The organism is Variovorax sp. CF079 (assembly GCF_900101545.1).
Lineage (GTDB): Bacteria > Pseudomonadota > Gammaproteobacteria > Burkholderiales > Burkholderiaceae_C > Variovorax.
Map to the genome: position 1 here is coordinate 54,302 of NZ_FMZU01000020.1, position 54,328 is coordinate 108,629.

Annotated in this window: 60 protein-coding genes (2 of these 60 cut by a window edge); 26 read left to right on the plus strand and 34 right to left on the minus strand. The window is 65.9% G+C overall.

Annotation, left to right across the window (positions count from 1 at the left end; all coding sequences use genetic code 11):
* From BLS74_RS24725 to BLS74_RS24780, 12 genes are all read right to left on the minus strand, one after another.
* Positions 1–212, minus strand: the 5' end (the start) of a protein-coding gene (locus tag BLS74_RS24725) for an amidase (protein WP_093109800.1). The gene continues 1,126 nt to the left of window position 1, outside the view; the window shows 212 of its 1,338 coding nt (coding positions 1–212); it begins with the start codon at positions 210–212; its stop codon lies off the left edge, out of view.
* On the minus strand, positions 212–925 hold the full coding sequence (locus BLS74_RS24730) for a DUF2848 domain-containing protein (protein WP_093109801.1): 714 nt from the start codon (positions 923–925) through the stop codon (positions 212–214). The genes BLS74_RS24725 and BLS74_RS24730 overlap by 1 nt, the downstream gene beginning before the upstream one ends.
* Before the next feature lie 11 nt (positions 926–936).
* Positions 937–2,337, minus strand: coding sequence for a TRAP transporter large permease (locus BLS74_RS24735; protein ID WP_093109802.1), 1,401 nt, complete (start codon positions 2,335–2,337; stop codon positions 937–939).
* Positions 2,334–2,942 (minus strand): TRAP transporter small permease subunit, encoded by a 609-nt coding sequence (locus BLS74_RS24740; RefSeq protein ID WP_093109803.1) that lies wholly within the window; start codon positions 2,940–2,942, stop codon positions 2,334–2,336. The genes BLS74_RS24735 and BLS74_RS24740 overlap by 4 nt, the downstream gene beginning before the upstream one ends.
* On the minus strand, positions 2,942–4,018 hold the full coding sequence (locus tag BLS74_RS24745; protein ID WP_093109804.1) for a TRAP transporter substrate-binding protein: 1,077 nt from the start codon (positions 4,016–4,018) through the stop codon (positions 2,942–2,944). The genes BLS74_RS24740 and BLS74_RS24745 overlap by 1 nt, the downstream gene beginning before the upstream one ends.
* Before the next feature lie 69 nt (positions 4,019–4,087).
* Positions 4,088–4,468 carry a cupin domain-containing protein gene (locus BLS74_RS24750; protein WP_244503988.1) on the minus strand — a complete coding sequence of 127 codons (381 nt, stop codon included), beginning with the start codon at positions 4,466–4,468 and terminating at the stop codon, positions 4,088–4,090.
* A gap of 151 nt (positions 4,469–4,619) precedes the next feature.
* Complete coding sequence (locus tag BLS74_RS24755; protein WP_093109806.1) at positions 4,620–5,537, minus strand: LysR family transcriptional regulator; 918 nt, start codon at positions 5,535–5,537, stop codon at positions 4,620–4,622.
* A 45-nt stretch (positions 5,538–5,582) separates the two neighbouring features.
* On the minus strand, positions 5,583–5,915 hold the full coding sequence (locus tag BLS74_RS24760) for a hypothetical protein (protein WP_093109807.1): 333 nt from the start codon (positions 5,913–5,915) through the stop codon (positions 5,583–5,585).
* A 5-nt stretch (positions 5,916–5,920) separates the two neighbouring features.
* Complete coding sequence (gene clpB, locus BLS74_RS24765) at positions 5,921–8,542, minus strand: ATP-dependent chaperone ClpB (protein WP_093109808.1); 2,622 nt, start codon at positions 8,540–8,542, stop codon at positions 5,921–5,923.
* 71 nt (positions 8,543–8,613) lie between these two features.
* Positions 8,614–9,510: an alpha/beta hydrolase gene (locus tag BLS74_RS24770; RefSeq protein ID WP_093109809.1), complete on the minus strand. Its 897-nt coding sequence runs from the start codon at positions 9,508–9,510 to the stop codon at positions 8,614–8,616.
* Between the two features lie 4 nt (positions 9,511–9,514).
* The gene (locus BLS74_RS24775) at positions 9,515–10,495 is read right to left on the minus strand and encodes a Bug family tripartite tricarboxylate transporter substrate binding protein (RefSeq protein WP_244503989.1); all 981 of its coding nucleotides are present in this window, start codon (positions 10,493–10,495) and stop codon (positions 9,515–9,517) included.
* A 10-nt stretch (positions 10,496–10,505) separates the two neighbouring features.
* Positions 10,506–11,420, minus strand: a complete 915-nt coding sequence (locus tag BLS74_RS24780; RefSeq protein ID WP_093109904.1) for a ferritin family protein — start codon at positions 11,418–11,420, stop codon at positions 10,506–10,508.
* A gap of 113 nt (positions 11,421–11,533) precedes the next feature.
* Here BLS74_RS24780 and BLS74_RS24785 point away from each other — a divergent pair, with 113 nt between their 5' ends.
* Both BLS74_RS24785 and BLS74_RS24790 read left to right on the plus strand, forming a co-directional pair.
* The gene (locus tag BLS74_RS24785; RefSeq protein ID WP_093109810.1) at positions 11,534–12,427 is read left to right on the plus strand and encodes a LysR family transcriptional regulator; all 894 of its coding nucleotides are present in this window, start codon (positions 11,534–11,536) and stop codon (positions 12,425–12,427) included.
* A 94-nt stretch (positions 12,428–12,521) separates the two neighbouring features.
* A complete protein-coding gene (locus tag BLS74_RS24790; protein ID WP_093109811.1) occupies positions 12,522–13,520 on the plus strand; it encodes a Bug family tripartite tricarboxylate transporter substrate binding protein in 999 nt (332 codons plus the stop codon).
* Between the two features lie 103 nt (positions 13,521–13,623).
* Here the strand turns inward: BLS74_RS24790 and BLS74_RS24795 are convergent, their stop codons facing one another.
* Positions 13,624–14,100, minus strand: coding sequence for a molybdenum cofactor biosynthesis protein MoaE (locus BLS74_RS24795; RefSeq protein ID WP_093109812.1), 477 nt, complete (start codon positions 14,098–14,100; stop codon positions 13,624–13,626).
* A 153-nt stretch (positions 14,101–14,253) separates the two neighbouring features.
* On the opposite strand from BLS74_RS24795, the gene dapA reads away from it, so the two are divergent.
* Positions 14,254–15,243, plus strand: coding sequence for a 4-hydroxy-tetrahydrodipicolinate synthase (dapA, locus tag BLS74_RS24800; protein WP_093109813.1), 990 nt, complete (start codon positions 14,254–14,256; stop codon positions 15,241–15,243).
* On the opposite strand, the gene moaD is transcribed toward dapA, so the two are convergent.
* The 6 genes from moaD to BLS74_RS24830 are packed head-to-tail and all read right to left on the minus strand — an operon-like array spanning position 15,230 to position 21,277.
* Complete coding sequence (gene moaD / locus BLS74_RS24805) at positions 15,230–15,481, minus strand: molybdopterin converting factor subunit 1 (RefSeq protein WP_093109814.1); 252 nt, start codon at positions 15,479–15,481, stop codon at positions 15,230–15,232. The genes dapA and moaD overlap by 14 nt on opposite strands.
* Positions 15,482–15,483: 2 nt before the next feature.
* Entirely contained in the window at positions 15,484–16,731 is a 1,248-nt protein-coding gene (glp, locus tag BLS74_RS24810; protein ID WP_244503990.1) for a molybdopterin molybdotransferase MoeA, read from the minus strand.
* The gene (gene mobB / locus BLS74_RS24815; RefSeq protein ID WP_093109816.1) at positions 16,724–17,269 is read right to left on the minus strand and encodes a molybdopterin-guanine dinucleotide biosynthesis protein B; all 546 of its coding nucleotides are present in this window, start codon (positions 17,267–17,269) and stop codon (positions 16,724–16,726) included. Before mobB ends, glp begins: the two co-directional genes overlap by 8 nt.
* Positions 17,270–17,284: 15 nt before the next feature.
* Positions 17,285–18,700: a threonine synthase gene (gene thrC, locus BLS74_RS24820; protein ID WP_093109817.1), complete on the minus strand. Its 1,416-nt coding sequence runs from the start codon at positions 18,698–18,700 to the stop codon at positions 17,285–17,287.
* The gene (locus tag BLS74_RS24825; protein WP_093109818.1) at positions 18,700–20,022 is read right to left on the minus strand and encodes a homoserine dehydrogenase; all 1,323 of its coding nucleotides are present in this window, start codon (positions 20,020–20,022) and stop codon (positions 18,700–18,702) included. Before BLS74_RS24825 ends, thrC begins: the two co-directional genes overlap by 1 nt.
* Before the next feature lie 28 nt (positions 20,023–20,050).
* A complete protein-coding gene (locus tag BLS74_RS24830; protein WP_093109819.1) occupies positions 20,051–21,277 on the minus strand; it encodes a pyridoxal phosphate-dependent aminotransferase in 1,227 nt (408 codons plus the stop codon).
* Between the two features lie 66 nt (positions 21,278–21,343).
* On the opposite strand from BLS74_RS24830, the gene BLS74_RS24835 reads away from it, so the two are divergent.
* From BLS74_RS24835 to BLS74_RS24860, 6 genes are all read left to right on the plus strand, one after another.
* Positions 21,344–21,730, plus strand: a complete 387-nt coding sequence (locus BLS74_RS24835) for an Mth938-like domain-containing protein (RefSeq protein WP_093109820.1) — start codon at positions 21,344–21,346, stop codon at positions 21,728–21,730.
* 135 nt (positions 21,731–21,865) lie between these two features.
* Complete coding sequence (locus tag BLS74_RS24840; protein WP_093109821.1) at positions 21,866–22,342, plus strand: peroxiredoxin; 477 nt, start codon at positions 21,866–21,868, stop codon at positions 22,340–22,342.
* Between the two features lie 191 nt (positions 22,343–22,533).
* Entirely contained in the window at positions 22,534–24,282 is a 1,749-nt protein-coding gene (locus BLS74_RS24845) for a PhoH family protein (protein WP_093109822.1), read from the plus strand.
* 76 nt (positions 24,283–24,358) lie between these two features.
* Positions 24,359–24,808 (plus strand): EVE domain-containing protein, encoded by a 450-nt coding sequence (locus BLS74_RS24850; protein ID WP_093109823.1) that lies wholly within the window; start codon positions 24,359–24,361, stop codon positions 24,806–24,808.
* A 19-nt stretch (positions 24,809–24,827) separates the two neighbouring features.
* Complete coding sequence (locus tag BLS74_RS24855) at positions 24,828–25,280, plus strand: GyrI-like domain-containing protein (protein WP_093109824.1); 453 nt, start codon at positions 24,828–24,830, stop codon at positions 25,278–25,280.
* Between the two features lie 43 nt (positions 25,281–25,323).
* Complete coding sequence (locus BLS74_RS24860) at positions 25,324–26,034, plus strand: helix-turn-helix transcriptional regulator (RefSeq protein ID WP_093109825.1); 711 nt, start codon at positions 25,324–25,326, stop codon at positions 26,032–26,034.
* Between the two features lie 25 nt (positions 26,035–26,059).
* Here BLS74_RS24860 and dnaB read toward each other — a convergent pair whose 3' ends face one another.
* From dnaB to ppsA, 7 genes are all read right to left on the minus strand, one after another.
* Positions 26,060–27,466 (minus strand): replicative DNA helicase, encoded by a 1,407-nt coding sequence (dnaB, locus tag BLS74_RS24865; protein ID WP_093109826.1) that lies wholly within the window; start codon positions 27,464–27,466, stop codon positions 26,060–26,062.
* A 187-nt stretch (positions 27,467–27,653) separates the two neighbouring features.
* On the minus strand, positions 27,654–28,106 hold the full coding sequence (gene rplI / locus BLS74_RS24870) for a 50S ribosomal protein L9 (protein WP_093109827.1): 453 nt from the start codon (positions 28,104–28,106) through the stop codon (positions 27,654–27,656).
* A 13-nt stretch (positions 28,107–28,119) separates the two neighbouring features.
* Entirely contained in the window at positions 28,120–28,401 is a 282-nt protein-coding gene (gene rpsR, locus BLS74_RS24875; protein ID WP_007830781.1) for a 30S ribosomal protein S18, read from the minus strand.
* Positions 28,402–28,422: 21 nt separating this feature from the next.
* Positions 28,423–28,725 (minus strand): primosomal replication protein N, encoded by a 303-nt coding sequence (gene priB / locus BLS74_RS24880; protein WP_244503991.1) that lies wholly within the window; start codon positions 28,723–28,725, stop codon positions 28,423–28,425.
* A 4-nt stretch (positions 28,726–28,729) separates the two neighbouring features.
* Positions 28,730–29,104, minus strand: a complete 375-nt coding sequence (gene rpsF / locus BLS74_RS24885; RefSeq protein WP_093109828.1) for a 30S ribosomal protein S6 — start codon at positions 29,102–29,104, stop codon at positions 28,730–28,732.
* Between the two features lie 121 nt (positions 29,105–29,225).
* Complete coding sequence (locus tag BLS74_RS24890; RefSeq protein ID WP_093109829.1) at positions 29,226–29,762, minus strand: hypothetical protein; 537 nt, start codon at positions 29,760–29,762, stop codon at positions 29,226–29,228.
* Between the two features lie 209 nt (positions 29,763–29,971).
* Entirely contained in the window at positions 29,972–32,365 is a 2,394-nt protein-coding gene (gene ppsA / locus BLS74_RS24895; protein WP_093109830.1) for a phosphoenolpyruvate synthase, read from the minus strand.
* A gap of 194 nt (positions 32,366–32,559) precedes the next feature.
* Between ppsA and BLS74_RS24900 the strand changes: the two genes are divergently transcribed.
* The 3 genes from BLS74_RS24900 to BLS74_RS24910 all read left to right on the plus strand — a co-directional run bounded on the left by BLS74_RS24900 (position 32,560) and on the right by BLS74_RS24910 (position 34,912).
* The gene (locus BLS74_RS24900; RefSeq protein ID WP_093109831.1) at positions 32,560–33,381 is read left to right on the plus strand and encodes a posphoenolpyruvate synthetase regulatory kinase/phosphorylase PpsR; all 822 of its coding nucleotides are present in this window, start codon (positions 32,560–32,562) and stop codon (positions 33,379–33,381) included.
* A gap of 62 nt (positions 33,382–33,443) precedes the next feature.
* Positions 33,444–33,896: a MarR family winged helix-turn-helix transcriptional regulator gene (locus BLS74_RS24905; RefSeq protein ID WP_244503992.1), complete on the plus strand. Its 453-nt coding sequence runs from the start codon at positions 33,444–33,446 to the stop codon at positions 33,894–33,896.
* Positions 33,893–34,912 (plus strand): FUSC family protein, encoded by a 1,020-nt coding sequence (locus BLS74_RS24910; RefSeq protein ID WP_093109833.1) that lies wholly within the window; start codon positions 33,893–33,895, stop codon positions 34,910–34,912. The genes BLS74_RS24905 and BLS74_RS24910 overlap by 4 nt, the downstream gene beginning before the upstream one ends.
* Here the strand turns inward: BLS74_RS24910 and ahpF are convergent.
* Together ahpF and ahpC are read right to left on the minus strand one after the other, a co-directional pair.
* Positions 34,864–36,441, minus strand: a complete 1,578-nt coding sequence (gene ahpF, locus BLS74_RS24915; RefSeq protein ID WP_093109834.1) for an alkyl hydroperoxide reductase subunit F — start codon at positions 36,439–36,441, stop codon at positions 34,864–34,866. The two genes, BLS74_RS24910 and ahpF, sit on opposite strands and share 49 nt — an antisense overlap.
* A gap of 79 nt (positions 36,442–36,520) precedes the next feature.
* Complete coding sequence (ahpC, locus tag BLS74_RS24920) at positions 36,521–37,093, minus strand: alkyl hydroperoxide reductase subunit C (protein ID WP_093109835.1); 573 nt, start codon at positions 37,091–37,093, stop codon at positions 36,521–36,523.
* 239 nt (positions 37,094–37,332) lie between these two features.
* Here ahpC and bfr point away from each other — a divergent pair, with 239 nt between their 5' ends.
* The 13 genes from bfr (at position 37,333) to BLS74_RS24985 (ending at position 48,260) form a co-directional block, all read left to right on the plus strand.
* Positions 37,333–37,809 (plus strand): bacterioferritin, encoded by a 477-nt coding sequence (gene bfr / locus BLS74_RS24925; protein WP_093109836.1) that lies wholly within the window; start codon positions 37,333–37,335, stop codon positions 37,807–37,809.
* A gap of 106 nt (positions 37,810–37,915) precedes the next feature.
* Positions 37,916–38,560 (plus strand): PepSY-associated TM helix domain-containing protein, encoded by a 645-nt coding sequence (locus BLS74_RS24930; RefSeq protein ID WP_093109837.1) that lies wholly within the window; start codon positions 37,916–37,918, stop codon positions 38,558–38,560.
* Between the two features lie 20 nt (positions 38,561–38,580).
* A complete protein-coding gene (locus tag BLS74_RS24935; protein WP_093109838.1) occupies positions 38,581–39,102 on the plus strand; it encodes a DUF2271 domain-containing protein in 522 nt (173 codons plus the stop codon).
* A 35-nt stretch (positions 39,103–39,137) separates the two neighbouring features.
* Positions 39,138–39,944, plus strand: coding sequence for a DUF4198 domain-containing protein (locus tag BLS74_RS24940; RefSeq protein WP_093109839.1), 807 nt, complete (start codon positions 39,138–39,140; stop codon positions 39,942–39,944).
* 23 nt (positions 39,945–39,967) lie between these two features.
* Complete coding sequence (locus BLS74_RS24945) at positions 39,968–40,972, plus strand: FAD:protein FMN transferase (protein ID WP_093109840.1); 1,005 nt, start codon at positions 39,968–39,970, stop codon at positions 40,970–40,972.
* Positions 40,969–42,330, plus strand: coding sequence for a sulfite reductase subunit alpha (locus BLS74_RS24950; RefSeq protein ID WP_093109841.1), 1,362 nt, complete (start codon positions 40,969–40,971; stop codon positions 42,328–42,330). Before BLS74_RS24945 ends, BLS74_RS24950 begins: the two co-directional genes overlap by 4 nt.
* A gap of 226 nt (positions 42,331–42,556) precedes the next feature.
* Positions 42,557–44,845 (plus strand): catecholate siderophore receptor Fiu, encoded by a 2,289-nt coding sequence (locus tag BLS74_RS24955; RefSeq protein ID WP_093109842.1) that lies wholly within the window; start codon positions 42,557–42,559, stop codon positions 44,843–44,845.
* Between the two features lie 85 nt (positions 44,846–44,930).
* Positions 44,931–45,611, plus strand: coding sequence for a Fe2+-dependent dioxygenase (locus tag BLS74_RS24960; RefSeq protein ID WP_093109843.1), 681 nt, complete (start codon positions 44,931–44,933; stop codon positions 45,609–45,611).
* A 115-nt stretch (positions 45,612–45,726) separates the two neighbouring features.
* Entirely contained in the window at positions 45,727–45,999 is a 273-nt protein-coding gene (locus BLS74_RS24965) for a (2Fe-2S)-binding protein (RefSeq protein ID WP_093109844.1), read from the plus strand.
* Positions 46,000–46,098: 99 nt separating this feature from the next.
* Positions 46,099–46,803, plus strand: a complete 705-nt coding sequence (locus tag BLS74_RS24970; protein ID WP_348272437.1) for an energy transducer TonB — start codon at positions 46,099–46,101, stop codon at positions 46,801–46,803.
* A 16-nt stretch (positions 46,804–46,819) separates the two neighbouring features.
* Positions 46,820–47,533 (plus strand): MotA/TolQ/ExbB proton channel family protein, encoded by a 714-nt coding sequence (locus BLS74_RS24975; protein ID WP_093109846.1) that lies wholly within the window; start codon positions 46,820–46,822, stop codon positions 47,531–47,533.
* Between the two features lie 5 nt (positions 47,534–47,538).
* Positions 47,539–47,952, plus strand: a complete 414-nt coding sequence (locus BLS74_RS24980; RefSeq protein ID WP_093109847.1) for an ExbD/TolR family protein — start codon at positions 47,539–47,541, stop codon at positions 47,950–47,952.
* A gap of 95 nt (positions 47,953–48,047) precedes the next feature.
* Entirely contained in the window at positions 48,048–48,260 is a 213-nt protein-coding gene (locus tag BLS74_RS24985) for a hemin uptake protein HemP (protein WP_093109848.1), read from the plus strand.
* 177 nt (positions 48,261–48,437) lie between these two features.
* Here BLS74_RS24985 and BLS74_RS24990 read toward each other — a convergent pair whose 3' ends face one another.
* Positions 48,438–48,845 carry a GlcG/HbpS family heme-binding protein gene (locus tag BLS74_RS24990; protein ID WP_093109849.1) on the minus strand — a complete coding sequence of 136 codons (408 nt, stop codon included), beginning with the start codon at positions 48,843–48,845 and terminating at the stop codon, positions 48,438–48,440.
* 179 nt (positions 48,846–49,024) lie between these two features.
* Here BLS74_RS24990 and BLS74_RS24995 point away from each other — a divergent pair, with 179 nt between their 5' ends.
* Complete coding sequence (locus tag BLS74_RS24995; RefSeq protein ID WP_093109850.1) at positions 49,025–49,726, plus strand: Bax inhibitor-1/YccA family protein; 702 nt, start codon at positions 49,025–49,027, stop codon at positions 49,724–49,726.
* A gap of 45 nt (positions 49,727–49,771) precedes the next feature.
* On the opposite strand, the gene rlmD is transcribed toward BLS74_RS24995, so the two are convergent.
* The 5 genes in view from rlmD to surE are tightly spaced (at most 43 nt apart) and all read right to left on the minus strand, a layout consistent with a single transcriptional unit that may run on beyond the window.
* On the minus strand, positions 49,772–51,208 hold the full coding sequence (gene rlmD, locus BLS74_RS25000) for a 23S rRNA (uracil(1939)-C(5))-methyltransferase RlmD (protein WP_093109851.1): 1,437 nt from the start codon (positions 51,206–51,208) through the stop codon (positions 49,772–49,774).
* A 43-nt stretch (positions 51,209–51,251) separates the two neighbouring features.
* The gene (locus tag BLS74_RS25005) at positions 51,252–52,292 is read right to left on the minus strand and encodes a sigma-70 family RNA polymerase sigma factor (RefSeq protein WP_093109852.1); all 1,041 of its coding nucleotides are present in this window, start codon (positions 52,290–52,292) and stop codon (positions 51,252–51,254) included.
* 8 nt (positions 52,293–52,300) lie between these two features.
* Entirely contained in the window at positions 52,301–53,245 is a 945-nt protein-coding gene (locus BLS74_RS25010; protein WP_093109853.1) for a peptidoglycan DD-metalloendopeptidase family protein, read from the minus strand.
* Between the two features lie 11 nt (positions 53,246–53,256).
* Complete coding sequence (locus BLS74_RS25015) at positions 53,257–54,030, minus strand: protein-L-isoaspartate(D-aspartate) O-methyltransferase (protein WP_093109854.1); 774 nt, start codon at positions 54,028–54,030, stop codon at positions 53,257–53,259.
* A gap of 1 nt (position 54,031) precedes the next feature.
* Positions 54,032–54,328, minus strand: partial view of a 5'/3'-nucleotidase SurE gene (gene surE, locus BLS74_RS25020; protein WP_093109855.1) — the 3' portion only. It continues 468 nt past the right edge of the window; the window shows 297 of its 765 coding nt (coding positions 469–765); the start codon falls outside the window, past its right edge — the gene reads right to left on this strand; the stop codon is at positions 54,032–54,034.

Sequence of the window (54,328 nt, forward strand, 5' to 3'; positions counted from 1 at the left end):
AGGCCGGCGAGCGCAGGCAGCGCGACGCCCGCGCGCAGCGCCGCATCGGCATGGCGCGCCGCGGCCAGCGCGGCCTCGGCATACAGCTGCGTGAACACATGCTGCGCACCCGAGGCCGCGGCGCCTTCCAGCGCCTGGGCGACGAGATGCTCGTGCGAGAGTTCGTCGCGCGCCATGCGGCTGCGCAGCGCGGCGATCGTCTCGCCACTCATCACGCCACCACCGGCAGCGGCTGGACCGCATAGCGATGCACGATGCTGCGCTTCAGGCGCGGATCGTGGATCTCGATCTCCATTTCGGGCGCAGGCCGGATGCCCTCGCCGCGTGCGTTTGGCAGCGCGCCCAGCGTGCCGCAGGTCATGAAGCATCCCTCTTCGCTGTCTTCGAAAATGCCGTCGCGCAGCGAAGCGAGCGGCCGGATCGCCGCCAGGCTGCCCTGCTGGTAGCTCACCCACTTCCCATCCTCGAGGATGCGCGAGCGCAGCTGCAGTTCGTCCTGGTAGTGGGCCACGTCGGCCCAGCGCCATGCGGCCGTGGCCACCGGCTTGGCGCACATCTGCTTGGAGACCGCGACCGAGTAGCCCTCCACCTTGCGGTCGGTGTGGTCCGAGCCGACGCTGAGCCACCATTCGCCGCGCGCGAAGAACAGCACCGGCTCGGCCTCGCCGGAACTCTGCTCGCCGAGCGCCTCGATCGCGGGCGCCTGCGTCAGAAGGTTGGCGCCGACGCGGTAGTAGAGCGGCACGCCCGAGGGACGCGGCACGCCGATGGCCTCCAGCTCCTCGATGTGGTGTGCGATGGCGGCGGCGTCGCGGCCGGTCCAGCCCGCGACCACCAGGCGTTGCGGCGCGCTGGCGATCAGTTGCGCGGAGCGCGTGCCGTCGGCAGCGACCGACTCGCAGGCGAAATGAAGCTTCGATGGCATGAATGAAAGTCCTAAATAAGCACGCCCGGCAGCCACAGCGCGATGGCGGGGAACACCATCAGCACGATGATCGCGAGCATGTAGACGCCCATGAAAGGCAGAACGCCGGAGAACACGTCGGTGATCGGCCCGGGCTGCCGTCGCATGCCCTGCAGCACGTAGAGCACGGTGCCGTCGGGCGGGCTGATCATCGCGATCTCGACCAGCATGGTGATCACCACGCCGAACCACACCGGGTCGTAGCCCAGCGCCGTCACCACCGGAAAGAGCAGCGGGATGGTGGTGATCACCATCGACATGCCTTCCATGAAGGTGCCCAGCGCGAGGTAGAAGCCGATGATCACCAGCATGATCACCCAGCCCGGAAAGGGCAGCCCCGTGAGGAACTTCGCCAGCATCTGCGGAATGCCCAGCGAGGAGAGGATGTAGTTGAGGAAGTAGGCGCCGAACAGGATCAGCGCGATCATCGAGGTGGTGCGCGCGGTGGCGCGCATCGATTCCGCCATCATCTTCCACGTCAGCTTGCGGTCTGCCAGCGCCAGCACCACGCTGCCGGCCACGCCCAGCGCGGCCGATTCGGTGGGCGTGGCCCAGCCGGCGTAGATGGTGCCGAGCACTAGTGCGATCAGCAGGGCCGTCGGCACCAGGTCCGACAGGCTCGCGATGCGATGCTTCCAGGTGATGGCCTTGGAAGCCGCGTCGCCGTGCAGCTCGAGCTTGAAGCTGTAGTAGAGGATCACCGCCGTGAACAGCAGCACCACCAGGATGCTCGGCCCCACCGCAGCGAGGTAGAGCGCACCCACCGAGGTCTCGGTGATCAGCCCGTAGATGATGAAGGTGATGCCCGGCGGGATCAGGTTGCCCAAGGCACCACCGGCCGCCAGCGAGCCCAGCACCAGCTTCGGGGGGTAGTGGCTCTTCTCGAAATACGGCAGCGCGACCGAACCCATGGTCGCGGCCGTCGCCACGCTGGAGCCGGCCACCGCCGAGAACACGCCGCAGGCCATGACGTTGGTGTGCAGCAGGCCGCCGGGCAGTCGGCCCATCCAGATGTTGAGCGCGCGGTAGAGCCGCTCGGAGAGCCCGGCGCGCAGCATGATCTCTCCCATCAGCAGGAAGAGCGGGACCGACACCAGCACGAAGTTGGTCGAGGGCCCCCAGATCATTTCGCCGATGAAGTTCCAGAACGGCCGGTCCGACAGGCCGAAACCCGCCAGCAGCGAGAGCACGGCCAGCGCGGCGCCGACATAGATCCCGCCCGCGAAGAAGCCGACGAAGGCGAGCAGCACCGCGGCCAGCGCCCACCAGGGCACGCCGGCCGAGGCCACGGCGGCGGCATGGCCCTGCACGCCGAACAAGGAAGCGCCGCCGATCAGGAGGCCGATCGCGACGATGAAGACGATGGCGATCATCGGGTGGCTCCTGCGGCGGCGACGGGCTGCATGCCCTGCTGCGCTTCGGCCACGGCCTCGAGCGTTTCGGCGGCTTCGTCGATGTAGGTGCGCGCCATCAGCATGCGGTCCATCGCATCGGCATCGCCGATCGCCAGCTGGCGCAGCGCGCGCGCCGCGATGGCCAAACCGGCCAGGAGCAGCAGCGCCAGGCCCGCGGCCCACAAGCCCTGCGGAATCGCCAGCGGCGTGTGCAGCGCCGACAAGTCGGTGGCGCCGAAGTCCCACGAGTCCTTGGCGAGCGAGAACGCGCCCCAGGCGAAGAAGCCGGTGGCGACCAGCAGCGCGAGCAGCGAAGCGAGGTGCAGCCACACGCGCATCTTCAGCGGCAGCTTCTGCACCAGCACGTCGATGCGCACATGGCCGCGCTCGAACAGCGTGCCGGCCAGGCCCCAGCTCATGCCGATGGCCATCAGATAGCCGGTCACTTCGGTTGTCGCCTCGGTCGAGAAGCCCAGCAGGCGCCGCGCCCCGATGTCGAAGCAGATCAGCACCGTGATGACCAGGTAGCACCAGCCGGCGATGGTCATCGCCTTGCCGCTGACCCATTCGAGCGCGCGGAACATCAGCGGCTCGCGGCGTACTTGATGCCGGTGATCGGCGCGATCACGTCGTTGTAGACCGCCACGCAGCGTTCGCCGCAGCGCTTGATCCAGCCGGGCAGCACGTCATCGGCGAGCTGCTTCTTGAGGGTGGCGCTCACGTCGCCCTGCGGCTTGCCCTCCACCATCGGCTTCTTGACCAGCGTGTGCAGCTTGCAATCGGCCGCGCGGCCGACATTGCAGGCGATGCCGTCGTTGGTGGCTTCGACACCGAGCTTCCACTGCGCCTCCTGCACTTCGGACATCGTCTTCTCGAACTGCGCGCGCACGGCCGGATCGAGCTTATTCCACCAGGCCAGGTTGACGAAGTAGCCCGAGGTGGACCACGAAAGCGGCAACGTGTAGAGGTGCGTCGTGACCTCGGGCCACTTCACACCGTTGCCCGACCCCGCGCCGGTGATGCCGCAATCGACCGTGCCGCGCTCCAGCGCGGTGTAGACCTCGCCGAAGGCCAGCGACACCGGCTGCGCGCCCAGGCCCTTCATGAGGTCGGCCGCCGAGGGACCGTTGGTCCGCACTTTCAGGCCCTTCAGGTCCGCGAGGCTCGCCACCGGCTTGCGGCAGAACAGCATCTGGCCCGAGAAGGGATAGGTCGCGACCAGCTTGATGCCCAGGCGTTCGAGTTCCTTGTTGGCCACCGGCACCATCGCATCGGCCACCTTGCGGGCCTGCGCGATGTCGGCGTTCATGCCGGCCAGGTCCACGCCGTCGAGCATGGGCACGTCGCCCGACACGGTAGTCAGCGGCGCGGCGGCGATGTCGACCTGGCCCGAGCGCACCAGGCGCAGCACTTCGGGGCCGTTGACGTTGCGTTCGGGCCAGGACGAGAGCGTGACTTCCACGCGTCCGTTGGTGGCCTTGGCCATGCCGTCGCGCAGCAGCGGCTGGTCGACCTTGGTGTACTGCGGCAGGTTGGGCGCCACCTGGGTAATGGCCTGCACGGCGATCTTCGGGCCGGCGGGCACCTGGGCGAAGGCAGACACGGCAGCCAGCATCGCGGCGGCTGCGAGGCATGCAAGAGGAGGCAGGGAACGCTTCATCAGGAACTCCTGGAGGGAAACAAAGAGAAATGGAACGAGGAAGGGGGAGCGGCAGGCCGGACGGCTGCCTCACCCGTAGTACTGGAATTCGAGCATCACGCAGCCCGCCGGCGACGCGAAGGGGCCGTGCCAGACGCCCGGCGGGCGGCAGGCGAAGGTGTAGGGGCCGAAGGCTTCGCCACCCTGCCCTTCGGCATTGCAGCCGACCACGAGTTCGCCTTCGACGATGAAGACCTCCTCGTGGAAGTCATGGATCACCGGCCGGTCGATCAGCGCGCCGGCGGCCCAGCGTGCGAGCCGCGTGCGCGAGCCGGTGCGGGCCGCCGCGTCGAGGTTGTCGGCGAGCACCAGTTCCTCGATGCGACCGGCGGAAGAAGGCACCGGCACCCAGGCGGTCGATGCCGCATCGAGCCGGATCGCGAAGAACTCGCGATGTAATTTGCTTGACATGGCCTTGTGCATGGCGCGCAGTGTTGTCGCGCACCCCTGCCCCGTCAAACGGGAAATTTTTTTGGAGGCCGATAGGATTTTCTGATGCACGGCCCTGGCGCATGCCGCCGCCCCAGCAACGGGCGCGCGGTGTACCGAATGAGGGCAGACTCTAGGGCGCGAGCACGTCGTCGCGGCTGTTGGCGACGAACTGGTCGCAGGCCGCCTGGGCCATGTTGACCAGCGCCTCGGCCAGCGGCGAGGCGGGTTCCAGCCGCATGCTGGCAACCAGCGGCAGCGGGATCGGCAAGGGGTCGACGTCGAGCACGACGAGGCGCCCGAGGCGCAAGTCTTCCTGGATCACGGCGAGCGGCAGCAAAGCCGTGCCGAAGCCCGTGCGCGCGAGGTCGACCATGGCGCCCAGCGACGAGAAGTAGCTCACGCGCAGATTGGCGCAGCCGCTCGCGCCCTGTGCGATGTTGCGGTAGACGCCCGACTCGCGATGGAAGGAAATGATGGGCTGCTCGGCGATGTCGGCAAAGGACAGCAGCTTGCGCGCCGGCAGCTTCAGCGCCAGGCTCGGGCTCGCGACCCAGCGCATCGCGAAGTTCACCATGCGCCGGTTGTCGATGAAGCCCGGCGTGATCTCCTCGGAGAGGATGGCGCAGTCCAGCGTGCCGCGCAGCAGGTCGTCGCGCAGGTGCGGCGTGATGTCCGAGTCGAGCTCAAGCGTGGCGTTGGGGTAGCGCTCGGCAAAGCGCGACAGCAAGTCGGGCAGCCAGGTATGGACCACCGTCTCGATCACGCCGATGCGCAGCATGCCGGAGAAGGCATCGGCCTGGCCCATGGCACCGATCATGCGTGCCTGCATCTCGATCATGCGTTCCGCATAGGGCATGAGCTCGGTGCCGTGGTAGGTGAGCATGACGCCGCGGTGCTCGCGGTCGAAGAGCTTGACGCCGAACTGCTGCTCCAGCGTGGCGATGCGGCTGGAGATGCCGGCCTGCGTGGTGTGCATCTTGTCGGCAGCCGCCTTGAAGCTGCCGAGCTTGGCAACCCAGACGAAGGCCTCGAGAAAACGCACGTTCATGGGCGCAGTCTAGGCGACCCGCCGCAGTGCGGACGATGGGGGGTTCTACTCGCCGCGCGACACCGGACGGGCTTCCACGTCCGTCACACGGCCCGGATCGCGCAGGCGAACGGGGCTGTCGGCGGCTTCGCCGCGCGCTCGCGCCGCAGCCACGTCGGCCGCGGTGGGCTCGGCCGGGCGCGCTGCAGCCCGAAAGCGATCGAAGCCGTGGCGTGGATCGAAGCGCATCACCCACGGCTGGACCGGCTGCCCCGTGAGACGCGCCCAGCCATAGCGCAGGCCCCAGACCGCCGCCAACAGCAGCACGGCAACTGCGAGGCTGGCCGCGAACAAGAGGCCCAAGAAGAAAAGAACGAGGCGCAAAAGTAAGTTGAGCATCGAAGTTAGGCCACGGCCTCCAGGCTTTGTTCCCCGGCCTTGCGGAAGCTGAACTGCCCCGGCGCCTGGATCGGGTCGGTGGTGACGACGATCGTATCCTTCGGCCCGAAGCTGCCGTCGAGCAGCAGCTTCGAGAGCGGGTTCTCGATGCGCTGCTGGATGGCGCGCTTGAGCGGCCGGGCGCCGAACACCGGGTCGAAGCCGACCTTGGCGATCTCCGCCAGCGCCGCCGGCGACACCTCGAGCCCGAGGTCCATCTTGACCAGGCGCTCCTGCAGCACCTTGAGCTGGATGGCCGCGATCGCCTCGATATTCTTGGCGTCGAGCGCATGGAACACCACGGTCTCGTCGATGCGGTTCAGGAACTCGGGGCGGAAGTAGTTCTTCAGCTCGTCCCAGACCGCGTCCTTGATCTCTTCGTTCGGCCGGCCCACCATCGCCTGGATGATCGGCGAGCCGATGTTGCTGGTCATCACGATCACCGTGTTCTTGAAGTTCACGGTGCGGCCCTGGCCGTCGGTCAGGCGGCCGTCGTCAAGCACCTGCAGCAGGATGTTGAAGACGTCAGGATGCGCCTTCTCGACCTCGTCGAGCAGGAGCACGCTGTAAGGCTTGCGGCGCACCGCTTCGGTCAGGTGGCCGCCCTCCTCGTAGCCCACGTAGCCGGGCGGCGCGCCGATCAGGCGCGCGACCGAATGCTTCTCCATGAACTCGCTCATGTCGACGCGGATCAGGTGGTCTTCGCTGTCGAACAGGAAGCCCGCGAGCGCCTTGCACAGCTCGGTCTTGCCCACGCCCGTGGGGCCGAGGAACAGGAAGGAGCCGGTCGGGCGGTTCGGGTCCGCGAGGCCCGAGCGCGAGCGGCGAATCGCGTTGGCGACCGCGCCGATGGCCTCGTCCTGGCCGACCACGCGCTGGTGCAGCTTCTCTTCCATCATGAGCAGCTTGTCGCGCTCGCCTTGCATGAGCTTGGCCACCGGAATGCCGGTGGCGCGCGCCACGACTTCGGCGATCTCCTCGGCGCCGACTTGCGTGCGCAGCAGCGTGGGCGCGCTGGACTTGCCCTTGTTGGCCTCGGTGTCCTGCGCTTCCTTCAGGCGTTTCTCCAGGCCCGGCAGCTTGCCGTACTGCAGCTCGGCGACCTTGTTGAAGTCGCCCTTGCTGGTGAACTCGGCGATCTGGAACTTGATCTTGTCGATCTCCTCGCGGATCTGTGCGCTGCCCTGGGCCTGCGCCTTCTCGGCCTGCCAGATCTCGTCGAGATCCGCGATTTCCTTCTGCAGGCGCTCGATCTCGCCTTCGATCAGCGCCAGGCGCTTCTGCGAGGCCTCGTCCTTTTCGCGCCGCACGGCCTCGCGCTCGATCTGCAGCTGGATCAGGCGGCGATCGAGCCGGTCCATCACCTCGGGCTTGGAGTCCATCTCGATCTTGATCTTGGCCGCGGCCTCGTCGATCAGGTCGATGGCCTTGTCGGGCAGGAAGCGATCGGTGACATAGCGGTCGGACAGCTCCGCCGCGGCGACGATCGCCGGGTCGGTGATGTCGACGCCGTGGTGCACCTCGTACTTTTCCTTCAGGCCGCGCAGGATCGCAACCGTCGCCTCCACGCTGGGCTCGCCCACCAGGATCTTCTGGAAGCGGCGCTCCAGCGCGGCATCCTTCTCGATGTACTTGCGGTATTCGTCGAGCGTGGTGGCGCCCACGCAATGCAGCTCGCCGCGCGCGAGCGCGGGCTTGAGCATGTTGCCGGCGTCCATCGCGCCCTCGGCCTTGCCGGCGCCGACCATGGTGTGCAGCTCGTCGATGAAGACGATGGTCTGGCCCTCGTCCTTCGCGAGCTCGTTGAGCACGGTCTTCAGGCGCTCCTCGAATTCGCCGCGGTACTTGGCGCCGGCGAGCAGCGCCGCCATGTCGAGCGAGAGCACGCGCTTGCCCTTGAGCGACTCGGGCACCTCGCCGGCGACGATGCGCTGCGCCAGGCCTTCGACGATGGCGGTCTTGCCGACACCGGGCTCGCCGATCAGCACGGGATTGTTCTTGGTGCGGCGTTGCAGTACCTGGATGGCGCGGCGGATTTCCTCGTCGCGGCCGATCACCGGATCGAGCTTGCCGAGGCGAGCGCGCTCGGTGAGGTCCAGGCAGTATTTCTTGAGCGCTTCGCGCTGGCCCTCGGCATCGGCGCTGTTCACGCCCTGCCCGCCCCGAACAGCATCGATAGCGGCTTCGACCGATTTGCGCGTCACGCCGTGGCTGCGCGCCAGGTTGCCGATCTCGGCCTTGCTGTCGGCCAGCGCGAGCAGGAAGAGCTCTCCGGCGATGAACTGGTCGTTGCGCTTGATGGCTTCCTTCTCGGTCGCCTGCAGCAGCTTGCCCAGCTCGGGGCCGACCTGAACCTGGTCATGGCCCTGCACCTGCGGCAGCTTCTTGATCGCCGCTTCGGCGGCCTGCAAGAGGCCCGGCACGTTGGCGCCGGCGCGCTCGAGCAAGGCCCGCGGGCCGTCGTCCTGGCGCAGCATGGCCACCAGCAGGTGGACCGGTTCGATATAGGGGTTGTCGTTGCCGAGAGCGAGCGATTGCGCGTCGGCGAGGGCTTCCTGGAATTTGGTTGTGAGTTTGTCTTGGCGCATGAATGACTCCGATTCCCCGGCATGTAGGGGTGGGCGGCACCGAATTCAAGCGGAAAGCAACGACCCTACACCTAAACAGGCAGCGAGGAAAAGAAGTCCATGATCTCGCGCCCCAGCGCCTCTTCGCCGCTGTTGAAGTGGGCCATGACGGACATGTGGTTATGGCCTCGCATCTGCAGAAAACGCGGTGCGCGCCGGCGCGCGTCGGCCAGGCGGTGAGCGAATTCGAGCCCGTAGACATCGAGCAGGGGGTTCTCGAACTCGGCGATCACGATGAAGGCGGGGATGTCGCTCAAGCCCGCAAGGCGCATCGGCGAGCGCGCTGCATAGAGCGAAACGTCGTCGCCGAAGTAGGCACGGACGCCCGGCGCATTGGGGTTCTCGGGCGATTGGTCGGCCTGGAGGCGCGCCGAGACGAGCACTACGGCCCGCGCATGGCATCCGCCCGGCTGCAGATCCGGATCGAATGCGTAGTTCGCCACATGCGTCCCGCCCGCGGAATGGCCGATCAGCATCATGCGGGACGGATCGCCTCCGTAATCCGCCACCTGTGCATGCAGCCAGGCCGTGGCCTGGGCCACGTCGCGCGCACCGCCGGGGTAAGGCGCCTCGGGCGCCAGCCGGTACTCGATATTGACGCCGACGAAGCCCTGCCGCGCGAACCAGTGAAGCACGTTGTCGTAGAGCTCTGCGCTCGTGCACTTGTCGCCGCGCACGAAGGCGCCGCCATGGACGAAGGCCACCACCGGCGCATGCCTCGCGCCGCTCGGGCGAAAAATGTCGAGCACCTGGCGTGCGTGCGTGCCGTAGGCCAGGTTCCGCGCCACCGCCACGCCTTTTTTGGGAGCGCTCGCGAGCAGCGGTGCGTAGGCGTCCTTGACGCGTTGACTGTGCCCTGGGAGATCGAGCGCCCAGCGCGGGCCGATCTCGGCCATCAGCGCGCGCAGGGTTTCGGGACCCTCGATCATTCCGTCATTGCGCGAGCCCCGCGTTCTTGACGACCACCGACCACTTGCCGACTTCGCTGCGCGCAAAAGCGGCGAAGGCGTCGGGCACGGCCTCTTCGGGCTGTGCGCCGAGCTCGTGCAGGCGCTTCTGCATGTCCGGCATCCTGAGCACGGCCGTGATCTCGGCGTTGAGCCGATCGAGCACCGGCTTCGGCAGTCCGGCTGGCGCGAAAACGCCGAACCAGGCTGTGACCTCGTAGCCCGCGAGCCCGCTCTCGATCACGGTCGGCACCTCGGGCAACAAGGCGCTGCGCGTCCTGCCGGTCACTGCCAGCGCGTTGAGCTTGCCGGACTGCACATAGGGCAAGGCCGTGGCCTGCAGATCGAACATCAGCGGCACATGGCCCGCCACCACGTCGTTGAGCGCGGGAGCGCTGCCCTTGTAGGGCACGTGCAGCAGCTTGATGCCGGCGGCCGAGGCCAGCAGCTCGCCGGCCAGGTGGTTGGAGGTTCCGAGCCCGGCCGATGCGTAGCTCAGCTCGCCGGGTCTGGTCTTGGCCTGCGCGACCACATCGGCCACGTTCCTGGCGGCGAAGGACGGATGTGCCACAAGCACGAAGGGAATGGAGGCCAGCGGCGCAACCGGCGTGAAGTCTTTCACCGGCTCGTAGCCGACCTTGTTCATGGCCGGATTGATGGCCTGCGAGCTGACGGTGCCCATCAGCAGCGTGTAGCCGTCGGCTGCGGCAGCCGCGACGAACCTGGCGCCGATGGCGGTGGCCGCACCGGCGCGGTTGTCGACGACCACCGGCTGCCCGAGCCGCTCGGCCAGCTTCTGGCCCACGGTGCGCGCAAGGATGTCGGCCGAGCCGCCGGCCGGGTACGGCACCACCATCGTGACCGGACGCTGCGGATACGCGCCCTGCGCATGAACCGGCGGCGCGAGCGCGACCGCGCCGACGGCCGCCATCAGGCAGCAGCCCAAAGTTTCCATCAGTCGGTTCATGGCTTCGTCCTCAATGCGCCGAAACCGCGGCGCGATCCACTTCGGGCACTTCCGGTATCTCGACGCCGTAGGGCGCGACGTCGGCGCGGATCCGGTCCAGCGCACGCCGGATGATCGCGATCTCCTGGTCGGGATGGGTCGCGCCCAACCCGTGCTCGGCCGCCAGCGCCCGGTTGCGCCCTGCCCGCACCCGCTCGTCGTCAGGCAGGTTGACCACCGCATAGACGCCGTTGAGCAGGCTGCCGCGCAGTTTCTTGGCCACCTTTTCGCCGAGCAGGCGGCGCTCGTCCGCGGACAGCTCGGCAAAGAACCTGCGCATGATGATGCGGCCGAACTGGATGTGCCGCGCCTCGTCGCGCAGGATCAGCTGGCAGGCGGTGCGGATCGACTTGAAGCGCGCGTTCTCGTAGCGCGCCTGCAGCAGCTCGCCCGAGAGCTGCTCGAACAGCGTGTTGACCGCGAGCCCCGCGAAGAAGGACATCGCCTTTTCGTCGCGCTCGTCGTGGAAGCGCGGGATCACCGCCTTGAAGTAGTCGGCGCGCGGCTCGTCCTGGTAGCCAGCCAGCCCGCGCGCGACGAGGAATGAGGCCTCGTGATGGCGCAGCTCCTCCGCGATGAAGTTGACGATGTGCTGCTTGATCTCGAAAGGCTGGTGCGCGAACACGGCGTCGCGCAGCCGTTCGGTGCCGTAGGGAATGGCACCGTGCTCCATCCAGGCGCGCAGGCTCCACCATTCCGCACCGGCTTCTCGCACCTCGGCGGGAAGCTCCGCGTCGCGGAGGTCCGAGAAATCGATCGCGGCCGGATTCCATGCCAGTTCGCGCGATTGTTCGCACAGGCGCCAGACCTCCGGATATTCGATCTCGGACTTGATGGGATACGGGTTCGGAACCGGGGTGAGTTCTTCGAGAAGCGAAGGCTGCATCGTGTGGTCTTTCTCAGTTTCAGCCGCATGCTGCGGCAGCGCGGGTGCTTCGTCCAATACCGTTTGAAGGGGCTGGTGATAGGCTGGAGCGATCACCAATCCTGGAAGCAGCGATGGACCTTCGTCAGCTCCGGCAATTCGTCGCGGTCGCGGAAGAGCGCAGCTTCCGGCGCGCCGCGGAGCGCCTTCACGTGTCGCAGCCGCCTCTGAGCGTGGCCGTGCAGCGGCTCGAAGCCGAGGTAGGCGCAACCCTGCTGGACCGCACCCGCCACCATGTGCGCCTGACCGTGGCCGGCGAGGCCTTCCTGCGCGAAGCGCGGCGTACGCTGGCGCATGCGCAGCTGTCGATCGAGATCGCGCAGCGCGCAGCGGCCGGCAAGCTCGGCACGCTGCGACTGTCCTTCGTGCCCAGCGCCGCGCTGGGCGTGGTGCCGCGGCTCCTGCGCGCCTTTCGCGAGGACTACCCCGACGTCAAGCTGGTGCTGACCGGCGACACCACCTCGCAGCAGGTGGCGGCGCTCCTGAGCGGCGCCATCGACGTCGGCATCGTCGTGCCACCGCTGCACGACGCGGGCGACTTCCGGATCCAGCCCTTCTGCGACCAGGAGCTCACGCTGGCGGTGCCCGACACGCATCCGCTCGCGCAGCAGAAGCGCGTGCAGCTGCGCGACTTGGCCTCGGAGCCTTTCGTCGGTTTTCCCTTCAAGGAAGGGCCCGGCTTCGAGAGCGTGGTGATGGCGGCCTGCCAGGACAGCGGCTTCATACCGAACTTCGTCCAGGTCGCCTCGCAGATGCAGACCATCCTCGCGCTGGTGGGCGGCGGCCTGGGCATCGCGCTGGTGCCGCAGGCCATGCAGGCGGTGCAGACCGAGCACGTGGTCTACCTGCAGGTGCGGCGGCGCAACGCACCGGTCAAGTACGCGCTGGGGCTGGCCTTCCGGCCGTCCAACGGCAACCCGGCGCTGGATGCCTTCATTGCGATGGCGCATCGGCTGCGCCGGCGATGAAAGCGAAGCGCGCTCGTTCAGAATAGCTTCCCTCGAACCCGGGCACGCGTGTTGCTCGCTCGTTCATTCTTTATTCAATCGTCTGGAGTTGCTCATGTTCTGTTCAAGGTGGATTGCCGCTTCCGCGCCGCGCCGGGTCTTCGCGCTCGGGCTCCTGGCCGCGATTGCGGGCTTCTCTGGCTTCGCGCAGGCGCAGCAGGGCACGCCGATCAAGCTGCTGGTCGGCTTTCCTGCCGGCGCCGGCAGCGACGCGATCGCCCGCACGCTGGCCGAGAAGCTCAAGGACCAGCTGGGCGCGCCGGTGGTGGTCGAGAACCGCGCCGGTGCCGGTGGCCAGATCGCCGCGCAGGCCCTCAAGGCCGCCGCACCGGACGGTCACACGCTGTTCCTCTCGCACGACCACAGCATTTCGATCCTGCCGCAGGTGGTGAAGAACGCGGGCTTCAATCCGGCCACCGATTTCGTGCCGGTCGCCGGCTTCGCGACCTTCGCCAACGTGCTCGCGGTATCGGGCGGTACCCCGGCGAAGAACCTGGACGAGTACCTCAAATGGGTGCGCACCCAGCGCGGCGGCAAGGACACCATCGGCGTGCCGGCGCCGGCCTCGATCCCCGAGTTCCTGGTGAAGATGATCGGCACCAAGTACAAGATCGACGTGCAGTCGGCGCCCTACCGCGGCAGCGCGCCGATGACGGCCGACATGCTGGGCAACCAGATCAGCGCCGGCATCGCCTCGGTGCCCGACTTCATCGAGAACCATCGGGCGGGCAAGGTGCGCATCGTCGCCACCATCGGCAGCAAGCGCCAGGCGCTGCTGCCGCAGGTGCCGACCTTTACCGAGCTCGGCTTCGCGAACCTGGAAGACCTGCCCTACTACGGCGTGTTCGCGCCCGTCGGCACGCCGCAGCCGGTCATCGATCGCTTCGGCGATGCCCTGGCCAAGGTGCTGGCCATGCCAGACGTGAAGCAGAAGCTCACCACGATGGGCCTGACGGTCGCCTACGAGCCGCAAGGCCAGTTCGCGGGGCGCGTGCGGAGCTATACGCAGACCTGGGAAGGCATCATCAAGGCCAGCGGCTTCACCCCTCAATAGTGTTGGCCCCCCGGCTTTTCACGCCGCTTTGCGGCGTGTAACTCCACCCCCCAAAGGGGGAGGCGCGGCCCGCCTTGGGGCGGCCCGGCGGCGGCCGCATGACTCAAGCGTTGCTGACGGTGATGCCCCAGCGCGCCAGGGCGGCATCGTCGTCCACGCGCGCATCGACCCAGCGCGCGCCGTCGGGCGTCTGCTCCTTCTTCCAGAACGGCGCCTGCGTCTTGAGGTAGTCCATCAGGAACTCGCAGGCCTGGAAGCTCTGGCCGCGGTGGGCCGAGATCACCGCCACCATCATGATCTGGTCGAGCGGCTGCAAGAGGCCGACGCGATGGATCACGCGCGCGCCGAGGATGTCGAAGCGGCGATGCGCCTCGTCGATCATGGCTTCGATGGATTTCTCGGTCATGCCGGGGTAGTGCTCGAGCTCCATCGAAGCGACCGCATCCCCATCGTTGCGGTCACGCACGGTGCCGATGAAGCTGCAGACCGCTCCGACCCGCTTGTCGTCGCCGCGCAACGCGGCGATCTCGTGCGCGAGGTCGAAATCGCCTGTTTGAATGAAAACGCGTGGGCTGCCCATGGCCGGATTGTGGCACCGCGCTAGACTGCGGCGATGCCTTCCCGCGCCCCGCACCGCCACCCCGCTTCGCCCGAAGCGATGGCCTGCGTGCGCGTGGGCGGCAAAGCCAAAAAACCAGAGCTCGTCTGACCGGAGCTTCGGTTCCGTCGTCGGATGAGCGACGGAACTGCAAGGCTCCAGCTGAAGCTGTTTTCTCGTGTGCGCGCATCCGATGGTGGTTCTTCCATCGGTCGATTCCTGAAGGACATCCGCGTGCACCCCTCTTCTTCCACCCCTGATTTCTCGGGCCTCTGGATCCCGCTCGTGACGCCGTTTCGCAAGGGCGGCACCGTCGACCACGCGGCGCTCGCCGCGCTGGCCGAGCGGCTCGCGTCCACCGGCATTGCCGGCTTCGTGGTCTGCGGCTCGACCGGCGAGGCAGCGGCGCTCGACGGCGACGAACAGCTGGCCGTGCTCGCCACGGTCGCGAAGGCCGCGCCCGCGCTGCCGCGCATCATGGGCATCTCGGGCTACCACCTCGGCAAGACGCTGGACTGGGTGCGCCAGCTGAACGACTTCGGGCTGGCCGGGCTGCTGGTGCCGGCGCCGAGCTACATCCGGCCCTCGCAGGCAGGCCTCCTCGCGTGGTTCGGCGCGATCGCTGAAGCGAGCGCCGTGCCGCTCCTGGTCTACGACATCCCCTACCGCACCGGCGCGACGATCGCACGCGAGACGCTGCTCTCGCTGGCGGCCGACCCGCGCATCCGCGCCATCAAGGACTGTGGCGGCGACTTGGCCAAGACGCGGGCGCTGATCGCCGACGGCCGGCTGCAGGTGCTGGCCGGCGAAGACGCACAGCTCTTCGGCACGCTGGCCGAGGGCGGCGTGGGCGCCATCGCGGCCAGCGCGCATCTGCAGACCGCGCGTTTCGTGCAGGTCGCGCAGCTGTTGCGCGAAGGCCGGCTGGCCGAAGCGCGCGCGCAATGGCAACCGTTGCTGCCCTTGATCGAAGCGCTCTTCGCCGAACCGAACCCCGGACCGTTGAAGGCCGTGCTCGCCAACGAAGGATGGATGCAGGACGAGTTGCGCGCGCCGATGACGCGGGCCGGCAGCGCGCTGCGCGAGCACCTCTTCCGGATGCAGGCCGCGCTCAGCCGCCCGTGACCGGCGGGAAGAAGGCCACTTCCTGGCCTTCGCGCAGCACAGCGCTCTCGGCGCTCATGACCTGGTCGAGCGCCATGCGCACGGCCTTGCCGCGAGCCAGCGCGCTTGAATGGGGCTCGCCGCGCGCGATCAACTCGTCGCGCAGCGCGGCCAGATCGGACGCGCCGGTCTCGACGGTCTCGCTGCCGGTTCCCAGTGCCTCGCGCACCGAGGCGAAATAGCGCACCGTGACTTTCATGTTCAGGCCAGGAGCGATGCGAAGGGAATGAACTGCACGGTGTCGCCGGCCTTGAAGGGCCGGCCCGCCGGCGTGTCGATCACGCCGTCGCCCCAGACCATCGAGGTCAGCACACCGGAGCTCTGGTTGCCGAACAGGTCGAGCCCGCCCGCGGCGTTGCGCCGCGCGCGCAGGAACTCGCGGCGCCGGTCGGCGCGCGGCCAGTCGAAATCGGCACGCATCGCGATCGGCGCCGGCGCCACGCGCGTCGCGCCCTGCAGAGTGAGCAGGAACGGGCGCACGAGCAGCAGGAATGTCAGGAAGCTCGAAACCGGGTTGCCGGGCAGCCCGGTGAGGTGCGCGTCGCCGATGCGGCCGTAGGCGAAGGGCTTGCCCGGCTTCATCGAGAGCGACCACAGGTCGAGCTGGCCCAGCGCCTGCACGGCGGCCTTGATGTGGTCTTCCTCGCCGACCGACACGCCGCCGGTGGTGATGATCACGTCGCTGCGAAGCGACGCGGCGCGCAGGGCCTCGATGGTCGCGTCGCGCCGGTCAGGCACGATGCCCAGATCGTTCACCTCGCAGCCCAGCCGCTGGAGCAGCGCCCGCATGAAGAAGCGGTTGGAGTTGTAGATCGAGCCCGGCTTCATCGCCTCGGGCGCCACCTCGCCGGGCATCACGAGTTCGTCGCCGGTCGACAGCAGCGTGACGCGCGGGCGTTTCGCCACCTGCAACCGGTCGAGGCCGACGCTGGCGGCCAGCCCCAGGCCCGCGGGCGTGAGGCGTTCGCCCCTGGACAGCACCACGTCGCCGGCCGCCACGTCTTCGCCGGCGCGGCGAATCCACCGGCCCGCGGCGGGCACGGTCTCGATGCGCACGCTTCCGAGGCCGCCCTCCTCGGGCAGCGCGCTCGTGTCTTCCTGCATCACGACCGCGTCGGCGCCTTCGGGAATCTGCGCGCCGGTGAAGATACGCGCTGCCGTGCCGGCCGCAAGCGGCGTGCCCACGCTGCCGGCCGGAATGCGCTGCGCCACCCGCAACACCGCGCCGGATGCCGCGCAATCGGCTACGCGCAGCGCGTAGCCGTCCATCGAGCTGTTGTCACGCGGCGGCACGGTGAGTGCCGACACCACGTCCTGCGCGAGCACGCGGCCGTCGGCCTCGAAGGTGGAGACGCTTTCGATGCCGACTTGCGGCGTGGCGGCCGCGAGCAGGCGCGCGAGCGCTTCGTCGAGCGGCATCAGGGGAGGACGTGCGGATGGATCAGCCATGGCGTTCCACCTTGTACTCGAAACGCCCCGCGTTCTGCAGCAGCCAGTCGCCGATGCCATCGACGTCATTCAGGTCGAAGATCGGCAGCTCGGTGGCGGTAGGCAGGCGTTCCGGCGTGTCGGTCGCGATCGCGACGATGTGCGCGTCTTCCACGTAGCGCGCGGGGCGAGCGGCCTCGCCCTCCCCGGGCTCTCGCCAGATCTCGATCTTGAGCAGGTCGCTGTGCTTGAAGCCTTCAACCAGCACCCAGTCGACACGGTCATCGAGCTCGGCCACCAGGTCGTGCACGCTGAGCTGCGTCGGCCGCTCGAACTCGCGGATCAGCGCGAGCCGCTTGTCCGACCCGACCACCACCTCGAAGGCACCGGCTTCGCGATGCCGGAAGGTGTCCTTGCCCGGATGGTCGATGTCGAACTTGTGATGGGCATGCTTGACCACCGAAACGCGCTGGCCGTGCAGCTTGAGCACGGGGATCAGGCGTTCGACCAGCGTGGTCTTGCCCGCGCCCGAGAAGCCGGCGAAGCCGATGACTTTCATGCGCCGCCTTCGCGATCAATCACAGTGCTGGGCAATGTAGGCTTTCACCGCCTCGGCCTCGGCCGGCAGCTTGACGACGCGCTTGGGCAGCGCCTCGATGCCTTCGAAGCGCGCGGGGCGCTCGGGCTCATGGCCCAGTGCCTCGACGATGGTTTCGGCGAACTTGATGGGCAGCGCGGTCTCGAGCACGATCATCGGAATGCCCGGTGCGAGATGCTCGCGGGCGGCCTTGAGGCCATCGGCCGTGTGTGTGTCGATCAGCGTGGCGAAGCGCTTGTCCGTGTCGCGGATGGTCGCGAGCCGATCCGCATGCGTGCTGCGGCTGCTCGCGAAACCGAAGCGTTCGGAAGCCTGCGCGAAGGCCGGGTCGGCGCTCAGGTCGAAGCGGCCGTTGCGGCCGAGCTCGCCTTCGAACAGGCCGCGCGCCTTCGCTGCATCGCGGCCCACGAGATCGAACACGAAGCGCTCGAAGTTGCTGGCCTTGGAGATGTCCATCGAGGGGCTCGAGGTCTCGTGCGTGTCGGCGGCCGAGCGCACGCGGTAGACGCCGGTGCGGAAGAACTCGTCGAGCACGTCGTTCTCGTTGGTCGCGACCACCAGCGTGCGGATCGGCAGGCCCATCGAACGCGCCACGTGGCCGGCGCAGACGTTGCCGAAGTTGCCGGAGGGCACGGCAAAGCTCACCTGCTTTTCGTTGTCCGCCGTCGCTTGAAAGTAGCCGGCGAAGTAATAGACCACCTGCGCCAGGAGGCGCGCCCAGTTGATCGAATTGACGGTGCCGATCCTGTACTTGCGCTTGAAATTCAGGTCGTTCGAGACCGCCTTGACGATGTCCTGGCAGTCGTCGAACACGCCGGCGATCGCGATGTTGTGGATGTTGGCGTCCTGCAGGCTGAACATCTGCGCCTGCTGGAACGGGCTCATGCGGCCGTCGGGCGAGGTCATGAAGACGCGCACGCCCTTCTTGCCGCGCATCGCGTATTCGGCGGCGCTGCCGGTGTCGCCGCTGGTCGCGCCGAGGATGTTGAGCTCCTCGCCGCGGCGCGCGAGTTCGTACTCGAACAGGTTGCCGAGCAGCTGCATCGCCATGTCCTTGAAGGCGAGCGTGGGGCCGTTGGACAGGGCCTCGAGATAGACGCCATCTTCGAGCTCGCGCAGCGGCACGATCTCCGGCGTGCCGAACACCTCGGCGGTGTAGGTCTTGGCGCAGATCGCCTTCAGGTCGGCCGGCGGAATGTCGTCGATGTAGAGCGAGAGCACTTCGAAGACCAGATCGGCGTACGGCAGGCCGCGCCACTTCGCGAGCGTGGCCGCGTCGACCTGCGGGTAGCGCTCGGGCAGGTACAAGCCGCCGTCGGGCGCCAGGCCTTCCAGCAGGATCTCGCAGAAGCGGCGGCGGTCCGGATGGCCGCGCGTGGACAGGTAGCGCATCAGGACAGCTCTTCCTTGCGGATGCGCACGATCGGCGCCAGCACCGTGGGCAGCGCCTGCAGCTGGGCGAGCGCGTCGTCCAGCGTGCCTTCGCGCGTGTCGTGCGTGAGGATGATCAGGTCGGTCTGCGTCGAACCCTCGCCGCCCACCTCGTCGGCTTCGCGCTGCAGCACCGCATCGATGCTGATGCCGGCCGTGGCGAGCAGCCCCGTGACCTGGGCCAGCACGCCGGCCTCGTCGGCGACGCGCAGGCGCAGGTAGTAGCTGGTCACGACCTCGGCCATCGGCAGCACCTTGAGGTCGCTCATGGCGTCGGGATGGAAGGCCAGGTGCGGCACGCGGTGCGCCGCGTCGGCCGTGTGCAGACGGGTGATGTCGACCAGGTCGGCGATCACCGCGCTGGCGGTGGGCTCGCTGCCGGCGCCCTTGCCGTAGTAGAGCGTGGTGCCGACGGCATCGCCGTTGACCACCACGGCGTTCATCGCGCCTTCGACGTTCGCGAGCAGGCGTTTCGAGGGCACGAGACTCGGGTGCACTCGCAGTTCGATGCCCTGCGCCTTCCGCTTGGTGATGCCGAGCAGCTTGATGCGGTAGCCGAGCTGCTCGGCGTACTTGATGTCCTGCGCCGCGAGCTTGGTGATGCCCTCGACATGCGCCCTGTCGAACTGGACCGGGATGCCGAAGGCGATGGCGCTCATCAGCGTGACCTTGTGCGCGGCGTCGACGCCTTCGATGTCGAAGGTCGGGTCGGCTTCGGCGTAACCGAGGCGTTGCGCCTCCTTCAGCACGGTGCCGAAATCGAGGCCCTTGTCGCGCATCTCCGAGAGGATGAAGTTGGTGGTGCCGTTGATGATGCCGGCGATCCACTGGATGCTGTTGGCCGTGAGCCCTTCGCGCAGCGCCTTGATGATCGGGATGCCGCCGGCCACGGCGGCCTCGAAGGCCACCATCACGCCCTTGGCATGGGCGGCCGCGAAGATTTCGGTGCCGTGCACCGCGAGCAGCGCCTTGTTGGCGGTAACCACGTGCTTGCCCGCGGCGATCGCCTCGAGCACCAGTTCCTTCGCGATGCCGTAGCCGCCGATCAGCTCGATCACGATGTCGATGTCGGGGTTGGCGATCACGGCGCGCGCGTCGTTCACGACCTGCACGCCCTCGCCGACGGCGGCCTTGGCGCGCGCCAGGTCGAGGTCGGCGACCATCGTGATCTCGATGCCGCGCCCGGCACGGCGCTTGATTTCTTCCTGGTTGCGCCGCAGCACCTGAAAGGTGCCGCTACCGACCGTGCCGATGCCGAGCAGGCCTACTTGGATGGGTTTCATTCGTTTCGTCTCTTGAGCGATGAGGGCCTCAGGCGGCGGCCCGGTTTCTGTAGCGTTCGAGGAAGTCGGCGATGCGCTGCACCGCTTCGCGCAGGTCTTCCTCATGCGGGAGGAACACGATGCGGAAATGGTCCGGCGTCGCCCAGTTGAAGCCGGTGCCCTGCACCAGCATCACCTTGGTTTCCTTCAGCAGCTCGAGAAAGAACTGCCGGTCGTCGTCGATCGGGTAGACCTTGGGGTCCAGCTTGGGGAACATGTAGAGCGCGGCGTTCGGCTTGACGCAAGTCACCCCGGGGATGGCGGTGATGAGCTCGTAGGCCAGATCGCGCTGGTGGCGCAGGCGGCCGCCGGGCCCCACGAGGTCGTTGATGCTCTGGTAGCCGCCGAGCGCCGTCTGGATCGCCCATTGACCCGGCACGTTGGGACACAGGCGCATGTTCGAAAGCATGTTGAGGCCTTCGATGTAGTCCTGCGCGATCTTCTTGTCGCCCGACACCACGAGCCAGCCGGCGCGGTAGCCGCAGGAGCGGTAGCTCTTCGACAGCGAGTTGAAGGTCAGGGTCAGCACATCCTTCGACAGGCTGGCGATGGCGGTGTGCTTGACGCCGTCGTACAGCACCTTGTCGTAGACCTCGTCGGCAAGGATCACGAGGCCGTGCTCGCGCGCGATCGCGACGATGCTCTTGAGCAACTCGTCCGAATAGAGCGCACCTGTCGGGTTGTTGGGGTTGATGACCACGATGCCCTTGGTCCGGGGCGTGATCTTGGCGCGGATGTCGTCGAGGCTCGGCATCCACCCGTTGTCCTCGTCGCAGAGATAGTGCACCGGCTTGCCGCCCGAAAGGCTCGCGACCGCAGTCCACAGCGGGTAGTCGGGGGCAGGCAGCAGCAGCTCGTCGCCGTCGTTGAGCAGCGCGTTGGCGGCCATCGCGATCAATTCGCTGGCGCCGTTGCCCAGGTAGATGTCGTCGAGCGTCACGCCCGCGATGCCCTGCTTCTGGGTCTCGTGCATCACCGCCTTGCGCGCCGCGAAGATGCCCTTGCTGTCCGAGTAGCCGGACGAGGCCGGCAGGTTGCGGATCATGTCCTGCTGCACCTCTTCGGGCGCATCGAAGCCGAACGGCGCGAGGTTGCCGATATTGAGCTTGATGATCTTCTGGCCCTCTTCCTCCATCTGCTTCGCGGCGTCCATGATCGGGCCGCGGATGTCGTAGAGCACGTTGGCCAGCTTGGCCGATTTCTTGATCGCTTTCAAAGTCCCTCCAAGGGCGTCTGCACGGGGGAAAACCTATAATTTGACCACAGTTCCCCCGGCCTCCCGATGAAGCTCCAGCCCGACAAATCCGACGTCCAGACCCTCACCGCACACGGTCCCGGCTGGGTGGCCGTCAACAACGAGAAGATCGAAAGCAGCGTGGTGATCGGCTCGCGCGGCGAGCGCTTCGCGTGGGACTGCACCCGCTTCGACCAGCTCGGCGCCGAGCATTTCGCGCAGTTGGCCTCGATGGGCGCCGAACTGATCATCTTCGGCAGCGGCGGGCGCATCCGTTTTCCGCAGGCAGCCTGGCTGCAGCCGCTCATGGCGCAGCGCACGGGCGTGGAGACCATGGACACGGCCGCCGCCTGCCGCACCTACAACATCCTCGCGGGCGAAGGCCGTCATGTGGTTGCCGCCCTGCTGGTGGAGAGGCCGGATGACGGCAAGTAGAGGGCGTTTCGGGGTAAAATAGCGGGTTGCAAAGCGGCAGCCCGCCCAGTAAAGCAACGACCAATCCTCCATTTCGAGCGCCTCCAGAGCCAGGAGCGGGCTCGAACATGGAATCAAACGGAGAAAACAAGTTTCATGGCGATCGTTGTCAACAAACCCATTCCCGAATTCGACGCCAACGCCACCGGCGGCATCAAGGTTTCGAACACCTCGCACCTCGGGCACGTGCTGGTGATGTACTTCTATCCCAAGGACAACACGCCCGGTTGCACCACCGAAGCGATGCAGTTCCGCGACCGCTACAAGGATTTCGTGAAAGCCGGCGCCACCGTTTTCGGCGTGTCGCGCGACAACATGAAGTCGCACGACGAGTTCAAGGCCAAGCTCGAGCTCCCTTTCGAGCTGATCGCGGACACCGAAGAAAAGATGTGCCACATGTTCGGCGTGGTCAAGAACAAGATCATGTACGGCAAGAAGGTCAAGGGCATCGAGCGCAGCACCTTTCTGATCGGTGCCGACGGCGTGCTCAAGGCCGAATGGCGCGGCCTCAAGGTCCCAGGCCATGTCGATGACGTGCTCAAAGCAGTCAAGGCGCTCAAGAAGGCCGCCTGATCTCCTGCAAGCGTGTACTTTTGCGCGGTCGCGTTGGCGATGCGCAACGTTCACGGGAGGTGACGCATTCGATGTGCATAATGGTTTCATGCCGTTGAGCTCCACGACCGCATCCCCCGAACAAAGCCGCCCTGGTCTTCAGGCGGCTTTTTCGCTTTCTGGCCTCTTTCTTTTTGCGAGCGAACTGCCCCATGCCCCTGCCTCCCGCACCCACGAAACGCGCCGCATTGCTTTCGCCGGACGCGCACGACGCGCCCGCCCGTTCTTCGCACGGAAGAAACGGCCGCCGCTCGTCCGATCGGCGAACTGAAGAGACCCGGTCCGACGGGCCCCAGCCGCTCGAACTGTTCGACCGTCACGCCGCAGAAGGCGGCGGCAGCATCGAGGCGCCGCCCGTGCCCAAAGTCAGGGCGCTGGCGCCCTCTCCGGCGCCGACCGCGCCGTCGCGCAGCCAGATCGAGAGCCGCCCCGCTCCAGCCCCCGCTGCACCGCAGAACGCGGCGCGCGCCAAGCGCAGCAAACCCAACGGCCCGGCCAAGCTGTTCGTGCTGGACACCAACGTGCTGCTGCACGACCCGATGTGCCTGTTCCGCTTCGAGGAGCACGACATCTTCCTGCCGATGATCGTGCTGGAGGAACTCGACGGCCACAAGAAAGGCACGACCGAAGTCGCGCGCAACGGCCGCCAGACCAGCCGCACCCTCGATGCGCTCGCCGGCACGCAGGGCGCCGACATCGCCAAGGGCCTGAAGCTCGACTCCACCGGCCACCGGGAGTCCGGCGGCAAGCTGTTCTTCCAGACCGCTCCGCTCGACTATTCGCTGCCGACCAGCCTGCCCCAGGGCAAGGCCGACAACCAGATCCTCGGCGTCGTGCAGGCGCTGCGGGATCTCTACGCGCAAGACGCGCCGGGCCGACCGAAGCAAGAAGTGGTACTGGTGTCGAAAGACATCAACATGCGCGTCAAGGCGCGTGCGCTCGGCCTCGCGGCGGACGACTACCAGAACGACAAGACGCTTGAAGACGGCGACCTGCTCTACTCCGGCTCGCTGGCGCTGCCGGCCGATTTCTGGACGCGCCAGAGCAAGACCATCGAAAGCTGGCAGAGCGGCAGCAGCACCTTCTACCGCATCAGCGGCCCGATCGTCCCGAACCTCTACATCAACCAGTTCGTCTACTTCGAGGCGCCCGGCGAGCCGAGCATGTATGCACGGGTCACCGAGATCCGGGACAAGACGGCGGTGCTCAAGACGCTCAAGGATTACGGGTCGATCAAGAATGCCGTCTGGGGCGTGAACACGCGCAACCGCGAGCAGAACTTCGCGATGAACCTGCTGATGGACCCCGAGGTCGACTTCGTCACGCTGACCGGCACCGCCGGCACCGGCAAGACGCTGATGGCGCTGGCATCGGGCCTCACCCAGGTGCTCGACGATCGGCGCTACACCGAGATCATCATGACCCGCGCGACCGTGAGCGTCGGCGAAGACATCGGCTTCCTGCCCGGCACCGAAGAGGAAAAAATGGGGCCCTGGATGGGCGCGCTCGACGACAACCTCGAGTTCCTGGCCAAGGGCGACAGCGGCGGCGCAGGCGAATGGGGCCGCGCGGCCACCAACGAGCTGATTCGCAGCCGCATCAAGATCAAGAGCATGAACTTCATGCGCGGCCGCACCTTCCTGAACAAGTACGTGATCATCGACGAGGCGCAGAACCTGACGCCCAAGCAGATGAAGACGCTGGTCACGCGCGCGGGCCCGGGCACCAAGATCATCTGCATGGGCAACCTGGCGCAGATCGACACACCCTATCTCACAGAAGGCTCCTCCGGCCTGACCTTCGCGGTCGACAAGTTCAAGGGCTGGCCGCACAGCGGGCACATCACGCTGGCGCGCGGCGAACGCTCGCGCCTGGCGGATTTCGCGAGCGACGTGCTGTAGCCGGCCTGCGTTCCTGCGCTTTGCGCGAAGGCTGCTGACAGGACGTTGTCAGTAGCCCCCGCGCAGCATTGGCGGCATGAACCGCAGGAATTGGATCGCCATCGCCAGCGCAGAACATGCACGCCGTGGGCGCGACCACGCCGGCCTGGGCTTCATGCAGGTCGGCCATGGCAAACTCGCGCCCCTCCGGCGCCTCGCGCCGGGTGATCGTGTCGCCTATTACGCGCCCGCCACGGTGCTCCACGGCACCGACAAGCTGCAGAGCTTCGTCTCGATCGGCGTCGTGCAGAAGGGCGAGCCCTACGAAGCGGACATGGGCGGCGGCTTCGTGGCGTGGCGACGCGACGTGGGCTACGTGGCCGCGCAGGAGGCACCGATCCTGCCGCTCATCGACCACCTCGACTTCGTCGAGGACCCGAAGCGCTGGGGCTACAAGCTCCGCTTCGGGCTGCTCGAAGTCAGCGACCACGACATCCACCTGATCGCCGGCGCCATGAACGCCAGCATCAGGGCATTGGACCTTTGATTCAAGAGGAGAAGAAACCATGCAACCCCAGCTCCAACGCCATGACGCGTTCAGCATCGCCGGCCTGACCGTGCGAACCACAAACCGCGAGGAAAACGATCCGCAATCGGCCCGGATCGGGAAGCTCTGGACGCGCTTCTTCGACGAGCGAGCCTATGAAAGGCCGCACCGGATCAACGACATGCGGCTCTACGGCGTCTATTCGGCCTACGAATCCGATGCGCATGGCGCCTTCGACATCACGACCGGCGTGGCCGTCTCGGGCGGCCCGGCGACCGTGCGGATCGAAGCCGGCGATTACCTCGTCTTCAGCGGACAAGGCGAAATGCCGCAGATGGTGCTCGCGGTCTGGCAGTCGATCTGGCAGTATTTCGAGCAGCACCCGGAAATCAAGCGCACCTATCGCAGCGACTTCGAGGCTTACAGCGGCCCCGACCAGGTCGCCATCCACATCGGCGTCAACCTCGACTGACAAAGATTTCGACAAGAAGCCCGTTCGACATTGACCTGCCTGCATGCGCCGCGCCGACCGCCTGTTCCAGATCGTCCAGCTCATCCGCGGGCGACGACTCACGACCGCCGCATTCCTGGGACAGCGCCTGGAAGTGTCGGAACGCACCGTCTACCGCGATGTGGCCGACCTGCAGCGCCAGGGCGTGCCGATCGAAGGGGAAGCCGGCGTCGGCTACCGCTTGGGCGCCGGCTTCGACCTGCCGCCGCTCATGTTCACGCAGGATGAGGCCGCGGCCCTCGTCGCCTCGGCGAGGCTGGCCCAGAGCTCGGTCGATCCCGCCCTGGCGCGCGACATCCAGACCGCGCTCGGCAAGATCCTCTCGGTGCTGCCGCCGGCAGCGCGCGCCTCGGCAGAAAGCCTGGCGCTCTTCGCGCCGGCGTTCTCCATCGACGATGGCACGCGCGCCCGTTTGCAGACGCTGCGCGAAGCGGTGCAGTCGCGCAACAAGCTGAGCATGGACTACCGCGACGTCAGCGGCGCGCCGAGCCAGCGCATCGTGCGGCCGCTCGGCTGTTTCTATTGGGGCCGGGTCTGGACCTTCTCGGCCTGGTGCGAGCTGCGGCAGGACTTTCGAGCCTTCCGGATCGATCGCATCGACCAGGTCGAAGTTCTGCCCGAGCGCTTTCGCGACGAACCCGGCAAGACGCTGGCCGAGATGCTGCGCCGCCTGCAGGAGGACCCGGCGGAACCTCAATCGTCCGGGCTGCGGTAGCGTCCGTCCGCGCCGCCGGCCAGGGTCAGAAGTCGGCGCCTCCGCCGCCAGCCAGGTTCTCGAACTTGGTGAGCGGCTTGAGGAATGCAAGCTTGACCGTGCCCGTCGGGCCGTTGCGATGCTTGCTGATGATCACCTCGGCCACGCCGGGCTCCTTGCTGTTCTTGTCGTAGTAGTCGTCGCGGTAGATGAACATGATGATGTCGGCGTCCTGCTCGATGGCACCGGACTCCCGAAGATCGCTCATCATCGGACGCTTGTCGGTCCGGCTTTCCACACCGCGGCTGAGCTGCGACAACGCGATCACCGGGCATTTGAGTTCCTTTGCCAGCATCTTCAGTCCGCGCGAGATCTCGCCCACGGCCGTGGCGCGGTTCTCGTCGCTCATGCTGCTCGACACGCTCATCAGCTGAAGGTAGTCGACCACGATCAGGCCGAGCTTCCCGTACTGGCGCGCGAGGCGGCGTGCGTTTGCACGAAGTTCGCTGGTCGTGAGGCCCGGTGTCTCGTCGATGTGCAGCGACACGTTGCGCAGCTTCTCGATGGCCTCGGTGAGGCGCGGCCATTCTTCGTCGGTGAGCTTGCCGGTCCGCAGGTGCCCCTGGTCGATGCGCCCGATCGAGCCGACGATACGCACCGCCAACTGCGAAGCGCCCATTTCCATCGAGAACACCGCGACCGGCAACCCCTCGTTGAGCGCCACATGCTCGGCGATGTTGATCGCCAGCGAAGTCTTCCCCATGGACGGACGCGCGGCCAGCACGATCATGTCCCCCGGCTGCAGGCCCGAGGTCATCTTGTCGAAGTCGTAGAAACCCGTGCGCACACCGGTGATGTCGTTGGGGTTCTCCGCCATCTCGGTCACGCGGTCCAGCAGTTCGACCACCAGGGAATCCATGCCCTGGAAGCCCTGCTTCATGCGCGTGCCTTCCTCACCGATGTTGAAGATCTTCTGTTCGGCCTCGTCGAGGATCTTGTCGACCGACTTGCCTTGGGTATTGAAAGCGTTGGTCGCGATTTCGTCGCTGGCGCTCACCAGCTTGCGCAGGATCGAGCGCTCGCGCACGATCTCTGCGTAGCGGCGAATGTTGCTCGCGCTCGGCACGTACTGCGCCAGCGAATTCAGGTAGACCAGACCGCCGATTTCCTCGGCCTTGCCAAGGTTCTGCAGCTGCTCGTAGACGGTGATCACGTCAGCCGGCTTGCTGGCGTTGATCAGCGTTCCTATCGCCGCATAGATCAGCTTGTGCTCGTGGCGATAGAAGTCGCCGTCGACGAGCAGGTCGCCCATGCGGTCCCAGGCGCCGTTGTCGAGCAAGAGGCCGCCGAGCACGCTCGATTCGGCCTCGATCGAATGCGGGGGGATGCGCAGCTGCGCAACTTGGCGGTCGGCCGACGGATCGTTGTCGGCATAGGAGAAAACGGCGGACATGGACTTCCTTGCAGCCGCACATGCTAAGCGGCACGGCGGACGGCGTCACCTTATAAGGCTGTGGATAAACGGTGAGTTGTCGGTGCAATGCGCGGGACAACACGGCAGGCCAAAAAGAAAGGCCGCCCAAAGGCGGCCCACAAGGACAAGATCGCACCAGCGATCTTGTTTTCTCCTTGCCGAAGGCTTACGCGCTTTCGCCGTACACCGTGACGGAGATGTCGACCACCACGTCGGTGTGCAGTGCAACGCTGACGGTGCTGTCGCCGACGGTCTTGATCGGGCCGTTGGGCATGCGCACCTGCGACTTCGCGACCTTGTAGCCCTGCTTGTTGAGCTCTTCGGCGATGTCGTGGTTGGTCACCGAGCCGAACAGGCGGCCGTCGACGCCGGCCTTCTGCGTCAGCTTGACGGTGGTGCCGGCGAGCTTCTCGCCCTGGGCTTGCGATTCGGCCAGCTTGGCAGCCGCGGCCTTTTCGAGTTCGACGCGCTTGGCTTCGAATTCGGCCTTGTTGGCTTCGGTGGCGCGGCGTGCGCGGCCCGAGGGGATCAGGAAGTTGCGCGCGTAGCCGTCCTTGACTTTGACGATCTCGCCGAGCACGCCGAGGTTGACGACCTTGTCCAGAAGAATGACTTGCATGGTGTCTTGCTCCTTAAACGCGGTGTTGGTCGCTGTACGGCACCATCGCGAGGAAGCGTGCGCGCTTGATCGCGGTGTTGAGCTGGCGCTGGTAGATCGCGCGCGTGCCGGTCAGGCGCGCGGGGATGATCTTGCCGTTTTCGCTGATGAAATCGCGCAGCGTGTCGATGTCCTTGTAGTCGATCTCTTCGACGCCGGCGACGGTGAAGCGGCAGAAGCGCTTGCGCTTGAACAGCAGCGACTGGGTGTTGCGCTTCGGGCGCTTGTCTTTGTTGAATTTCTTGAACGTGGCCATTGTGGGACCTCTTTTCGAAAATTAATCTTGCTGAAAATCCTGGATGTGCAGCACTGGGTGCTTGCCGTTGCCCGGTGTCGCGAGGAAGCCCTGAAAACGCCAGAGACTTCCCAACGCCTGTCTCGCGAGCCGCTCGGCCACTGCGCCGAAGGCCACGGCCTTGAGGGCCGCCTTGATCTGCCGGGGCTGGGCCGCTTCGGTCACCGTCGACTCGTGCTCGAGTCGCAGGTCGATAGCGGGCAGGCCGGCAGGCGTGAAGCGCAAGGTACCGAGTTCGGCGACGCAGGCAGTCAGCACGAGGCTGTTGACTGCGGCAGCGCTCACACCATCAGTTGTTGTTGGCGGCGTACTCGGCCTGCTGAGCCTTGCGGGCCTCTTCGCGCTCGACCGTCTTCATCATCGACGACGGGCCGGTCTCAGCCTTCTTCTTGACCACGGTGAGGTGGCGCAGGACGGCGTCGTTGAATTTGAACGCGTGCTCGAGTTCGGCCATCACGGCCTGCTCGGCCTCGATGTTCACGCACAGGTAGTGCGCCTTGTTGAGCTTGTTGATCTGGTAGGCCAGCTGACGGCGGCCCCAGTCTTCGACGCGGTGGACCTTGCCGCCGCCGGCCGTGATCAGGCCCTTGTAGCGCTCCAGCATGGCCGGAACTTGCTCGCTTTGATCCGGGTGGATCAGCAGAATGATTTCGTAGTGACGCATGGCACTCCTTGTGGATCTTCCGTGGAAGGGATAAAGCCACCTGCAGCGTCGGTCGCAGTGTGGCAAGGCAAAGCCGGCTATTGTAGCAGGGTATCGCCGTCCGGGAAGTGCCTGAAGATCGTCAAAGGCCCAGGGCGCGATCGAGTGCGGCCGCCTTCTCCGGGCCCACTGCGTCGCGGATCTTGGGCGACAGGGCGAGCAGTTCCTCGTAGGTCGATGTGCCTTCGACCGAGAGATTGAGCCTGAAGCCCCGCAGGCCGAGGCTGCCGGTGAGTTGGGTCGCGATCGGATAGGCGTCCTTGTAGCGTTGCTGATTCGAGCGCCCCGGGGCCGGGTGCGCCGCGGACGCCTCCGTCGGGGCGGGCGCGGCCGGCCGCGCGGCCTCCTTCGGAACTTCAACGGCCGGCGCAGCCGAATTGGGCGGGACCGAAACCGTCCCTGCGTTGGCCGCATCGGCCGTTCCGCCCACCTGCCCGAGCAAGCCGAGTTCGACCATCTGGTCGATATCCTCGCGTACGATGCCCATGCCGGCATCGAGCACTTCGCTCACCGAGCGTTTGCCATCGCACAGGATGAAGGCCGAGCGTTGGCGCGGCGTGAGCCGGATCGAACGGTCCTTGAGCGCCTGCTGCCCGGCTTCCGTCTTGACAAGAATCATGCTGTCCCCCGTCGCGAATTTCCCGAGGGCGATCGAGGTTTCATGGTTGTCCTCTGTCTACGCTCTCGGGGCTGCGCCTCCCCTAGGTCATGAGTTTGACACTAAAGATTCATCTGGTTGCAATTACACCGAGCTGACGTGGGAATTACAGGCCGGGCGTGACGGAATTTGTAGCGCGGCGGTGACAGGACCGCCGCCGCGCTCCGGCCTCAGCGCTGCGCGAGCTGCTGCCAGGTGTCGATCACGCTGTCGGGGTTCAGGGAGATCGATTCGATGCCCTCTTCCGCCAGCCAGAGCGCGAAGTCTGGATGGTCGCTGGGGCCCTGTCCGCAGATGCCCACGTACTTGCCCTGGGCCTTGCAGGCCTTGATCACGCGGCTCAGCAGGGCCTTGACTGCGGGGTCGCGCTCGTCGAAGTCAGCCGCCAGCAGTTCGAGACCGGAATCGCGGTCCAGACCCAGAGTGAGCTGCGTCAGGTCGTTCGATCCGATCGAGAAGCCGTCGAAGTACTTCAAGAACTCCTCGGGCAGGATCGCATTGCTCGGCACCTCGCACATCATGATCAGCTTGAGTTCGTTCTCTCCGCGCTTCAGGCCATGCTCGCCCAGCAATCCCGTGACGCGCTCGGCCTGGCCCAGGGTGCGCACGAAGGGCACCATGATCTGCACGTTGGTCAGGCCCATCTCGTTGCGCACGCGCTTGAGCGCCTCGCATTCCATGGCAAAGGCTTCGCCGAAGTCCGCGCTCAGGTAGCGCGCCGCGCCACGGAAGCCGAGCATCGGGTTTTCTTCCTCCGGCTCGTAGCGGCTGCCGCCGATCAGCTTGCGGTATTCGTTGGACTTGAAGTCGGACAGGCGCACGATCACCTGCTTGGGCCAGAACGCGGCGCCGATGGTGGCGATGCCTTCGGCGACCTTGTCGACGTAGAAGGCGCGCGGCGAGGCATGGCCGCGCGCCACCGATTCGACGGCCTTCTTGAGGTCCGCATCGACATTCGGGTAGTCGAGGATCGCCTTGGGATGCACGCCGATGTTGTTGTTGATGATGAATTCGAGCCGCGCCAGGCCGACCCCGTGGTTCGGCAACTGGGCAAAGTCGAAGGCGAGCTGCGGATTGCCCACGTTCATCATGAGCTTGATGTCGATCTCGGGCATTTCGCCGCGCTGGACTTCAGTGACTTCGGTTTCCAGCAGGCCGTCGTAGATGAAGCCGGTATCGCCTTCGGCGCAGCTCACCGTGACCAGGGTGCCGTCCTTCAGCAGGTCGGTGGCATCGCCGCAGCCGACCACGGCCGGAATGCCGAGTTCGCGCGCGATGATCGCCGCATGGCAGGTGCGGCCGCCGCGGTTGGTGACGATCGCGGCAGCGCGCTTCATCACCGGTTCCCAGTTCGGGTCGGTCATGTCGGTTACCAGCACATCGCCGGGCTGGACCTTGTCCATCTCGCTGATGCTGTGAACCAGGCGCACCGGACCGGTGCCGATCTTCTGCCCGATGGCACGCCCCTCGGCCAGCACGGCGCCCTTGGCCAGCAGCTTGTAGCGCTGCTCAGCCTTGCCCTGCTGCTGGCTCTTCACGGTTTCGGGGCGCGCCTGCAGGATGTAGAGCTGGCCGTCGGTGCCGTCCTTGCCCCACTCGATGTCCATCGGACGGCCATAGTGCTCCTCGATCACCAAGGCGTACTTCGCAAGCTGCTCGACATCGGCGTCGCTCAGCGAATAGCGGTTGCGCTGCTCGGTCGGCACGTCGGTGGTCTTCACCAGCTTGCCGCTGGCCGCCTTTTCCTCCGCGCTCGCGAACTCCATCTGGATCAGCTTGGAGCCGAGGTTGCGCCGGATCACCGCGCGCTTGCCGGCCCGAAGGGTGGGCTTGTGCACGTAGAACTCGTCGGGATTCACCGCGCCCTGCACTACCGTCTCGCCCAGGCCGTAGCTCGAGGTGATGAAGACCACGTCCTCGAAGCCGGACTCGGTATCGATCGTGAACATCACGCCCGCAGCGCCCAGGTCGCTGCGCACCATGCGCTGCACGCCGGCCGACAGCGCCACGACGTCATGGGCGAAACCCTTGTGAACCCGGTAGCTGATGGCGCGATCGTTGTAGAGGGAGGCGAACACCTCCTTCATCTTGTGGAGCACGTCGTCGATGCCCACCACATTGAGGAAGGTCTCCTGCTGGCCCGCGAACGAGGCGTCTGGAAGGTCTTCTGCGGTGGCCGACGAGCGCACGGCAAAAGAGGCTTCGGGGTTGCCCGCGCTGAGCTTGGCGAAGGCCTCGCCGATCGCCTTCTGCAGGTCGGCCGGGAAAGGCTGGGCCTCGACCATGGCGCGGATCTCGGCGCCGACCGTGGCCAGCGCGCGCACGTCCTCGGTATTCAGGCTCTTGAGCTTGGCGCTGATCCGGTCGGCCAAGCCGTCATGGGCGAGAAACTGGCGGAACGCGTGGGCGGTGGTCGCAAACCCCGTGGGTACACGAACCCCCTGGGGCAGTTGGGAAATCATCTCGCCGAGGCTGGCGTTCTTGCCGCCGACCGACTCGACGTCGGTCATCCTCAGGTTTTCAAACGCAACGACCAGGGCGGTCGCTTCGAAGAGTGCAGACATGGGAAAGCTCCAGAAGTTAAAACCGGGGCAACATGCAGACGGCGCGACGCAATCGTTCTTTTTGCTCTGGGCGCAGGGGCGGTGTGCATGAAAGAAGGCATTGGGATTGGGGAACGGCGCTGGCGCATTCCCGATAATGGGCCGGATTGTAGGCGCCGCCCGCTTCGGCGCGCCGCAGGACAAGGCCGCCAACCATGCACACGCGCACCGTTTTCTTCGTTTCCGACGGCACCGGCATCACTGCCGAAACCTTCGGTAACGCCGTCCTCGCCCAGTTCGAGATGAAGCCCCGCCACGTGCGGCTGCCCTTCACCGACACGGTCGACAAGGCCCACCAGGCCGTGCGGCGGATCAATCACACGGCCGAAATCGAGGGTCTGCGGCCGATCGTCTTCACGACGCTGGCCAACATGGACGTGCTCGAGGTGATCGAGACCGGCTGCAAGGGCATGCTGCTCGACATGTTCGGCACCTTCGTGCGGCCGCTCGAAATCGAGCTGGCGATGAAGTCGAACCATCGCATCGGCCGCTTCAGCGACGTGAGCAAGAGCAAGGAATACAACGCGCGGATCCAGGCCATCGACTTCAGCCTGGCGCACGACGACGGCCAGAGCAACCGCGACCTCGACGGCGCCGACGTGATCCTGGTCGGCGTCAGCCGCAGCGGCAAGACGCCCACTTCGCTCTATCTCGCCATGCAGCATGGCCTGAAGGCCGCGAACTACCCGCTGATCCCCGAAGACTTCGACCGCCGGCAGTTGCCGCCAGCCCTGATGCCACATCGCAAGAAGATCTTCGGCCTCACGATCCAGCCCGAGCGCCTGAGCGAGATCCGCAACGAACGGCGCCCGAACTCGCGCTACGCGAGCATCGAGAATTGCCGGCATGAGGTGAGCGAGGCCGAGGCGATGATGCGGCGGGCCGGCATCCGCTGGCTGTCGACCACCACCAAGTCGATCGAGGAAATCGCGACCACCATCCTGCAGGAGCTGCGGCCCGAGCGGCTGACCTACTGATTGGCTTTTACTAAGATTGATCTTATGATCTGCGGATGGCTCCCAAACCTCCCGCAGATGCGATGCACACCGCCGTGCGTCTGCGCGCGGCGGTTTCGCAGCTGACACGGCATCTTCGTTCGCAGGGCAGTACAGACCAGCCAGGTTCGGCCAAGCTGAGCGTGCTCGGACAGCTGTACCGGCGCGGCCCGCTGACGCCGACTCAACTGGCGCTGCACGAGCGGGTCAAGCTCCAGACCTTGACGAGGCTGCTCGCAGAAATCGAGACCGATGGCCTCGTGGAGCGTCGTGCCCACGAGGGCGACGCGCGCAAATCGATCCTGTCCCTGACTGCCGCAGGCGCGCATCTGCTCACCGCCGAGGTGCATCGCAGGGAGGCGTCGCTTGCATCCGCGCTCGGCGCACAGCTGAGCGCCGGTGAGCGCGCGCAATTGCTCGCGGCCTGCGAGCTCATCGACCGTGTGGCCGAAGGCTTGGGCGCGCAGCCTTCAACAGTCCCGGTCGGGCGTTCATGAACGACGCCACGTTGCGCCACGGCCTTCAACTGGCGGCCGCGGTAGTGCTGTCCTACCTGGCGTCCGATGCCCTGCATATGCCCGAGAGCTTCTGGGCCGTGATGAGCGCCTTGATCGTGATGCGCCCGACCACGGGCTCCACGCTCGGTGCGGGCTGGGACCGGGTGCGCGGCACGCTGGCCGGTACCGGCCTGGGACTGGCCGGTGTCTGGCTGCAGCATCACATCGGGGTGGGGTCGACGGCGGCCACGCTCGGCACCGTGGCACTGCTCGCGCTGGGCAGCGCATGGATTGCTTCGATGCGCAGCGCGCCGATCGCTGCATTGATCGTGCTGTCCAGCGGCGGGATCGCGGGCCACCCGGCGCTCGAGGTCGCCGGCCTGCGCGTGGTCGAGATGGCGATCGGGGTCTCGACGGGCCTGGCGATCTCCATGCTGGGGCTGGCATCGCGCACGCAAGCGCGCTTCGATGCGGCGTGTGCGTCGGTCTTGCGGCGCATCGCGGCCGACGTGCAACGCGATCTCGGCCCGGCGCCTTTGACGCCGGAAGAAAAGCAGGCCGCCGCTGGCGCAGCGCGGCTCGCATTGCGCGACTTGGCCGTGATGGCGGTGGGCGCCGATCGGGAAGCGAAGCTCTGGCGCCGCCTGCGCCGCAGAGCGCAGGACGGCGCCGAGGATTGCGCCCGGACGGCGCAGTTCGTGGCACGCATCGCGCATGACGCCGCCCTGTTCGCTCGGCTGGCCGAGAGCGCGCCGCTCGCGCGCGACGATGCAGCATGGACAGCACTCGGCCAAGCCGCGGGGCGAGCGCTCGAAAGCAGCGCAGAAAGCCTGGAAGCAGGCGCTCCACCCGATCTTGCCGCGTTGCGCCGGTTCGCCCCGGCCTCGCCTTCTTCGCCGATCCCGTGGATCGCACCCGCCGCCCGCCTGCTGATGCAGGACTTGACGGGCCTCGCCCGCCTTCGCCTTCAGGCAGCCACGGCCTCCTCTGCCGGCGCCGAGGTCCGGATCAGGTGATCGAAGGCGCTGAGCGCGGCCTTCGCACCATCGCCGGCCGCAATGATGATTTGCTTGAACGGCACCGTCGTCGCATCGCCCGCCGCGAACACGCCGGGCACCGAGGTCTGGCCCTTCGCGTCGACCACGATCTCGCCGTGCTTCGAGAGCTCGACCGTGCCCTTGAGCCAATCGGTGTTGGGCACCAGGCCAATCTGCACGAACACGCCTTCGAGTTCCACCTGGTGGCTCTCGCCCGTCGCGCGGTCCTTGTAGGTCAGGCCGTTGACCTTCTGCTTGTCGCCGGTGATCTCGGTCGTCTGTGCGTTGGTGACGATCCTGACGTTCGCCAGGCTCTTCAGCTTGCGCTGCAGCACCGCGTCGGCGCGCAGTTGCGTGTCGTACTCGATCAGCGTCACGTGGCCCACGATGCCGGCGAGGTCGATCGCCGCTTCGACGCCCGAATTGCCGCCGCCGATCACGGCCACGCGCTTGCCCTTGAAGAGCGGGCCGTCGCAGTGCGGGCAGTAGGCCACGCCCTTGTTCTTGTACTCGTGCTCGCCCGCCACGTTGATGTTGCGCCAGCGCGCCCCGGTCGAGATCACGACCGAGCGGCTCTTGAGCGAAGCACCGCTCTCGAGCTTGATCTCGATGAAATCCTTGCCCGGCACCAGCGCCGCGGCGCGCTGCAGGTTCATGATGTCGACCTCGTAGTTGCGCACGTGCTCCTCGAGCGCCAGCGCGAACTTGGGCCCTTCGGTTTCCTTGATCGAGATGAAGTTCTCGATGCCCATGGTGTCGAGCACCTGGCCGCCGAAGCGCTCGGACGCCACGCCTGTGCGGATGCCCTTGCGCGCCGCATACACGGCCGCTGCCGCGCCGGCCGGCCCGCCGCCGACGATGAGCACGTCGAACGGAGCCTTGCCGGCGATCTTTTTCGCCTCGCGCTCGACGCCGCTGGTGTCGATCTTGGCCAGGATTTCTTCCAGGCTCATGCGGCCCTGGCCGAATTCGGTGCCGTTCAGGAACACGGTCGGCACGGCCATGATCTGGCGTTCTTTCACCTCGTCCTGGAACAGCGAGCCGTCGATCATGGTGGTCTTGATGCGCGGGTTCTGCACCGCCATCAGATTGAGCGCCTGCACGACGTCCGGGCAGTTGTGGCAAGTGAGCGAGATGTAGATCTCGAACTCGAAATCGCCGTCGAGCGCGCGAATCTGCTGCAGCACGGCTTCGTCGACCTTGGGCGGATAGCCGCCGACCTGCAGCAACGCGAGCACCAGCGAGGTGAATTCGTGGCCCATCGGAATGCCCGCGAAGCGCGGGCCATGGCTCTGGCTCGGCCGGTTGATCGAGAACGAGGGCTTGCGATGGTTGTCGTCGCGGCTCTCGGTCACCTTCACCAGCGAAGACGAGTCGGCTACGTCCTTCAGCAACGATTGCAGATCGCCCGACGCCTTGCTGTCGTCGAGCGAAGCGACGATTTCGATCGGCTGCGTGATGCGGTCGAGATAGCTTTTCAGTTGTGCCTTGGTGCCGGCGTCGAGCATGGTGAACTCACTTTGAAAATACGAGGGGAACAAAAAAGCCCGGGAGCGAAACGCGCCCGGGCCTGGCGCAAACGGCGAGTTAGATCTTGCCGACGAGGTCGAAGGAAGGCTTGAGCGTTTCGGCGCCTTCGGTCCACTTGGCCGGGCAGACCTCACCGGGGTGGGCAGCCACGTACTGGGCGGCCTTCACGCGGCGCAGCAGCTCGGCGGCGTCGCGGCCAATGCCGTTGTCGTGCACTTCGATGGTCTTGATCTTGCCTTCGGGGTCGATCACGAAGGTGCCGCGATAGGCGAGGCCTGCGTCTTCGCCCTCTTCGATGAGGACCTGGAAGGCACGTGCGAGTTGCTGGCTGGGGTCGCCGATCAGCGGGTACTGGACCTTGCCGATGGTTTCCGAGGTGTCGTGCCAGGCCTTGTGGGTGAAGTGGGTGTCGGTCGACACGCCATACACCTCGACGCCGAGCTTCTGGAATTCAGCATAGTGGTCGGCCAGGTCGCCCAGTTCGGTCGGGCACACGAAAGTGAAGTCGGCCGGGTAGAACACCACGACGGACCACTTGCCCTTGAAGTTTTCGTTGCTGACCGGAACGAACTTGCCGTTGTGGTACGCGGTGGCCTTGAAAGGGATGATTTCGGTGTTGATCAGGGACATTCAGTTTTCCTTGGGTGACTGATGAAAGAAAGTGGCGAGCGATTAGTATAACTACCAATAAAGGCAAATTCATAGTTATGAACTATGAAAAAAATTGCGGTGGCCTATGAGGTCGGCGGCCACCGCCAAATGCGAACACCTATCACGATCAAACGCATGCAGACCGCGAGCGCATGGGTTTGCTTGCGTGCTGTCACGAGCGGCTCACACAATCGACGCTTTCAGAACAAGGAATAACCATGAAGGGCGACCCTCAAGTCATCGACCATCTCCAGGCACAGCTCAAGAACGAGCTCACTGCGATCAACCAGTACTTCCTGCACTACCGCATGCTCAAGCACTGGGGCCTGGACAAGCTGGCCAAGAAGGAATACGAGGAGTCGATCGGCGAAATGAAACACGCCGACAAGCTCATGGATCGCATCTTTGTGCTCGACGGCCTGCCGAATCTTCAGGATCTGGCCAAGCTCAATGTCGGCGAAGACGTCCCCGAGATCCTGCAGTGCGACCTCACGGCAGAGACCGGCGCACAAGCCACCATCAAGGCCGGCATCGCCCACTGCGAATCGGTGCGCGACTATGTCTCGCGCGACCTGCTGCAAGAGATCCTGGACGACACCGAAGAGCACATCGACTTCCTCGAAACCCAGATCGATCTGGTCGACAAGGTCGGGCTGCAGAACTATCTGCAGTCGCAAATGGGCGAGATCGAATAAGGCGCATCGCGCCATGCAGGCGGGCTGCGGCCCGCATTTTTTTGCCCGCATCGCGTCTTGTAAATGGCATTCATTCTCATTTGCAAGGCTAGAATCGCGGGCTCCAATGCCCCCCGCCGCCACCGACAACCGCCGCCGCGCCTACTGGCTCAAGACCTTGCATGAATGGCATTGGGTCAGCTCGGCGCTCTGCCTGATCGGCATGGCGCTGTTCAGCGTCACGGGATTCACCCTCAATCATGCCGCCGGCATCGAAGCCAAGCCGAAGGTCAGCAGCCTGACTGGCACTATCGACAACGCGTTGCGCGGCCACCTCGCGCAACAACTGCCGGCTGCCAAGGCGCGAAAAGGCAAGGCCGAACTCCCGGCAGAACTTCAGGCCTGGGTGCACAAGCAATGGGCGATCGACACTTCGGGCCGCGAAGCCGAGTGGTCCGACGACGAAATCTATCTCTCGCTCCCGCGCCCCGGCGGCGACGCCTGGCTGCGGCTCAGCCTGTCCGACGGGCAGATCGAATACGAACGCACGGACCGCGGCTGGCTCTCCTATTTCAACGACCTGCACAAGGGCCGCCACACCGGCGTTGCCTGGAGCTGGTTCATCGACATTTTTGCGGCCGCCACGCTGGTGTTCTCGGTCAGCGGCCTGTTCATTCTCAAGATGCACGCAGGCAACCGGCCTTTCACCTGGCCCATGGTGGGCATGGGTCTGGTCGTGCCGGTGCTGCTCGCGCTGTTGTTCGTTCATTGATCCAGGAAAGAGGTTTTCCCGTGCAAGTTCGCTATTCGCTCGCGCTCGCAGCGCTCTTCGGCGCGCCCGCCTTCGCAGCCGGCCTCGCGGTCAACATCGAAGTGCCGCGCCTGACGGTGGCCGAATACCACCGCCCGTACGTCGCAGCGTGGATCGAGCGCGCCGACCAGTCGGTCGCCACCACGCTGGCCGTCTGGTACGACATCAAGAACAAGGGCAACGCGGAAGGCGAAGGCACCAAGTGGCTCAAGGACATGCGCCAGTGGTGGCGGCGCACGGGACGCGAGCTGCAAATGCCGGTCGACGGCGTGAGCAGCGCCACCCGCCCTGCCGGCAAGCACCAGATCAGCTTCACCGAAGGCTCGGTCGCACTGCCGAAGCTGGCGCCGGGCGCCTACAAGCTGTACGTCGAAGCGGCACGCGAAGTCGGCGGCCGCGAGATCGTGAGCATTCCGTTCCAGTGGCCGCCGGCCAAAGCCGAGCAGCCCCAGGTCGCCGGCAACAGCGAGCTCGGCGAAGTCCGGCTCGAGCTCAAGCCTTGATCCATCCCCTTTCATCCTCCTCATCGGGTCTCACCATGAAGTTCGCTTTTCGCACCGCCGCCCTGGCCCTTGCTCTTTCCGCCGGCGCCGCTGCCGTGCAGGCGCACAACGTGTGGCTGCTGCCTTCGAGCACCGTGCTCTCGAAAGGCGACTGGATCACGGTCGACGCGGCCGTTTCGAACGACTTGTTCTTCTTCAATCACAACCCGCTGGCGCTCGACAACTTGGCCGTGACCGCACCAGACGGCAGCGCCGTGAAGGCCGAGAACATCCACAAGGGCAAGTTGCGCAGCGTGTTCGACCTCAACCTCGCGCAGCCCGGCACCTACCGCGTCGCGGTGCTCAATGGCGGCGTGTTTGCCCGCTGGAAGGACAAGGCCACCGGGCAACCCAAGCGCGCACGCGGCACGCCGGAGAACATTGCCAGCCAGATCCCGGCCGATGCGCAGGAGGTCGAGGTAACGCAGTCGGCCGGCCGCATCGAAACCTTCGTGACCGTGGGCAAGCCCGGTGTGCTCAAACCGAGCGGCAAGGGCCTGGAACTGGTGACCACCACCCACCCGACAGATCTGGTGAAGGGGGAGAAGGCCAGCTTCGTCCTGCAGATCGACGGGCAACCGGCCAAGGACCTCGAAGTGACGGTCACGCCCGGCAACACGCGCTACCGCGACAAGGTGGATGAGATCACGGCCAAGACCGACGCCAAGGGCCAGTTCTCCGTGATTTGGCCGCAAGCCGGCATGTACTGGCTCGAAGCCAGCACCAAGGACGGCAAGACCACGGTGCCGCAAGCCAAGGAGCGGCGCCTGAGCTATGCCGCCACCTTGGAAGTGATGCCCTGAACACGTCTCGGGACACGCCGCACATGCGGCCTTCTTTCGCGGTCCGGCGCACGGGTGGCTATGCCAACGCGGCCGTGCCGCGTCGCGCCGATCCTGCGAGTCTTCAGCAACTTGCCGGGCGGACCATGGGCACGACCTGGTCGCTCAGGTTCGACAACCCGCTCTTGATTCCTCGGGACGCCGTTCGCGCGAGTGCAGAGGCTGCGCTGGACCGGGTGATCGCCCAGATGAGCACCTGGGAATCGGACTCGGACATCAGCCGCTTCAACCGCGCTGCTGCCGGCAGCCGGCATGCACTGGCGCCCGAATTCGGCAAGGTGCTTGCCTGCGCATTGCAATGGGCTGCGGCAAGCGACGGCGCCGTCGATCCGACCATCGGGGCGCTGGTGGCGCTCTGGGGTTTCGGCGCGCACGCCAATGCATCGCCATCGCCGCCCTCGCCCGCCGAACTCGCGGCGGCACGCTCGCATGTCGGCTGGCAGCGCATCGCCTTCGAGTCCGATACCAATTCGATCCTGCAGCCGGGCGGTGTCTGGCTCGATCTCTCGGGCATCGCCAAGGGCTTTGCGGTCGACCAAGTAGCAGCTGAGCTGCAAATTCTCGGGCTCGGGGATTTTCTCGTTGAAGTGGGCGGCGAACTGCGTGGCGTCGGCCGCCGCCCCGGTGGGCAGCCCTGGCAAGTCCAGATCGATGCCGCGTCCGGTGTCGCAACACGCATTGCGCTCAGCGACATGGCGCTTGCCACTTCGGGCGACCGCTGGCACCTGCGTCAACACGAGGGGCGAAGCTGGTCGCACACCCTCGATCCGCGCTGCGGCGAGCCGAGCGGCCATGCGCTGACAGCGGTGACGGTGCTGCACCGCCAATGCATGCACGCCGATGCGCTCGCCACCGTTCTCACGGTGCTCGGTCCGGACGACGGCTTGACCTTTGCGCAGCATCACGGAATCGCAGCCCTGTTCGTTGGCCGCGAAGGTGCGGGGCACCGGGCGCTGACCAGCGAGGCCTGGACAGCGCAAGTTGCATGACCGAAGCCACCGTGCGCGCGCTGGCAGCCGGCTCGACCGTGTGCGCCTACGCGGGCCTGTGCCTCGCGGTGTACTGGCGCGAACGCCGACGCAATCAGGTCCTGGCACGCGCTGCCGCAGCGCTCGCGGGGGATGGCGCCGAGGAGACCGCGTTGGTGCTGTACGCAAGCCAGACCGGCCAGGCCGAAGCCATCGCCTGGCAGACCGCAGCCTGGCTGCGTGCGGCAGGGACCCCGGTCCGCGTCATGTCGCTCAACGAAGCCGATACGAAGACCTTGCGTGGCGCAAGCTCTGCGCTCTTCATCGCCAGCACTTACGGTGAAGGCGACGCACCCGACGGCGCCAGCGTGTTCGCCGAGCAGGTGATGGGCAGCACTGCCGACTTCTCCTCGTTGCGCTACGCCGTGCTCGCATTGGGTGACCGCCAGTACGCAAGCTTCTGCGGCTTCGGCCGCGCGCTCGACGAATGGCTTCACTCGGCCGGCGCCACACGCACATTCGAACGCCTTGAAGTCGACAATACCGACCCGGCCAGCCTCGCCGTCTGGCGAGCCCGATGCGGCGGCGACGCAGTTGCGCAGGCGGAAGACAGCAGCGCAAGGACCATGCCCTGGCGTCTCGCAGCGCGCGAGCGCTTGAATGCGGGCAGCGCCGGCGCGCCGGTGTACCACCTGGCGTTCGTGGCGCCGGCGGGAACTGCAGCACAGTGGGAGTCCGGAGACGTGGCGCAGATCACCATCGCCAGCGATCCAGGTCGACCGCGCGACTATTCGATCTCCTCGATTCAAACCGACGGAGAACTCCAGTTGCTGGTGCGCCAGGAACAGCACCCCGACGGGACTCTGGGTGCCGCATCGGGCCTGCTGACCTCGACATTGGCCATCGGTGACACGGTCGCGCTGCGCCTGCGGCCCCACCGCAATTTCCGCCTCGAAGGCAATGCGCAGCGGCCGCTGATTCTCATCGGCAACGGCACCGGGCTGGCCGGCCTGCGCAGCCATCTGCGAGCCCGTGCCGCCGCCCGCCAGCACGACAACTGGCTGGTGTTCGGGGAGCGCAATGTGCGGCATGACTTTCTCTACCGCGCCGAAATCGAAGCTTGGAACGCCGCAGGCGTTCTGCGCCGGCTCGACATGGTCTTTTCGCGCGATCAGCCCGACCGGCTCTATGTCCAGCACCGCTTGCTGCAGGCTTGCGAGGAAGTGCTCTCGTGGATCGGTCGCGGTGCAGCCGTGTATGTGTGCGGCAGCCTGCAGGGAATGGCCTCCGGCGTCGACGCGGCATTGCGCCAGATCGCCGGTGAAGCCCTGGTGCGTGAACTCACGGCCACCGGCCGCTATAGACGCGACGTCTATTGACTTTGGCGCCTGCACGCCGCGCCAGTTGCCAACTGGCAACAAACACAGCGGAACTTAGTCTCAATTTTGGAAATACGTAATCAAACGTATTGAGATTGATTATCATTCGCTTCGAGTTCGCGCAGCCGCAACTCAGCTCACCCAGCCAATCCCGCCGCCTCTTGGAGGAGCGCGCTCGGACCCGCCAGTCGAGTTCTCACATGCCGTCCTTCCCGGAGAACCCTTCATGGCCTACATCAAGAGCCGCAAGCACGCCGTCGGGCGTGCACCGTCACCCCAGTTGACTGGCGCAGCAGCCGCAACCCTGATCGCGATATCGATGCCCGTAGCGGCGCAGACCAGCACGGCGAACACGTTGCGCGAAGTCAAGATCGAAGCGACGGCCGATGGCTACAAGCCCGAAACGTCTTCATCGCCCAAGTTCACCCAGCCCCTGGTGGATACGCCCCAAACCATCACCGTCATCAAGAAAGAGGTCCTGCAGGACCAGGGCGCGACGACGCTGACCGAGGCGCTGCGCAATACGCCCGGCATTACCTTCCAGATGGGGGAAAACGGCAACACGTCCACAGGCGACGCCGTGTTCATGCGCGGCTTCGACACCTCGGGCAGCATCTTCGTCGACGGCATCCGCGACGTGGGCACCGTCTCGCGCGACATGTTCAATATCGAGCAGGTCGAGGTCGTCAAAGGCCCGGCGGGCGCCGACATTGGCCGCGGATCGCCGACCGGCTACATCAATCTCGTATCCAAAGTACCCACCGCCGAGAACTTCTTCGCCGGCAGCGTGAGCCTGGGCTCCGCCAGCCAGAAGCGGGCGACGGTCGACCTCAACCGGGCGCTGAACGAAACTGGTTCCGTGGCATTTCGTCTGAATGCCATGGTGCAGGACGGCGGCGTGCCGGGACGGGACCTGGTCCAAAACAATCGATCGGGCATCGCGCCCTCGCTCGCCATCGGCCTCGGTACGCCGACGCGCATCTACCTGTCCTATCTGCACATGGATCAGAAGAATCGCCCTGACGGCGGTATTCCAGTGGTCGGCCTCGAAGGCTACTACCTTGCCGATCTGGCGCGCATCGGCGGCAACGGGCCCCGGGTCGACACCAACAACTACTACGGCTTTCTGTCGGACCATGACGACGTGAAGGCCGACATGTTCACGGCGCGCATCGAACACGATATTGCGCCCGGCGTGACCATCCGCAACATCTCCCGCTGGGGCCGCACCAAGCAGGACCTGGTACTCACGGGTGTGTTCAGCAACGGGCTGCTCGTCCCGAACGTGTTCAATCCGCTCGGCTGGTCGGTGCGCACGACGCCGCAGGGCAAGCTTCAAGACAACGAGATCTTTGCGAACCAGACGAACATCACGGCGGACCTGACCCTGGGCGGCTTGAAGCACTCCATCAGCGCCGGCGTCGAATTGGGCCGCGAAGAGCAGGACAACACCGCCGTGGCGGCCCAGATCAACGCGCTCAACGGCGTGCGCTCGGGCACTTCGTTCCTTGCCTACAACAACCTCTACGCCCCCAACGTCAACCGCGCCTTCGTTCCGGTGCTGCCGACCGGCGCCAGCACGGCCGGCAAGACGACCACGGCCGCGCTGTACGCTTTCGACACCATCAAGCTCAACGAGCAATGGCTGATCAACGGCGGTCTCCGCTACGAGCACTACAAGAGCGACTTTTCCGGCCTGGACGCACCTGCAGCCAACGGGACGCAACTCGCAACACGGCTCGGTAAATCCGACAACCTTCTCACAGGCAAGGTAGGCGTGGTGTTCAAGCCGACCCCCAACGGCAGCATCTATGCCGCCTACGCCACGTCCGCGAAACCGCCAGGCTCCGACTTCGCGCTGTCGGGCACGGCCACCAACATCAACAATCCGAACCTCGATCCGCAGAAGGCGAAGACCGCCGAGGTCGGCACCAAGTGGGATCTGCTCGACAAGCGCCTCGCGGTGACCGGCGCACTGTTCCGGACAACCAACGAGAACGAACAGGTTCAGATCGATACCTTCGGCAACACCGAGCAATACGGCAAGACGCGCGTGCAAGGCGTGGAACTGAGCGCCATCGGGCAGATCACGCCTGCATGGCAGGTCATTGCAGGCATTGCCAGCATCGACACCGAGATCCTGGAAGGTTCGCGGACAAGCACCACGCAGAACGGCGCGCAAATTCGCTTCTCGCCGAAGCTCACGGCCACGCTTTGGACGACCTACAAGTTTCCCATGGGCCTGATCGTCGGCGCAGGCGCACGTTACGTCGACACGCAGGCGCGGGCGACGTCGAACGCGGCGCTGACACCGACCACCTTCTTCCCGACCATTCCGAGCTATACGGTCTTCGACGCGATGATCGGCTACGAAATCAACAAGAACGTGGCGATCCAGCTCAACCTGTACAACCTGACGGACAAGTTCTATCTGGCACGGGTGAACAACGCAGGGAACCGGCTGACGGTGGGGACGCCGCGCTCCGCGACGTTGACCGCCAACTTCAAGTTCTGACACGCCCCGGCATCCCACTCTCGAGGACTGCGAAACTCGCAGCCCCAGTCGTCGCGCTGGGGCTTTTTTCATGGAGATCTTGCAAATGATGTTGCATGTGCCCGATGTCCTGACGCGGGATCAGGTGCGCGAAATGCGAGCAACGCTCGACACGACCGATTGGGTGGACGGCAGGGAAACCGTCGGGGAACAGGGCGCCAGGGTCAAGCGGAATCGTCAGCTGCCCGAGTTCTCCCCAGTGACCCGTGCGCTGGGCAGCACCATCCTGGCCGCGTTGGCCAAGAATGCCCTGCTCTTTTCCGCCGCGTTGCCGCTCCGGTTCGTGCCGCCGCTGTTCAATCGCTACGAAGGCGGCGAACACTACGGACTGCATGTGGACGGATCGGTACGCTCCGTGCCCGGCACCGGCGAGCAATTGCGCACCGATCTGTCGTGCACCCTGTTCCTGTCCGAGCCCGAGGACTACGAAGGGGGCGAACTGGAAGTCGTGGACACCTACGGCACCCACGAAGTCAAGCTGCCGGCCGGTGATCTGATCCTCTACCCCTCGAGCAGCCTGCACCGCGTGCATCCCGTGACGCAGGGCGTGCGCATCTGCTCCTTTTTCTGGTTGCAGAGCATGGTGCGCGACGACCGGCAGCGGGCCATGCTGTTCGAACTCGACCAAACCATCATCAAGTTGCGCGCCCGGCTCGGCGAGTCGGAGGAGACGGTCGCCCTGACCGGCCACTATCACAACCTGCTGCGCATGTGGTCCGAGGTCTAGGGGCCAGCTATCGAAGGGCTTGGCCCCAGAGCTGCAATAGTTATTGCAAATGCGAGGAATTCGTATTTATAATCGAGCCTTCTACAAACAGCCAGCCAACCGCCGCCTCACCGCCATGATCGTTTGCGTATGTCGCCGAGTGTCAGACCGCGAAATCGCACGCCATGTGCGCGCCGGCATGACCTTCGACGAAGTGCAGTTTGAGCTCGGCGTGGCCACCCAGTGCGGCCAGTGCGAAGGCTGCGCGCGCGACGTGGTCGCGCAATGCAGCGCTTCCCATCCGGTTGCCGCACTCAACCGCGAATCGGAACCGAGGTCGATCCAGCTTGCCAATTCCATCACGGAAAGCAGGGCATGGAACTCTTCTCGGCACTCGGCGGCAGCCTGATCCTCGTCACCGGCTCGGTCTGGTGGATTCTTCGCAAGTAACTGGCGGTTCCGCTGCACCCGGGCACCTTTCGCAAGGGCCGGCACTCCATAGTTGATCGTGTCTGACCGCTTTTCCTCGTCTCCTCCCTCCGTTCTAGGCCTGTCACGCAACGCCGTCATCGCAGGCGGCGTGGTGCTTTTTCACGTCGCTGCCCTGTGGGCGCTGCAGAGCGGCCTGCTCCGCCGCGCCGCCGAGGTGGTCATCCCGGTGGAAATCCTGAGCGAGTTCATTGAGCCGCCCAAGCCGGCAGAACCGCCGCCCCCGCCACCCGAACCGCCCAAGCGGGAAGTGACGAAAACGCCTCCGCCGCCGCGGCCGCAGGCGATACGCGAGCCGAAGCCCACGCCAGCGCCGAATGCGCCCACGGGGAGCATCGAGCCGCCGCCCCCACCCGCGCCCATTGCGCCGCCCGCCCCCGCAGAGCCGCCGGCTCCTCCTGCCTCGCCACCCGCACCGCCGGCGCCCAAGCTCGTCGAAATCAGCCAGGGCCAGACGCAATACATCCGCGAACCTCGCATCACCTACCCGGCGATGAGCAAGCGATTGGGCGAGACCGGCACGGTGGTCGTGGCGGTCTATTTCAACAGCGCGGGCCTTCCCAAGCGCGCCGAGATTTTCAAGTCCAGCGGCTATGACCGGCTCGACCAGGCAGCGCGCGAGGCAGCCATGTCATCGCAGGTCACGCCGATCAGGCAGCCGGGCGCCGACGAGGCGACCGTCTACTTGTTGAAGGCGCCTTTCAATTTCACACTTTCCCAATAGTCCCGGAGCAGTAGTTATGGATTCCCAATTTGGCCTGATGAACGTATGGGCGCAGGGCGACTTCGTCACCAAAGCCGTCGCCTTGCTGCTGATCGGCATGTCGCTCGCCTCGTGGATCGTGATCCTGATCAAGGCGCTGGACGTCATCAAGTACAAGCGCCTCGCGAAGCACTCGCAGGACTTCTGGCACAGCGAAGACTTCGCCACCGCGCTCAACAAGCTCGGCAAGGACGACAGCAACCCGTTCCGCGCCCTCGCCCTGGAAGGCCGTGAAGCCGCGGCGCATCATCGCAACACCAAGGCCCATCTGCACGATGCGCTCGACGTGAGCGACTGGATCACACGCGCATTGCGCAACGGCATCGATGAATTCACCGCGCGCCTGCAGACTGGTCTGGCCGTCCTGGCCTCGGTCGGTTCGACGGCCCCGTTCATCGGCTTGTTCGGCACGGTCTGGGGCATCTACCACGCCTTGATGAGCATCAGCTCGGCCGGCCAGGCCACCATCGACAAGGTGGCCGGCCCGATCGGCGAAGCGCTGATCATGACGGCACTCGGCCTGGCGGTCGCCATTCCCGCGGTGCTGGGCTACAACGCGCTGGTGCGCGGCAACAAGTTCGTGCTGACCAAGCTCAACAGCTTTGCGCATGACCTCCATGCCTACTTCGTGACGGGCGCACGCGTCCAGAGCGGCGTCGAAGCCATCGTCGTCCCGCTCAAGAAAGGCTGAGCACCATGGCTTTCGGAACCCAGGACGAACCCGATGAGGTGATGAACGAGATCAACATGACGCCGCTGGTCGACGTCATGCTGGTGCTCCTGATCATCTTCATCATCACCGTGCCGGTGATGAAGCATGCGGTGAACATCGACCTGCCCCGCGCGAGCAGCGAGCCGCAGCAGACCAAACCGCAGAACATCCTGTTCACCGTCGCCGCCGACGGCAGCTATTACTGGAACGAACAGAAGATCGACGACGCCGAGCTGAAGACACGGCTCGCGGCCGAAGCGGCCAAGGAACCGCAACCCGAGTTGCACATCCGCGGCGACAAGGCGGTGCGCTACGAGCGTGTTGCACAAGCGATGTCGGCGGCGCGCGAGACCGGCGTACGCAAGATCGGCTTCATCACGGAACCCGAGGCGAAGTAAAGCCTGCTTTGCAAGGCAAAAAGATCGATCGAGGCGATTGACTTTTTATTGCGAATCATTATCATTCACGCATCGCTTCGACAAGGGGATTTCCAATGCCAGCCACTCCCAACGCATTCACCGTCCTGAGCCATCCCTCGCTCGATCATTCGGGCGGTGGCCGCGCCGCCGCCGAGGCGCCCCGCCCTGCTGCCCTTTTCGAAAGCACGGAGCTTCTCAAGGGCAGCAAGATCGTCGGGATCATGCACAACGGCTCGCTCTATCGGCTGCAAGCCACCAAACTCGGCAAGCTGATCCTGACCAAATAGAGATCAGCCCGCCCCTCGCGCAAGTTTCATCGTGGGGCGACTCGAGGAGATTCATCTCCGAAGGGTCGTTTTTTGCTAGCCAACGGTTCGCCGACTAGCCAAGCTTTTTTTCCACCTTGAATCCGAAAAGAAAACGCCGACCCGAAAGTCGGCGTTTTTGTTTTGGAAGCCTGGCGATCAGAGGCCGAGCGCGGCGATACCCGCCTTGGCGATCTGCGCGTCCTCGTTCGACTTGACGCCACTGACGCCGACCGCACCGATCACCTGGCCATCCTTGACGATCGGCACACCGCCTTCGAGCAGGCCTTGCACCCCAGGCGCCGTCAGAAACGAGGTGCGCCCACCGTTGATCATGTCCTCATAGATCCTGCTCTCTCGCCTTCCCATCGCGGCCGTGTGGGCCTTGGCAGGCGCAATGTGCGACGACAAGGCCGCTGCCCCATCGAGCCGCTGCAGCCAGAGCAAATTGCCGGCGTCGTCGGCGATGGCGATGGTCACGGCCCAGTTGTTCTTGAGCGCTTCGGCTTCGGCCGCGGCGGCAATGGCCTTGACATCGGCGAGTTCGAGAAAGGACTTGGTCTTCATGGTCTTGCAAAAAGTGAACTAAGCCCTGAAGCATAGCGCCCGCACCTGCATGAGCCCTTACGGATGGCAGAAAGCGCTTTAGGGACATCCGGATGCGGGTTTTTGTCGTGGCCGGCTCTTGCGGCCACCTAGAATGGGCCCCAACTGCAGCGTTGCAGCGAACATCAGGAGTTTCAGCAATGAACGACCGCGTCAACACCCTCGACACCACCGTCGGCTACGGCCAGACGTTGCCGCAGGCAGAGCGCCAGCGCGTCCTGCGCAATACCTATTGGCTGCTCGCCCTGAGCCTGCTGCCTACCGTGCTGGGCGCCTGGCTGGGCGTCGCCACCGGCATCACCCGCTCGCTGAGCGGCGGTATCGGCCTCATGGTCTTTCTGGGCGGTGCCTTCGGTTTCATGTTCGCCATCGAGAAGACCAAGAACTCGGCCGCCGGCGTGCCGGTGCTGCTGGCGTTCACCTTCTTCATGGGCCTGATGCTGTCGCGGCTGATCGCGATGGTGCTGGGTTTCAAGAACGGCTCCGAATTGATCATGACCGCCTTCGGCGGCACCGCCGGCGTGTTCTTCGTGATGGCCTCGCTGGCAACGGTGATCAAGCGCGACCTGTCGGGCATGGGCAAGTGGCTGTTCGTCGGCGCACTGGTGCTGATGGTCGGTGCGATCATCAATGTCTTCGTCGGCTCCAGCGCCGGCATGATGGCGATCTCGGTCGCCGCCATCGGCATCTTCTCGGCCTTCATGCTGTATGACCTGAAGCAGATCATGGACGGCGGCGAGACCAACTACATCAGCGCCACGCTTGCGCTTTACCTGGACCTGTTCAACGTGTTCCAGAGCCTGCTGGCCTTGCTCGGCATCTTCGGCGGCGAGCGCGACTGAGCACCTGCTCGGCTTGAAGCAACAAGGGCCCCTCGGGGCCCTTTTTCATGCTCGATCGAACACGGCGATCGACTCGACATGCGCCGTGTGCGGGAACATGTTGACCACACCCGCGAAGGTGCAGCGATAGCCCGCCTGGTGTACCAGGAGGCCAGCGTCGCGCGCCAGCGTCGAGGGATTGCAACTCACGTAGACGATGCGCTTCGGCGGCGACCAGCCGCCCTCGTGCAGTTCGATCTGCTGATGAAGGTCGGCGAGCGCCTTGGCCAGCGCAAACGCACCCTCGCGCGGCGGATCGACCAGCCACTTGTCCGCGGCGCCGTCGGCCACCAGCATCGCGGGCGTCATCTCGAACAGGTTGCGCGCGACGAAGCGAGTCGCGGCCAGCGCGCTTCGACCTGGCACGGCGGGGCGGTTGCGCTCGAAGTTGTCGGTCGCCCGCGCCACCAGCGTATCGCTGCCCTCGATGCCCAGCACCTCGCGCGCGCGGCTCGCCAGCGGCAGGGTGAAGTTGCCGAGTCCGCAGAACCAGTCGATCACGCGCTCGCCCGATTGCACGTCGAGCAGGCGCAAAGCGCGGCTGACCAGCGCGCGGTTGATGTGCGGATTGACCTGCGTGAAATCGGTCGGCTTGAAAGGCATCGTGACGCCGAACTCCGGCAACTCGTAAGCCAGCGCGGGACCGTCGGGTTCGAGGAGCTTCACGGTCTCGGGCCCTTTGGCCTGCAGCCACCATTGCACGCCGGCGTGCTGCGCCGCGAACGCTTTGAGCCGCGCCATGTCCGCAGCGGACAGCGGCTCCAGATGCCTCAGCACCAAGGCGATCACGCCGAGGCTGGCGCCGTCCGGCGCGTCCCCGCAAGCCAGTTCGATCTGCGGGCAGGTGTCGCGCGCCTCCATCGAACCGACGAGTTCGCGCAAGGGCATGAGCATGGCGCTGACCCGGGCCGGCAGCACGGGACACACCTGCATGTCCGCCAAGTAGCGGCTCTTGCGCTCGTGAAAGCCGATCAGCACGGTGCCCTTCTTGGCCACGTAGCGCATCGAAAGGCGGGCGCGATAGCGGTAGTGCCAGGCAGGCCCTTCCAGCGGCCGCAGCATGTTCTCGGGACGCACCTTGCCGAGATGCCACAGGTTGTCCTCGAGTGCGCGCTGTTTCACCGCCACCTGCGCAGCGGCATCCAGGTGCTGCATCTTGCAGCCGCCGCATGCGCCGGCGTGCAGACCAAAATGCGGACAGCCGGGCCGCACACGCTGCGACGACTCGCGGCGGATCGCGGCCACGATGCCTTGCTCCCAGTTGTTTTTCTTGCGGTGCACGCTGAACTGCACTTCTTCGAAAGGCAATGCGCCTTCGATGAACACCACCATGCCGTCGGCCTTGTGCGCCACGCCTTGTGCGTCGAGGTCGAGCGACTCGACGTGCAGCCATTCATCGCGGGCTTGCTGCTGCGCCGCCTTCTTCTCTATCGAATCCGTCATGCACGGATTGTCTCAGGGCTGCGGGGCGCCCTCGGCCCGAGCGCTACAAAAACGCATCGCGCTGGACGCCGGCGCGCGCGAGCTGGCGGCGCATCTTGGCGAGCGCCTCGTTCTGGATCTGCCGCACGCGTTCCCGCGTCAGGCCGAGGCGCACGCTCAACACTTCGAGTGTCTCCGGATCGCGGTCGTGCAGGCCGTAGCGGCCTTCCAGCACCTCGCGCTCGCGTTCGCTCAGTGCGTGGATCCATCGATCGAGAAGCTTCTCGACCTCGTGCGTCTGCGTCACGCCCGTCGGGTCTCCGCCCTCGTCTTCCGAAGCCACCGTATCGGCCAGGCTGAAACTGTCGTCGCCGCGCTCGCTGCCCGCGTCGAGCGAACGTGGCGCCTCGGAGAGCGCCATCAGCTCGGCCACCGCCTGCACCTCGCGGCCCAGCAGCGCTGCGACATCTTCGACCCGCACGCCGTCGGGCCGGCGGGCGATGAAGTCGGCGTCGCCTTCCAGCGCACGGCGCGCCCGCATCACCTGTTGCAGTTCGCGAACCACATGCACCGGCAGCCGGATCGCGCGAGCCTGCATCATCGCCGCCCGTTCGATCGACTGGCGGATCCACCAGGTTGCATAGGTGGAGAAGCGAAAACCACGCTCCGGCTCGAACTTGTTGATCGCATGCATCAGGCCGAGGTTGCCTTCCTCGATCAGATCCGCCAGCGGAACGCCGCGGCCGAGATAGGCCTTGGCGATGTTCACCACGAGCCGCAGGTTGTGCTCGATCATCGATTGCCGCGCCGCGAAGTCGCCGCTGCGGGCGGCGCAGGCGGTCTGGTATTCCTCGTCGGGAGTGAACAGTTCGGTGCGCCGGATCTCGCGCAGGTAGAGCGTCAACGAATCGCCGCCTTCACCGCCTAGGTCGACCGGCACCGCGTCGTGCGCAATCTCAGGCAGCGCGCCCTTGTCCGCGCGATCAACGACGTCATCCGCAGGAGCGGGCAGGCTCGCAGGCTTGTAGGGCCGCAAGGTCGAGATGCTGCCGTTGCCCGCCGCGCGCCGCACGACCGGAATGCGACGCGGGACGGAGGCAGCCATGCATGATCCTAGCGCGCGGGCAGGTAGCGCGCCGGATCGACCGGCTTGCCCTGGCGGCGGATTTCGAAGTGCAGCTTCACGCGATCCGCGTCGCTGTTGCCCATCTCGGCAATCTTCTGGCCCTTCTGCACGGACTGGTCTTCCTTCACCAGCAGCGTCCTGTTGTGCGCATAAGCGGTCAGGTAGGTGTTGTTGTGCTTGAGGATGATCAGATTGCCGTAGCCGCGCAGGCCGGCGCCGGCATACACCACCCGTCCATCGGCTGCAGCAAGCACCGAATCGCCGGCCTTGCCGCCGATGTCGAGTCCCTTGTTCTTGGCTTCGTCGAAGCCCGCAATCAACGAGCCGTGCGCAGGCCAGATCCAACCCACATCTTCATCGCCCGATGCCGTGGCAGCCGGCGCGGAAGGTGAAGCGGTGATGATGGGCGGGGTGGGTTTGACAGCCGCACTCGCCGCGGCCGCAGGAGCCGCTGCGGCGCCGGAGGACGGTGCGACGGCGGCCTGCGTGACCGGCCGCGTCACGGCGCTCGAGGCGTCGGTCGTGCCAGTTGCAGATGCCGGTGCCGCAGCGCTTGCGGTAGCGCCGACCGGCGGGATCACGCGCAGCACCTGACCGACTTCGATCAGGTCGGGATTGTCGAGATTGTTCCAGCGAGCGATGTTCTGCCAGCTCTGGCCGGTTTCGGTGCCGATGCGGCGAATCGTGTCACCGGGACGCACCGCGTAATAGCCGGGCTTGCCGTAGTTTTCGATGCCCGGCAGCGGCTTGCCCGAAGCGTCCGTGGTGATGGTCGGGACACCGGGCGCGCTGGGCGCGGCAACCGTCGCGCTGGTCATCGTGCCGCGGTCCTCGACCGGTACGGGGCCGCGCCTGGCGGCACACCCCGCAATCAAGAGCGCGACCAGCAGCGTCACGCCGGCAAGCCAGCCCCGATTGCCAATACCCAGCATGTGTTCTTCCTTCAAGCAATTCCCGATTTTAGGGGGACAAAGTGAACCGCCTCAAGAATGCGGCGCTCCAGTCCCCGCGCTGTTTTGTCGATCACGACAAGCGCCTGTTTGCCGACCTCGGACTGTGTCGGCGCGACGATGCGGCCGCCCACGGCCAGCTGCGCGATCCATGCCTCAGGCACCGCTTCGCCGCCGGCCGCCGCGATGATGCCCGCGTAGGGTGCGCCCTTCGCATAGCCCACCATGCCGTCCCCCAGCAGCAGATGGACCGTGGCCAGCCGGAACGAGCGGAGATTGATGCGCGCTCGCTCGTGCAATCCGCGCAGGCGTTCGATGCTGTAGACCTCGGTCGCGATGTGGCTCAACACCGCCGCTTGGTAGCCGCAGCCGGTCCCGATCTCGAGCACGCGGCCCAGGCGGTCGGCGGGCTTGTTTGCCAACGCGGGCGCACCAAGCAGGAGTTCGATCATGCGGGCCACCACGTTCGGCTTCGAGATGGTCTGGCCCAGACCGATCGGCAGGCTCGTGTCTTCATAGGCCTGATTGACCAGTGCGCTGTCGACGAAAAGATGACGCTCGACCGTGCCCATGGCGCGCAGCACCCGAGCGTCGGCAATGCCCTGCGCCGCGAGCCGCTGAACCATGCGCGCGCGCACGGCGTCGGAGGCCATCGAAGGCGTGTGATGAACGAGCGGCTTGGCAGGCACGGCCGACGCGCGCCCGCGCGTCGCAGCCGACGCGGTGGGCGTGAGGCGGACGGGGAATCCTGGTCGCTGGCTCGCCATGTCAGGACGGCTCGCCCAGGCGAGCCACCGTCTCGCGCCATTGGCCGAGGTTGGCATGGTCGGTCAGGTCGATCTGCAAGGGCGTGAGCGCAATGTGGCCGGCCGCCGTCGCATGGAAGTCGGTGCCCTCGCCGCTATCCTTGGCGCCGCCCGCCCCCGCGATCCAGTACATGGTCTCGCCGCGCGGGCTGTCCTGCGTAATGACCTTTTCGGCTGCATGGCGGCGCCCCAGCCTGCAGACCTTGACCGATTTCAGCTTGTCGAAGGGAAGATTCGGGATGTTGACGTTGAGCAGAAA

Coding starts and splice junctions, on each gene's coding strand:
- BLS74_RS24960 (WP_093109843.1), top strand. CDS start 44,931: ATGATGTTGCATGTGCCCGATGTCCTGACGCGGGATCAGGTGCGCGAA.
- BLS74_RS24930 (WP_093109837.1), top strand. CDS start 37,916: ATGCCCCCCGCCGCCACCGACAACCGCCGCCGCGCCTACTGGCTCAAG.
- BLS74_RS24985 (WP_093109848.1), top strand. CDS start 48,048: ATGCCAGCCACTCCCAACGCATTCACCGTCCTGAGCCATCCCTCGCTC.
- moaD (WP_093109814.1), bottom strand. CDS start 15,481: ATGAAAGTCACGGTGCGCTATTTCGCCTCGGTGCGCGAGGCACTGGGA.
- BLS74_RS24825 (WP_093109818.1), bottom strand. CDS start 20,022: ATGAAACCCATCCAAGTAGGCCTGCTCGGCATCGGCACGGTCGGTAGC.
- BLS74_RS24845 (WP_093109822.1), top strand. CDS start 22,534: ATGCCCCTGCCTCCCGCACCCACGAAACGCGCCGCATTGCTTTCGCCG.
- BLS74_RS24775 (WP_244503989.1), bottom strand. CDS start 10,495: ATGAACCGACTGATGGAAACTTTGGGCTGCTGCCTGATGGCGGCCGTC.
- BLS74_RS24840 (WP_093109821.1), top strand. CDS start 21,866: ATGGCGATCGTTGTCAACAAACCCATTCCCGAATTCGACGCCAACGCC.
- BLS74_RS24990 (WP_093109849.1), bottom strand. CDS start 48,845: ATGAAGACCAAGTCCTTTCTCGAACTCGCCGATGTCAAGGCCATTGCC.
- BLS74_RS24890 (WP_093109829.1), bottom strand. CDS start 29,762: ATGATTCTTGTCAAGACGGAAGCCGGGCAGCAGGCGCTCAAGGACCGT.
- BLS74_RS24950 (WP_093109841.1), top strand. CDS start 40,969: ATGACCGAAGCCACCGTGCGCGCGCTGGCAGCCGGCTCGACCGTGTGC.
- BLS74_RS24770 (WP_093109809.1), bottom strand. CDS start 9,510: ATGATCGAGGGTCCCGAAACCCTGCGCGCGCTGATGGCCGAGATCGGC.
- BLS74_RS24980 (WP_093109847.1), top strand. CDS start 47,539: ATGGCTTTCGGAACCCAGGACGAACCCGATGAGGTGATGAACGAGATC.
- ahpF (WP_093109834.1), bottom strand. CDS start 36,441: ATGCTCGACGCCGGCACCAAGGCACAACTGAAAAGCTATCTCGACCGC.
- BLS74_RS24785 (WP_093109810.1), top strand. CDS start 11,534: ATGGACCTTCGTCAGCTCCGGCAATTCGTCGCGGTCGCGGAAGAGCGC.
- BLS74_RS24850 (WP_093109823.1), top strand. CDS start 24,359: ATGAACCGCAGGAATTGGATCGCCATCGCCAGCGCAGAACATGCACGC.
- rlmD (WP_093109851.1), bottom strand. CDS start 51,208: ATGACGGATTCGATAGAGAAGAAGGCGGCGCAGCAGCAAGCCCGCGAT.
- BLS74_RS24965 (WP_093109844.1), top strand. CDS start 45,727: ATGATCGTTTGCGTATGTCGCCGAGTGTCAGACCGCGAAATCGCACGC.
- BLS74_RS24780 (WP_093109904.1), bottom strand. CDS start 11,420: ATGCAGCCTTCGCTTCTCGAAGAACTCACCCCGGTTCCGAACCCGTAT.
- BLS74_RS25005 (WP_093109852.1), bottom strand. CDS start 52,292: ATGGCTGCCTCCGTCCCGCGTCGCATTCCGGTCGTGCGGCGCGCGGCG.
- BLS74_RS24835 (WP_093109820.1), top strand. CDS start 21,344: ATGAAGCTCCAGCCCGACAAATCCGACGTCCAGACCCTCACCGCACAC.
- mobB (WP_093109816.1), bottom strand. CDS start 17,269: ATGAAAGTCATCGGCTTCGCCGGCTTCTCGGGCGCGGGCAAGACCACG.
- rplI (WP_093109827.1), bottom strand. CDS start 28,106: ATGCAAGTCATTCTTCTGGACAAGGTCGTCAACCTCGGCGTGCTCGGC.
- BLS74_RS24795 (WP_093109812.1), bottom strand. CDS start 14,100: ATGGGCAGCCCACGCGTTTTCATTCAAACAGGCGATTTCGACCTCGCG.
- BLS74_RS24910 (WP_093109833.1), top strand. CDS start 33,893: ATGAACGACGCCACGTTGCGCCACGGCCTTCAACTGGCGGCCGCGGTA.
- BLS74_RS24855 (WP_093109824.1), top strand. CDS start 24,828: ATGCAACCCCAGCTCCAACGCCATGACGCGTTCAGCATCGCCGGCCTG.
- BLS74_RS24735 (WP_093109802.1), bottom strand. CDS start 2,337: ATGATCGCCATCGTCTTCATCGTCGCGATCGGCCTCCTGATCGGCGGC.
- BLS74_RS25015 (WP_093109854.1), bottom strand. CDS start 54,030: ATGGCGAGCCAGCGACCAGGATTCCCCGTCCGCCTCACGCCCACCGCG.
- BLS74_RS24790 (WP_093109811.1), top strand. CDS start 12,522: ATGTTCTGTTCAAGGTGGATTGCCGCTTCCGCGCCGCGCCGGGTCTTC.
- clpB (WP_093109808.1), bottom strand. CDS start 8,542: ATGCGCCAAGACAAACTCACAACCAAATTCCAGGAAGCCCTCGCCGAC.
- BLS74_RS24955 (WP_093109842.1), top strand. CDS start 42,557: ATGGCCTACATCAAGAGCCGCAAGCACGCCGTCGGGCGTGCACCGTCA.
- BLS74_RS25010 (WP_093109853.1), bottom strand. CDS start 53,245: ATGCTGGGTATTGGCAATCGGGGCTGGCTTGCCGGCGTGACGCTGCTG.
- BLS74_RS24905 (WP_244503992.1), top strand. CDS start 33,444: ATGCACACCGCCGTGCGTCTGCGCGCGGCGGTTTCGCAGCTGACACGG.
- bfr (WP_093109836.1), top strand. CDS start 37,333: ATGAAGGGCGACCCTCAAGTCATCGACCATCTCCAGGCACAGCTCAAG.
- BLS74_RS24900 (WP_093109831.1), top strand. CDS start 32,560: ATGCACACGCGCACCGTTTTCTTCGTTTCCGACGGCACCGGCATCACT.
- BLS74_RS24940 (WP_093109839.1), top strand. CDS start 39,138: ATGAAGTTCGCTTTTCGCACCGCCGCCCTGGCCCTTGCTCTTTCCGCC.
- thrC (WP_093109817.1), bottom strand. CDS start 18,700: ATGCGCTACCTGTCCACGCGCGGCCATCCGGACCGCCGCCGCTTCTGC.
- BLS74_RS24730 (WP_093109801.1), bottom strand. CDS start 925: ATGCCATCGAAGCTTCATTTCGCCTGCGAGTCGGTCGCTGCCGACGGC.
- BLS74_RS24995 (WP_093109850.1), top strand. CDS start 49,025: ATGAACGACCGCGTCAACACCCTCGACACCACCGTCGGCTACGGCCAG.
- BLS74_RS24745 (WP_093109804.1), bottom strand. CDS start 4,018: ATGAAGCGTTCCCTGCCTCCTCTTGCATGCCTCGCAGCCGCCGCGATG.
- glp (WP_244503990.1), bottom strand. CDS start 16,731: ATGGCTGATCCATCCGCACGTCCTCCCCTGATGCCGCTCGACGAAGCG.
- BLS74_RS24760 (WP_093109807.1), bottom strand. CDS start 5,915: ATGCTCAACTTACTTTTGCGCCTCGTTCTTTTCTTCTTGGGCCTCTTG.
- ppsA (WP_093109830.1), bottom strand. CDS start 32,365: ATGTCTGCACTCTTCGAAGCGACCGCCCTGGTCGTTGCGTTTGAAAAC.
- BLS74_RS24945 (WP_093109840.1), top strand. CDS start 39,968: ATGCGGCCTTCTTTCGCGGTCCGGCGCACGGGTGGCTATGCCAACGCG.
- BLS74_RS24860 (WP_093109825.1), top strand. CDS start 25,324: ATGCGCCGCGCCGACCGCCTGTTCCAGATCGTCCAGCTCATCCGCGGG.
- BLS74_RS24740 (WP_093109803.1), bottom strand. CDS start 2,942: ATGTTCCGCGCGCTCGAATGGGTCAGCGGCAAGGCGATGACCATCGCC.
- dnaB (WP_093109826.1), bottom strand. CDS start 27,466: ATGTCCGCCGTTTTCTCCTATGCCGACAACGATCCGTCGGCCGACCGC.
- dapA (WP_093109813.1), top strand. CDS start 14,254: ATGAGCGACGGAACTGCAAGGCTCCAGCTGAAGCTGTTTTCTCGTGTG.
- BLS74_RS24975 (WP_093109846.1), top strand. CDS start 46,820: ATGGATTCCCAATTTGGCCTGATGAACGTATGGGCGCAGGGCGACTTC.
- BLS74_RS24755 (WP_093109806.1), bottom strand. CDS start 5,537: ATGAACGTGCGTTTTCTCGAGGCCTTCGTCTGGGTTGCCAAGCTCGGC.
- BLS74_RS24750 (WP_244503988.1), bottom strand. CDS start 4,468: ATGTCAAGCAAATTACATCGCGAGTTCTTCGCGATCCGGCTCGATGCG.
- rpsF (WP_093109828.1), bottom strand. CDS start 29,104: ATGCGTCACTACGAAATCATTCTGCTGATCCACCCGGATCAAAGCGAG.
- rpsR (WP_007830781.1), bottom strand. CDS start 28,401: ATGGCCACGTTCAAGAAATTCAACAAAGACAAGCGCCCGAAGCGCAAC.
- ahpC (WP_093109835.1), bottom strand. CDS start 37,093: ATGTCCCTGATCAACACCGAAATCATCCCTTTCAAGGCCACCGCGTAC.